Source organism: Acinetobacter lwoffii, from assembly GCF_029024105.1.
In the GTDB taxonomy this organism is placed as follows: domain Bacteria; phylum Pseudomonadota; class Gammaproteobacteria; order Pseudomonadales; family Moraxellaceae; genus Acinetobacter; species Acinetobacter lwoffii.
This window is the reverse complement of sequence record NZ_CP118963.1, coordinates 1,492,756-1,550,426: the sequence shown is the minus strand read 5'-3', so window position 1 is coordinate 1,550,426 and position 57,671 is coordinate 1,492,756. Positions and strand designations below refer to the sequence as shown.

At 43.9% G+C, this 57,671-nt stretch carries 48 protein-coding genes (2 of these 48 only partly in view); 14 read left to right on the top strand and 34 right to left on the bottom strand.

Annotated elements, in window-relative coordinates:
- The 6 genes from PYW33_RS07485 to PYW33_RS07460 all read right to left on the bottom strand — a co-directional run.
- Positions 1–156: the start of a bifunctional diguanylate cyclase/phosphodiesterase gene (locus PYW33_RS07485; RefSeq protein WP_016806740.1), read on the bottom strand. Its footprint begins 2,424 nt before the window's first position; the window shows 156 of its 2,580 coding nt (coding positions 1–156); its start codon is at positions 154–156; the stop codon falls past the left edge of the window.
- 206 nt (positions 157–362) lie between these two features.
- On the bottom strand, positions 363–1,022 hold the full coding sequence (locus PYW33_RS07480; RefSeq protein ID WP_004646970.1) for a 3-oxoacid CoA-transferase subunit B: 660 nt from the start codon (positions 1,020–1,022) through the stop codon (positions 363–365).
- The gene (locus PYW33_RS07475; RefSeq protein WP_004646971.1) at positions 1,022–1,693 is read right to left on the bottom strand and encodes a 3-oxoacid CoA-transferase subunit A; all 672 of its coding nucleotides are present in this window, start codon (positions 1,691–1,693) and stop codon (positions 1,022–1,024) included. The genes PYW33_RS07480 and PYW33_RS07475 overlap by 1 nt, the downstream gene beginning before the upstream one ends.
- A gap of 40 nt (positions 1,694–1,733) precedes the next feature.
- Entirely contained in the window at positions 1,734–3,014 is a 1,281-nt protein-coding gene (locus tag PYW33_RS07470; RefSeq protein WP_004646972.1) for an MFS transporter, read from the bottom strand.
- Between the two features lie 254 nt (positions 3,015–3,268).
- Positions 3,269–4,468, bottom strand: coding sequence for an acyl-CoA dehydrogenase (locus PYW33_RS07465; protein ID WP_004646973.1), 1,200 nt, complete (start codon positions 4,466–4,468; stop codon positions 3,269–3,271).
- 31 nt (positions 4,469–4,499) lie between these two features.
- Entirely contained in the window at positions 4,500–5,654 is a 1,155-nt protein-coding gene (locus tag PYW33_RS07460; RefSeq protein ID WP_004280318.1) for an acyl-CoA dehydrogenase family protein, read from the bottom strand.
- A gap of 503 nt (positions 5,655–6,157) precedes the next feature.
- On the opposite strand from PYW33_RS07460, the gene PYW33_RS07455 reads away from it, so the two are divergent.
- Together PYW33_RS07455 and PYW33_RS07450 are read left to right on the top strand one after the other, a co-directional pair.
- Positions 6,158–6,994 carry an IclR family transcriptional regulator gene (locus PYW33_RS07455; protein ID WP_004280319.1) on the top strand — a complete coding sequence of 279 codons (837 nt, stop codon included), beginning with the start codon at positions 6,158–6,160 and terminating at the stop codon, positions 6,992–6,994.
- Positions 6,995–7,221: 227 nt separating this feature from the next.
- Positions 7,222–8,934 (top strand): electron transfer flavoprotein-ubiquinone oxidoreductase, encoded by a 1,713-nt coding sequence (locus PYW33_RS07450; protein ID WP_004646974.1) that lies wholly within the window; start codon positions 7,222–7,224, stop codon positions 8,932–8,934.
- Between the two features lie 259 nt (positions 8,935–9,193).
- On the opposite strand, the gene PYW33_RS07445 is transcribed toward PYW33_RS07450, so the two are convergent.
- The 5 genes from PYW33_RS07445 to betI all read right to left on the bottom strand — a co-directional run bounded on the left by PYW33_RS07445 (position 9,194) and on the right by betI (position 16,372).
- Positions 9,194–11,395, bottom strand: coding sequence for an OsmC domain/YcaO domain-containing protein (locus tag PYW33_RS07445; RefSeq protein ID WP_004646975.1), 2,202 nt, complete (start codon positions 11,393–11,395; stop codon positions 9,194–9,196).
- Positions 11,396–11,729: 334 nt separating this feature from the next.
- Positions 11,730–12,500, bottom strand: a complete 771-nt coding sequence (locus PYW33_RS07440) for a TorF family putative porin (RefSeq protein WP_004646976.1) — start codon at positions 12,498–12,500, stop codon at positions 11,730–11,732.
- A gap of 129 nt (positions 12,501–12,629) precedes the next feature.
- Positions 12,630–14,285 (bottom strand): choline dehydrogenase, encoded by a 1,656-nt coding sequence (gene betA / locus PYW33_RS07435; protein WP_004646977.1) that lies wholly within the window; start codon positions 14,283–14,285, stop codon positions 12,630–12,632.
- 11 nt (positions 14,286–14,296) lie between these two features.
- A complete protein-coding gene (gene betB / locus PYW33_RS07430) occupies positions 14,297–15,772 on the bottom strand; it encodes a betaine-aldehyde dehydrogenase (RefSeq protein WP_004646978.1) in 1,476 nt (491 codons plus the stop codon).
- Between the two features lie 21 nt (positions 15,773–15,793).
- Entirely contained in the window at positions 15,794–16,372 is a 579-nt protein-coding gene (gene betI, locus PYW33_RS07425) for a transcriptional regulator BetI (RefSeq protein WP_004646979.1), read from the bottom strand.
- A 270-nt stretch (positions 16,373–16,642) separates the two neighbouring features.
- Here betI and PYW33_RS07420 point away from each other — a divergent pair, with 270 nt between their 5' ends.
- The gene (locus PYW33_RS07420; protein ID WP_004646980.1) at positions 16,643–18,679 is read left to right on the top strand and encodes a choline transporter; all 2,037 of its coding nucleotides are present in this window, start codon (positions 16,643–16,645) and stop codon (positions 18,677–18,679) included.
- 28 nt (positions 18,680–18,707) lie between these two features.
- A complete protein-coding gene (locus PYW33_RS07415; RefSeq protein ID WP_004646981.1) occupies positions 18,708–19,316 on the top strand; it encodes a MarC family protein in 609 nt (202 codons plus the stop codon).
- Between the two features lie 64 nt (positions 19,317–19,380).
- Here PYW33_RS07415 and PYW33_RS07410 read toward each other — a convergent pair whose 3' ends face one another.
- The gene (locus tag PYW33_RS07410; RefSeq protein WP_004646983.1) at positions 19,381–21,546 is read right to left on the bottom strand and encodes a TonB-dependent receptor family protein; all 2,166 of its coding nucleotides are present in this window, start codon (positions 21,544–21,546) and stop codon (positions 19,381–19,383) included.
- 501 nt (positions 21,547–22,047) lie between these two features.
- A complete protein-coding gene (locus PYW33_RS07405; protein ID WP_004646984.1) occupies positions 22,048–22,965 on the bottom strand; it encodes a LysR family transcriptional regulator in 918 nt (305 codons plus the stop codon).
- A gap of 321 nt (positions 22,966–23,286) precedes the next feature.
- Here PYW33_RS07405 and PYW33_RS07400 point away from each other — a divergent pair, with 321 nt between their 5' ends.
- Positions 23,287–23,454 (top strand): hypothetical protein, encoded by a 168-nt coding sequence (locus PYW33_RS07400; protein ID WP_004280333.1) that lies wholly within the window; start codon positions 23,287–23,289, stop codon positions 23,452–23,454.
- A gap of 158 nt (positions 23,455–23,612) precedes the next feature.
- Here PYW33_RS07400 and PYW33_RS07395 read toward each other — a convergent pair whose 3' ends face one another.
- The 3 genes from PYW33_RS07395 to PYW33_RS07385 form a co-directional block, all read right to left on the bottom strand.
- A complete protein-coding gene (locus PYW33_RS07395; RefSeq protein WP_004646985.1) occupies positions 23,613–23,810 on the bottom strand; it encodes a hypothetical protein in 198 nt (65 codons plus the stop codon).
- 254 nt (positions 23,811–24,064) lie between these two features.
- Positions 24,065–25,795, bottom strand: coding sequence for a bifunctional protein-serine/threonine kinase/phosphatase (locus tag PYW33_RS07390; protein ID WP_004646986.1), 1,731 nt, complete (start codon positions 25,793–25,795; stop codon positions 24,065–24,067).
- 66 nt (positions 25,796–25,861) lie between these two features.
- Positions 25,862–26,671 carry a formate/nitrite transporter family protein gene (locus tag PYW33_RS07385; RefSeq protein WP_004646987.1) on the bottom strand — a complete coding sequence of 270 codons (810 nt, stop codon included), beginning with the start codon at positions 26,669–26,671 and terminating at the stop codon, positions 25,862–25,864.
- A gap of 286 nt (positions 26,672–26,957) precedes the next feature.
- On the opposite strand from PYW33_RS07385, the gene cynS reads away from it, so the two are divergent.
- The gene (cynS, locus tag PYW33_RS07380; RefSeq protein ID WP_004646988.1) at positions 26,958–27,407 is read left to right on the top strand and encodes a cyanase; all 450 of its coding nucleotides are present in this window, start codon (positions 26,958–26,960) and stop codon (positions 27,405–27,407) included.
- 294 nt (positions 27,408–27,701) lie between these two features.
- On the opposite strand, the gene PYW33_RS07375 is transcribed toward cynS, so the two are convergent.
- From PYW33_RS07375 to nirB, 13 genes are all read right to left on the bottom strand, one after another.
- Positions 27,702–29,051 (bottom strand): MFS transporter, encoded by a 1,350-nt coding sequence (locus PYW33_RS07375; RefSeq protein WP_004646990.1) that lies wholly within the window; start codon positions 29,049–29,051, stop codon positions 27,702–27,704.
- Between the two features lie 330 nt (positions 29,052–29,381).
- Complete coding sequence (locus PYW33_RS07370; RefSeq protein WP_004646991.1) at positions 29,382–30,023, bottom strand: ATP-binding cassette domain-containing protein; 642 nt, start codon at positions 30,021–30,023, stop codon at positions 29,382–29,384.
- Between the two features lies 1 nt (position 30,024).
- Positions 30,025–30,708 (bottom strand): molybdate ABC transporter permease subunit, encoded by a 684-nt coding sequence (gene modB, locus PYW33_RS07365; protein ID WP_004646992.1) that lies wholly within the window; start codon positions 30,706–30,708, stop codon positions 30,025–30,027.
- A 6-nt stretch (positions 30,709–30,714) separates the two neighbouring features.
- The gene (gene modA, locus PYW33_RS07360; protein WP_004646993.1) at positions 30,715–31,479 is read right to left on the bottom strand and encodes a molybdate ABC transporter substrate-binding protein; all 765 of its coding nucleotides are present in this window, start codon (positions 31,477–31,479) and stop codon (positions 30,715–30,717) included.
- A 47-nt stretch (positions 31,480–31,526) separates the two neighbouring features.
- Complete coding sequence (locus tag PYW33_RS07355; RefSeq protein WP_004646995.1) at positions 31,527–32,768, bottom strand: molybdopterin molybdotransferase MoeA; 1,242 nt, start codon at positions 32,766–32,768, stop codon at positions 31,527–31,529.
- On the bottom strand, positions 32,765–33,688 hold the full coding sequence (gene moaCB / locus PYW33_RS07350; RefSeq protein WP_004646996.1) for a bifunctional molybdenum cofactor biosynthesis protein MoaC/MoaB: 924 nt from the start codon (positions 33,686–33,688) through the stop codon (positions 32,765–32,767). Before moaCB ends, PYW33_RS07355 begins: the two co-directional genes overlap by 4 nt.
- Positions 33,689–33,758: 70 nt before the next feature.
- The gene (locus tag PYW33_RS07345) at positions 33,759–34,301 is read right to left on the bottom strand and encodes a molybdenum cofactor biosynthesis protein MoaE (RefSeq protein WP_004646997.1); all 543 of its coding nucleotides are present in this window, start codon (positions 34,299–34,301) and stop codon (positions 33,759–33,761) included.
- A gap of 1 nt (position 34,302) precedes the next feature.
- The gene (locus tag PYW33_RS07340; RefSeq protein ID WP_004280351.1) at positions 34,303–34,569 is read right to left on the bottom strand and encodes a MoaD/ThiS family protein; all 267 of its coding nucleotides are present in this window, start codon (positions 34,567–34,569) and stop codon (positions 34,303–34,305) included.
- 2 nt (positions 34,570–34,571) lie between these two features.
- Positions 34,572–35,597 carry a GTP 3',8-cyclase MoaA gene (gene moaA, locus PYW33_RS07335; RefSeq protein WP_004646998.1) on the bottom strand — a complete coding sequence of 342 codons (1,026 nt, stop codon included), beginning with the start codon at positions 35,595–35,597 and terminating at the stop codon, positions 34,572–34,574.
- A 231-nt stretch (positions 35,598–35,828) separates the two neighbouring features.
- Positions 35,829–36,455: a molybdenum cofactor guanylyltransferase gene (gene mobA, locus PYW33_RS07330; RefSeq protein ID WP_004646999.1), complete on the bottom strand. Its 627-nt coding sequence runs from the start codon at positions 36,453–36,455 to the stop codon at positions 35,829–35,831.
- The gene (locus tag PYW33_RS07325) at positions 36,452–39,229 is read right to left on the bottom strand and encodes a nitrate reductase (protein ID WP_004647000.1); all 2,778 of its coding nucleotides are present in this window, start codon (positions 39,227–39,229) and stop codon (positions 36,452–36,454) included. Before PYW33_RS07325 ends, mobA begins: the two co-directional genes overlap by 4 nt.
- 182 nt (positions 39,230–39,411) lie before the next feature.
- Positions 39,412–41,022 (bottom strand): nitrite reductase small subunit NirD, encoded by a 1,611-nt coding sequence (nirD, locus tag PYW33_RS07320; protein ID WP_004647001.1) that lies wholly within the window; start codon positions 41,020–41,022, stop codon positions 39,412–39,414.
- Positions 41,023–41,046: 24 nt separating this feature from the next.
- Positions 41,047–43,593 carry a nitrite reductase large subunit NirB gene (gene nirB / locus PYW33_RS07315; RefSeq protein ID WP_016806747.1) on the bottom strand — a complete coding sequence of 849 codons (2,547 nt, stop codon included), beginning with the start codon at positions 43,591–43,593 and terminating at the stop codon, positions 41,047–41,049.
- A gap of 503 nt (positions 43,594–44,096) precedes the next feature.
- Here nirB and PYW33_RS07310 point away from each other — a divergent pair.
- A complete protein-coding gene (locus PYW33_RS07310; protein WP_004280362.1) occupies positions 44,097–44,675 on the top strand; it encodes an ANTAR domain-containing response regulator in 579 nt (192 codons plus the stop codon).
- Positions 44,676–44,685: 10 nt separating this feature from the next.
- Complete coding sequence (locus PYW33_RS07305; protein ID WP_004647005.1) at positions 44,686–45,690, top strand: CmpA/NrtA family ABC transporter substrate-binding protein; 1,005 nt, start codon at positions 44,686–44,688, stop codon at positions 45,688–45,690.
- Positions 45,691–45,755: 65 nt separating this feature from the next.
- On the opposite strand, the gene mtlD is transcribed toward PYW33_RS07305, so the two are convergent.
- Complete coding sequence (mtlD, locus tag PYW33_RS07300) at positions 45,756–47,882, bottom strand: bifunctional mannitol-1-phosphate dehydrogenase/phosphatase (RefSeq protein WP_004647007.1); 2,127 nt, start codon at positions 47,880–47,882, stop codon at positions 45,756–45,758.
- Between the two features lie 318 nt (positions 47,883–48,200).
- Here mtlD and PYW33_RS07295 point away from each other — a divergent pair, with 318 nt between their 5' ends.
- The 5 genes from PYW33_RS07295 (at position 48,201) to PYW33_RS07275 (ending at position 52,345) form a co-directional block, all read left to right on the top strand.
- Entirely contained in the window at positions 48,201–49,145 is a 945-nt protein-coding gene (locus tag PYW33_RS07295) for an ABC transporter permease (protein ID WP_004647008.1), read from the top strand.
- Positions 49,145–50,026 (top strand): ABC transporter ATP-binding protein, encoded by an 882-nt coding sequence (locus PYW33_RS07290; RefSeq protein ID WP_004647009.1) that lies wholly within the window; start codon positions 49,145–49,147, stop codon positions 50,024–50,026. Before PYW33_RS07295 ends, PYW33_RS07290 begins: the two co-directional genes overlap by 1 nt.
- A 77-nt stretch (positions 50,027–50,103) precedes the next feature.
- Positions 50,104–51,111 carry an isopenicillin N synthase family dioxygenase gene (locus tag PYW33_RS07285; protein WP_004647010.1) on the top strand — a complete coding sequence of 336 codons (1,008 nt, stop codon included), beginning with the start codon at positions 50,104–50,106 and terminating at the stop codon, positions 51,109–51,111.
- A complete protein-coding gene (locus tag PYW33_RS07280) occupies positions 51,108–51,989 on the top strand; it encodes a hypothetical protein (RefSeq protein ID WP_004647011.1) in 882 nt (293 codons plus the stop codon). Before PYW33_RS07285 ends, PYW33_RS07280 begins: the two co-directional genes overlap by 4 nt.
- An 8-nt stretch (positions 51,990–51,997) precedes the next feature.
- Entirely contained in the window at positions 51,998–52,345 is a 348-nt protein-coding gene (locus tag PYW33_RS07275; RefSeq protein ID WP_004647012.1) for a DMT family transporter, read from the top strand.
- Between the two features lie 69 nt (positions 52,346–52,414).
- Here the strand turns inward: PYW33_RS07275 and PYW33_RS07270 are convergent, their stop codons facing one another.
- The 4 genes from PYW33_RS07270 to PYW33_RS07255 are packed head-to-tail and all read right to left on the bottom strand — an operon-like array spanning position 52,415 to position 55,821.
- Positions 52,415–53,437: an ABC transporter substrate-binding protein gene (locus PYW33_RS07270; RefSeq protein WP_004647013.1), complete on the bottom strand. Its 1,023-nt coding sequence runs from the start codon at positions 53,435–53,437 to the stop codon at positions 52,415–52,417.
- Positions 53,434–55,242, bottom strand: coding sequence for an allophanate hydrolase (atzF, locus tag PYW33_RS07265; protein ID WP_004647015.1), 1,809 nt, complete (start codon positions 55,240–55,242; stop codon positions 53,434–53,436). The genes PYW33_RS07270 and atzF overlap by 4 nt, the downstream gene beginning before the upstream one ends.
- Positions 55,243–55,253: 11 nt before the next feature.
- The gene (locus PYW33_RS07260; protein WP_004280384.1) at positions 55,254–55,697 is read right to left on the bottom strand and encodes a CopG family ribbon-helix-helix protein; all 444 of its coding nucleotides are present in this window, start codon (positions 55,695–55,697) and stop codon (positions 55,254–55,256) included.
- Positions 55,690–55,821, bottom strand: a complete 132-nt coding sequence (locus tag PYW33_RS07255) for a hypothetical protein (protein ID WP_004647016.1) — start codon at positions 55,819–55,821, stop codon at positions 55,690–55,692. Before PYW33_RS07255 ends, PYW33_RS07260 begins: the two co-directional genes overlap by 8 nt.
- 676 nt (positions 55,822–56,497) lie before the next feature.
- On the opposite strand from PYW33_RS07255, the gene PYW33_RS07250 reads away from it, so the two are divergent.
- Positions 56,498–57,671: the 5' portion of an IS4 family transposase gene (locus PYW33_RS07250; protein WP_004282307.1), read on the top strand. The gene runs 131 nt beyond the window's last position; 1,174 of the gene's 1,305 nt are visible here — the first part of the coding sequence; it begins with the start codon at positions 56,498–56,500; its stop codon lies off the right edge, out of view.

Below are 57,671 nucleotides of genomic sequence, written 5' to 3'. Positions count from 1 at the left end.
TGTGTCATCCTTATAGAGCATAATGGTGACAAGCGCATCTGGAATACGCGATTCAAGCCACTGGCTAATGACATCGAGGATAGGTTTAAGTTCAGTATGGCGACCAATCAAATTAAAAATATGAAAAATTTCTTGATCATCACAATTATTATTCATTCAGACTATCACCTTCCTTAGCTTGTTAACATTTTAGACTTATTATTCAAATAATCATTAGCAAAAGTTTGTATTTATATCTTTAAAATGCGGAAATATGGTCAATATTACGTGTATTTGATAATAATTCTAAAATTTAAAAATCACAGCCGAAGCTGTGATCTAAAACTATACTTTTACTCAATCAGAATATTGCGGACTTATTTTTAGGCTGCTTGTTGACGACTGTCCACTAATTTACAGCCAGTCTGCCGTTGCAATTCTTCAAAACTTAAACCATCCACTATTTCAATAACCTGAGCCTGGTTGTCTTTTAATTCAATCACACAGAGATCGGTATAAATACGGTTGACACAATGTTTACCTGTTAGAGGATAAGTCAGTTCTTCAACAATTTTTGCTTCACCGTTTTTAGTCACATGTTCCATGCAAACATAAACACAGCGAGCACCCACCGCCAGATCCATCGCACCGCCTACAGCAGGTACAGCATCAGCATTACCGGTATGCCAGTTCGCCAAATCACCATTAATAGCCACCTGGAAAGCCCCCATGATACAGATATCCAGATGCCCGCCTCGCATGATATCGAAAGAGTCGGCAGAATTCATAAAACTGCCACCTTGCAACATGCTTACGAGTTCTTTGCCGGCGTTAATCAGATCATCATCTGCCTGTTCAGGATCACTCAATGCAGCAAAACCTAAAACGCCATTTTCCGAGTGTAGAATTACTCCTTGTTCAGGTTTTAAATAACCTGCTACGCGTGTCGGTAAACCAATACCCAAATTTACAAAAGAGCCGGTTGGAATGTCTTGTGCAACTTTAGCTACAATCTGTTCACGACTACGTTTTTGAATATTCATTATTTAATATCTCCAACCTTGACCACATGCTGTACAAAAATTCCTGGCGTTACAATGATCTCTGGATCAAGTTCTCCCAGTTCCACAACTTGATGGACTTGTGCAATGGTGGTTTTTGCTGCTTTGGCCATGATCGGACCAAAATTCCGTGCTGCCTTACGGTAGGTCAAGTTGCCCCACTGATCTGCCTGATTGGCATAAACCAAGGCATAATCAGCATGTATCGGATATTCCAGCACATAATCTTTTCCATTGATATTACGGGTTTCTTTACCCTCAGCTATTTTGGTACCAAAACCGGTTGGAGTAAAAACAGCCCCTAAGCCAGCACCGGCTGCCTGAATACGGCAGGCCAGATTACCCTGTGGTACCAGTTCTAGCTCAACTTTTCCTGCTTTATACAAATCTTCAAATACTGTTGAGTTATTGGCCCGCGGGAATGAACAGATCATTTTTTTGACCAGTCCGGACAATAGCAGATTGGTTAGACCACGATCTCCGGAAGCAGCATTGTTGTTAATAATGGTTAAGTCTCTAGGACCCAAGTCAATTAATGCTTCGATTAATTCTACCGGTTGACCTGCCAGGCCAAAACCACTGGTCATAATGTGTGCACCATCAGGAATTTGCTTAAGTACCGTCTCGATATCCTGCGTGATTTTATTCATCATATTGCTTCCTAGCATGTTCTATCTATATTACGAGTGCAGATTAATCTGCCTTTTGTGGATCAAATAAGCGGTCTTTAATAAAGAAAGCGGGTATCAGGCCGCAAAGAAAATAGGCAATGCCCATAATCAGTAAGCCGGTACCAATTGAGCCTCCTTGAGCAAAATAGCCAATGGTAAGAGGTGCAAACACCGCACCCAGTCGGCCTACGTTATATGCCCCACCCACTGCTGTTCCACGCACTTTGGTGGAGAAGCTTTCTGTCATGTAAGTCGCATTAATACCGTATGGAATACCATAGAGAAAACCGAAAAATAACATCAGCCAGAGGATATTATCCGGCGTATTACCAAAGACAATCACAGGGATAAAAATTGCAGTACCCATAGTGCCGAAAGCAAATACCGCACGACGGCCAATCCGGTCAGCGATAAAACCAGCAATAACTTTGGTACACATCATGATCAGGAAAGTCCCGATCATATACATGGTCATTTCTTTAAACTTGATTCCCAGATCAGTCTCTAAATACGCCGGTAGCCAGTTGCTGACTCCATAATATCCAAACTGTAAAAATGCGGTACTGAAGGACCAGAGGATAAACATGCGACGGCTAAGTGCATCTTCAAAAATCATTTTAAAAGTATTTTTTGGTTTTTCCTGCAGAATACCACTGGCTTTTGCATCCAGGCGTGCTTTACGCGCATCTAACCAGGCTTTCGGCTCAGGCACCAAGAAGTACATCGCGAAGGCCAGTACAATTGGAATAATGGCAATATAATAGAGGTATCGCCAGCCAAATTCAGGCAATAGCCATCCAGCCAGAACAGTTGCGACCACCGAGCCTAAAGTCCAGCCAGTCATAAGCGTTGCCAATACTGTAGAGCGATATTTGGTGGGTACATACTCTGCCATGAGTGTGTTACAGGCAATATATAGAGCACCTAGTCCAATCGCAGACGTAAAGCGCAGCCATTTGAACTGATCATAACTTTCTACGAATCCTAACCAGAAGGTTAATGAAGAAAATAATGCAATGGCAATGACGATCACACGAACCCGGCCAAAACGGTCACAAGCCCAGCCACCAAAAAAACCGCCGATAGCCATGCCTGCAAGCGTCCAGCTCCCTAAGGCACCGGCCTGCATATTACTTAATGAAAACTCTTGTTTCAGACTGGTCAGACTGTAGGCTAATAACGCAATATCAGCACCATCAACCAATAATGCTAAAAATGAGAAAATAAAGGCCAGAATCCAGACTCTTTGCTTGGGTTCGTTTCCACCTTCCACTGGGTGTTGTTGTGAACTGATCGTATCCATAATGCTCTTTCTACTTTTCGGCACTCCTGTGCCTTTTTAAAACGCATATTTCACTTAATTATTTAGGTGAAATATAGAATATTCGCTGATCATTACCACGCTTTAGCAAGGTGGTATAAAATGATTTTCAAAGTTCTTGATAAATTTTCTCTGCAGAAATCACGTAGCAATACATTGAATGATGTGATTAAGCACAATTCTTAAACCCGTAAAACAATCTAGCCAGCAATGCTGGCTAGAAGTTGATGTCAGGTTTAGTTGCAAAAGGCTGCAATTCCGGTTTGTGCACGACCTAAAATCAGGGCATGTACATCATGGGTACCTTCATAGGTATTTACCACTTCCAGATTAACCAGATGACGGGCTACACCGAATTCATCGCTAATGCCATTTCCACCCATCATGTCACGGGCCAAACGGGCAATATCCAGTGCCTTGCCGCAGTTGTTGCGCTTGATCAGTGATGTACCTTCAACTGAAGCAATGCCTTCATCCTTCATGCGGCCAAAACGTAAAGCCACCTGCAAACCGAGTGCAATTTCAGTTTGCATATCTGCCAGTTTCTTCTGGATCAGCTGATTCGCAGCGAGTGGTCGACCAAACTGTTTACGGTCCATGGTGTATTGATGTGCGGTATGCCAGCAGAACTCTGCAGCTCCCATGGCACCCCAGGCAATCCCGTAACGTGCACTATTCAAGCAGGTAAAAGGTCCTTTTAAACCGCGAACTTCCGGAAATGCATTTTCTTCTGGAACAAAGACGTTATCCATTACAATTTCACCGGTGATTGAGGCACGTAGACCCACCTTGCCGTGAATCGTTGGAGCAGAAAGCCCTTCCCAGCCTTTTTCTAAAATAAAGCCACGAATGTCACCGATATTACCTTCGGCAGAAACTTCTTTGGCCCAAACTACAAATACATCGGCAATCGGACTATTGGTAATCCACATTTTTGCGCCAGTTAAACGGTAACCACCCTCGACTTTTTTAGCACGGCTAATCATGCTGCCCGGATCCGAACCATGATCCGGCTCGGTCAAGCCGAAGCAACCAATATATTCACCGGTTGCTAATTTTGGTAAATACTTCTGCTTTTGCTCTTCAGAACCAAATTCATTAATGGGTACCATCACCAGAGAGCTTTGTACGCTGGCCATTGAACGGTAACCTGAATCGACACGTTCAACTTCACGAGCAATCAGACCATAACTGACATAATTTAAACCTGCACCGCCGTACTGTTCCGGAATGGTTGGACCGAGTAAACCCAGTTCTCCCATTTCACGGAAAATAGCCGGATCGGTTTTTTCATGACGGAACTGTTCCAGTACACGCGGCATCAGTTTGTCTTGACAGTACGCTGCCGCTGCATCGCGAATCATGCGCTCTTCTGATGTCAGTTGCTGTTCTATTAAAAACGGGTCTTGCCAATCAAATCTAATTTTTGTCGTCATTTTAATATTTCCTTATTTTAAAATTATGAGATTAGGCGGTTGCTTGTTTAATCATTTCACGCGCAATAATAATTTGCTGGATTTGTGTGGTTCCTTCATATAAACGGAACAGACGCACATCACGGTAGAAACGTTCAATTGAATATTCACTGATATAACCCGCTCCACCATGAATCTGCAAACAGCGATCAGCAACTCGACCACACATTTCAGTTGCAAACATTTTGGCACAAGAGGCTTCAGTCGTAACATTTTGGCCAGCATCACGTAGACGCGCAGCATCCAGCACCATACATTTGGCTGCATAAATCTCGGCTTTGGAGTCTGCCAACATACCTTGGATTAGCTGGAAATTCGCAATGGGCTGGCCAAACTGTTTGCGCTCCACTGCATAGTTGAGTGCGTCTTCCAACATACGCTCAGCCATGCCGACGCTATAACCAGCAATGTGCAGACGGCCCTTATCCAGAACGCGCATTGCTGTTTTAAAGCCGATCCCTTCTACACCGCCAATCAGCTGATCTTTATGCACTTTACAGTTATCAAAAATTACATCACAGGTATAGGAACCATGTTGGCCCATTTTCTTGTCAATTTTACCTAGGCTTAAACCAGGTGTACCTGCTTCAACTAGAAATGCTGAAATACCGCTCGCACCTTTAATCTCTTGATTGGTACGTGCCATCACGGTAAATGTCGTGGCACGTGGTGCATTGGTGATGAAGCGTTTAGTTCCGTTTAAAATATAATAATCGCCGTCTTTGACTGCACTGGTTTTTAAAGCAGCAGCGTCTGAGCCGGAATCCGGTTCGGTCAAACAGAATGAACCAATAATTTCGCCCGTTGCATAACGCGGTAAATATTTCTGTTTTTGCTCTTCTGTACCGTCGATAATGATGCCGCTTGAGCCAATGCCGTTGTTAGTACCAATTAAAGAGCGAAAGGCAGCCGATGTATGGCCCAATTCCATCGCGACCAGAATTTCTTCTTCCATGGTAATGCCTAAACCACCATATTCTTCAGGAATCGTCAGGCCAAACAAGCCCAGCTCTTTCATCTGTTCCACAATATGTTCAGGAATGGCATTGTTCTCTTCTACTTCATGCTCAAGAGGCACCAGTTCATTTTTTACAAAATCGCGAATCGTTGACAGAAGTTGGTCTAGCATTTCCGGATCACGAATCATATGAATCTCCATGGATATAATTTAGGTAAATTCCTTTACCCTTATTTTTGTTTCGTATTACGAAATAAATAATCATATAAAATCATTTTGAGCAAGTGAAATTATTAAAAATTTTATATTTTAACTAAAAAATGAAATTTTTCTGGTATTCCAGTTGATTTGTGTTTAATATTTAATTTCACGATACGAAATATTTTGATGAGTGATTATTCTATTTATCAGTTTTTTTGAATAGATAATTAAACCTTTTTTCTTGCTGTAATATTTATCGATCACTGACTCTTTCGGAGAAATCGAAACTTTTTAAATGTATTGGCTACGTGTTAAACCTAAAAAACTAGATGATTTTATATTGTCTTCAAAGTTGGGTAACAGGATTCTTTTCGACCACAAATAATTTCGGCACTTTTTCCTATATTTTATCTTTTGTAGAAGTGTTTTATTTTGTATCGTGAAATTATGTTGCTATCATATTCATTAATTTAACTTTAATTGCCCTGACCATGACAAAAAATAAAACTGGTGAAATTCCCAACTTTGATGAAATCCGTTTAGATCCGATTTCACATATTCATAGAGAAAATAATCCTCAATTTATTGCGTCTATTGCGCGTGGATTGGAAATCTTACGTTGCTTTTCAGCGACCAATCAATTGCTTGGCAATCAGGAAATTGCACAATTAACCAACTTACCCAAGCCAACTGTGGCCCGTATTACCAGCACCCTGGTTTCTTTAGGTTATTTAAAACAACTACCGAATACCACGAAATATCTGTTGGATGTTGGCGTATTGGCTTTGGGTTATGCAGCTTTGAGTAATATTTCTGCGCGGACTCAGGCTTATCCGTTTATGGAAGAAATGTCCCGTTATTCCCAAGCCCCTGTGGCAATGGCTACCCGTGACCGTTTGAGCATGATTTATCTGGAAGTGGTACATACAGAATCGACGCTAACCATGCGCCGCCCTGTCGGTTCGACTTTACCGATTCATAGCAGTGCCATGGGACGGGCCTGTCTGGCAGCGATGGATGTGAAGGAACGCGAATATTTATTTGATGCCATCAAGAAAAGAAACGAAGATCAGTGGCCAACCATCAAGCGTAATCTGGAACGTGCAATCCGTGATTATCAGGATTATGGCTACTGTCTGTCTTTAGGTGACTGGGCTAAGGATGTGAATTCCGTGGCAGTTCCATTGGTTCACCCTAAACACGGGATATTAACGTTTAACTGTGGTGCTCCAAGTTATCTGTTAAATCAGGAAAAACTGGAAAATGAAATTGGGCCGCGTCTGATTCACATGGTGAACAATATTGCTATGAATCTCAATAATATATAAAAAAATTAATCATCAGAGCGACATTCAGTCGCTCTTCTTATTGAATACCCAATCTACACATCTTCTTCCTTTATCTATAATTTACAGCAAACCTTTTTAATACGGTGAAATAGATAAGATTTAAAAAATAGATAAAGTCCTATTTCAAATAAAAAGATCAAAAATAAGCTTCATAACCGATTTAGATAATGCTATAAATATCGTATAGCGAAATTGGATTTTATATTATGGAAGATATAACAAGAGAATCGATGGAGTTTGACGTCATCATCGTAGGCGCAGGCCCTGCGGGTCTTTCTGCTGCGATCAAAATCCGTCAGCTTGCAATTGAAAACAACTTAAACGATTTGTCCGTTTGTGTCGTAGAAAAAGGCTCCGAAGTCGGTGCACATATTCTGTCTGGTGCGGTACTTGAACCGCGTGCCATGAACGAGTTGTTCCCGGACTGGAAAGAACAAGGTGCCCCGCTGAATGTCCCGGTGACTGAAGATAAAACCTTCTTCCTGCTGTCAGATGAAAAATCACAGGAAGCACCGCACTGGATGGTGCCTAAAACCATGCATAACGATGGCAACTATGTCATCTCGCTCGGCAACGTGGTGCGCTGGTTAGGCCAGAAAGCCGAAGAACTCGAAGTATCGATCTTCCCGGGCTTTGCGGCATCAGAAATTCTGTATCATGCCGATGGCACAGTCAAAGGCATCCAAACCGGTGACATGGGCATTGGTAAAGATGGCGAACCGACGCATAACTTTACCCCGGGTTATGAACTGCATGCCAAATACACGTTATTTGCTGAAGGTTGCCGCGGTCACTTAGGTAAGCGTTTAATCCAGAAGTTCAACCTGGACAAGGATGCTGATCCGCAACACTACGGTATCGGCATTAAAGAGTTGTGGGAAATCGATCCTGCCAAGCACAAACCGGGTCTGGTGATGCATGGTGCCGGTTGGCCACTTTCTGAAACCGGTTCTTCAGGCGGCTGGTGGCTCTACCACGCGGAAAACAACCAGGTGACCCTGGGCATGATCGTGGATCTGTCCTATACCAACCCCCACATGTATCCGTTCATGGAAATGCAGCGCTGGAAAACCCATCCATTAATTAAGCAATATCTCGAAGGTGGCAAGCGTATTTCCTATGGTGCCCGTGCCGTGACCAAAGGTGGTTTTAACTCGCTACCAAAATTCACCTTCCCGGGCGGCTCATTGATTGGTGATGATGCCGGCTTCCTGAACTTTGCCAAGATCAAAGGCTCACATACTGCAATGAAGTCCGGCATGCTCTGCGGTGAAGCGGTGTTTGAAGCAATTGCGGCCGGTGTACAACAAGGCGGTGATCTGGCGATTGCACGTGTTGTAGAGGGTGAAGATTTCTTTGTCAAAGAACTCACCGCGTATACCGATAAGTTTAACAACAGCTGGCTGAAAGAAGAGCTCTATAACTCGCGTAACTTCGGTCCTGCGATGCACAAGTTCGGTCAATGGATCGGTGGTGCCTTTAACTTTATCGACCAGAACGTGTTTAAAGTTCCATTCACTTTACATGATCTGGTTCAGGACCATGCTGCGCTAAAAACCCAGGCAGCTGAAAGCTTCAAGCCGACCTATCCAAAACCGGATGGCAAGCTGACCTTTGACCGTCTGTCTTCAGTGTTTGTCTCGAATACGGTCCATGAAGAGAACCAGCCAGCGCACTTGAAACTGACCGATGCTTCGATTCCGGTGGAAGTCAACCTGCCGACATGGGATGAACCTGCGCAGCGTTACTGCCCGGCGGGTGTCTATGAAATCATGGAAAATAATGACGGTTCGAAACGTTTCCAGATCAATGCAGCCAACTGTGTGCACTGCAAGACCTGTGACATCAAGGAACCGTCCCAGAACATCACCTGGGTAACACCGGAAGGTGGTGGTGGTCCGAATTACCCGAATATGTAAGGTAATTCCTGTGAATGAGAAAAATACATCTATTTCTCACATTCACATACCCAATCTTGAAGCAGTTAATATTAACACTTCACTTTAATTTTTTAGGTAATCCCAGTTCCCGAGGGAGCTGGGATTAATAAATTTTCAAATAGAAAAATAGAAAAGATTGCATATAGGGTCAGAGATAAAAATGGCCTACTCGAAACCGAGTAAGCCATCTTTAATATTTAAAACAAATGACGAAAACTTTTAGTCATTCATCTATGGATTATTGCTGAGCCACAAACTTTGCACGCGCCGCATGCAGTTTCTTGTAACTGTCAATCAGGCGCAAATGACGATCCAGCCCTTCTAGCTGCATGTTGGTTTCGGTCAAACCATAGAAACGGACTGTTCCTTCAATTGAACCTAAAACGGCATCCATACGGGCATCACCAAACATACGACGGAAGTTGTGTTCATAATCTTCCAGTTCCATTTCATCATCCAGAATGACTTCCAGAACGACATTCATGCACTGGTAGAACAGGCCACGTTCAACGGTATTGGTATTGAACTGCAGGAACTGCTCAACCAGATCTTTGGCTTCTTCAAATTGCTGCAAAGCCACATAAATCAGTAGTTTCAGTTCAAGAATAGTGAGTTGGCCCCATTCAGTATTTTCATCGAACTCGATACCGATCAAGGTTTTGATTTCGGTATAGTCATCCTCATCTGCTTCTTCCAGACGCTCAACCAATGCTTCCAATTGTTCATCATCCAGACGGTGCAGATTCAGGATATCTTCACGATATAACAAAGCCTTGTTGGTATTGTCCCAAACCAGATCTTCTACCAGATAAATTTCCGAATAGCCCGGTACCAGAATACGGCAAGCTGTTGCACCTAGATGCTGATACACCGCCATATAAACTTCATGGCCCATGTCTTCCAGAATCGTGAATAATTCCTGAGCTTCGTCCGCATTCGAATTTTGACCGTTATTAGTGAAATCCCACTCGACAAAATCATAATCTGATTTCGCGCTGAAGAAACGCCAAGACACTACACCGCTCGAGTCGATGAAATGCTCGACGAAGTTATTTGGTTCAGTCGCGGCATTACTGCTAAAGGTTGGTTTTGGCAGATCATTCAGACCTTCAAAACTACGGCCTTGCAATAACTCAGTCAGACTGCGTTCTAATGCCACTTCAAAGTTAGGATGGGCACCGAATGAGGCAAATACACCGCCAGTACGCGGGTTCATCAGGGTGACACACATGACCGGGAACTGACCGCCTAAAGATGCATCTTTGACCAGAACCGGGAAGCCCTGTTCTTCTAGGCCTTTAATGCCTTCAACAATTTTTGGATATTTTGCCAGAACATGTTCAGGCACATCCGGTAGTGCCAGTTCACCTTCCAGAATTTCGCGTTTAACAGCACGCTCGAAAATTTCAGACAGACATTGTACTTGCGCTTCAGCCAAGGTATTGCCGGCACTCATCCCGTTACTTAAGTAAAGGTTTTCGATCAGATTCGACGGGAAATAAACGGTTTCACCATCAGACTGACGTACAAATGGCAATGAACAGATGCCACGTGCTTTATTACCAGAGTTGGTGTCGTAAAGATGGATACCCAATAATTCATCTTCAGGATCATAAATTTCACGGGTATGTTCATCTAAAACTTCTGCAGGTAGTTCGCCATTTGGACCTGGCTGGAACCATTTTTCATCTGGATAATGCACAAATTCGGCATTGGCAATATCCTCACCCCAGAACTGGTCGTTATAGAAGAAGTTACAGTTCAGACGCTCAATAAATTCGCCCAAGGCAGATGCCAGCGCACTTTCTTTGGTCGAACCTTTACCGTTGGTAAAGCACATTGGCGACTGCGCATCACGAATATGCAATGACCAGACATTCGGCACGATATTACGCCAAGACGCAATTTCAATCTTCATGCCGAGGCCTGCCAGAATGGCAGACATATTGGCAATGGTTTCTTCCAGCGGCAGGTCTTTACCTGGAATGAAAGTCGTATGATCAGAAGCCAGACTTGGCATCAATAAAGCTTGAGCATCCGCATCAATGCTTTCCACTTCTTCAATGACAAATTCAGGACCGGTTTGAATTACTTTCTTGACAGTACAACGATCAATCGAACGTAAAATCCCTTGGCGGTCTTTTTCAGAAATATCAGCCGGCAGTTCCACCTGAATTTTAAAAATCTGTTTATAGCGGTTTTCAGGATCAACAATATTGTTTTGCGAAAGGCGGATATTATCAGTCGGAATGTCACGTGCTGCGCAATAGACTTTGACAAAATAAGCCGCACAAAGTGCTGATGACGCCAGAAAATAATCGAATGGGCCGGGTGCCGAACCATCGCCTTTATAGCGGATCGGCTGATCGGCAATCACCGTGAAGTCATCGAACTTGGCTTCCTGGCGAAGATTATCGAGATAATTGACCTTAATTTCCATGTGGATACCTAAATATTCTTATGTGCCGTCACGGACAGATAAGATGCTGAATCTGAATATACAAGCCGGTTCACGGAGGAGAACTTGAATGAAAAATAGAAAATGGTCAGGTTATACCATTTGACGAAGTGTCTGGATAACGCTGCCGAGAATGGGCGCTATTATAGAATTATTTTATGAAATTGATAATATTTGTCTGAAATTCTGGCAGATTAAACCAGATCCTCAGTCTTTCCTGAGCTGCCGGAGCATGAATCAACTTCAAGTCATGGCTTATACTATTAATCAAAGTTGCAGATAAGGCAGATTTTCACCTGCCTAGTCTGAGATAACTTTAGAAATCATAACTCAGTGCAAATACTGCAAGATTACGCTGCTTGTCATCATAGCGGTCATAACCGCCAAAGATATATTCACCTGACACACTCAACTGCGGTAAAAGCGCATAACTGAGTCCGGCAGAAGCATAACGAAAGGCAAACTGCTTTTCAGTATCGCCCAGTTCACCGCCTTCGTATTTGCCTTCATCGTTAAAATAGCTCCCCGCTGCCGTAACGCTGGCATTGAGGCGATCATTTAACTGGTGGCTCAGGTTAAGCGTGTAAAAAGTATCGCCCTGATTGGCATAAGCCACATCATACAGATAAGTCGATACGCTGGCGCCGATACTGGTCTGATCATTCAATGCACGGCTTACATTTAAACCTAGCTCATTTCCAGTGGTGTTCTCACCGCCCGGATAATAATAGGTCGCATTCCATAAATCCCAATCATAATTTTCGCTGCTATAGGTATAACCCACCAGAAAATCATGCTCGAATTTATCTGAACGATGTCCCTGACGCCCCTGCACTTCTGCATAAGAGTATCCAAGCGTAGATCCCCAATATCCGACATAAAAATTGCCATAAGCCAGATTCAATGCAGCCTGTACAGCAACGTCATCATTTTCAGGTGCATTGGTCAAACCGCGGGAGACGTATTTGGAGACCACACTCAAGTTTCCGCTTGCTTCTATTTGTTTTACTTCCGCATCATCGGCATAACAGTAAAAACTTGAAACAGCAGCACAGCCAAACAGCACTGTTTGATTGAATATTTTCATAAAATATAAATTGTATTAAGCAAAGCCGGAGATAAAACGACAGCAGTCGAGGTTTTATCTCCGTTTTGGGGAAAAAATTGAAATTCGTTTTACTCCTGCTTTGCCAGATGACAGGAATAAAACCATGATTTAAGCGCGAGGCGCCTTGTAAAAAGGTGCCGATGAAGGCGCAAGAGCAGGTTTGCCACGAATATGGTCTGCCAGTTTTTCAGCGATCATAATCGTAGTTGCATTGAGGTTACCGGTAATGATCAAAGGCATAATCGAGGCGTCAATCACACGCAACCCCTGCATTCCATGTACGTGTCCATAACCATCGACAACCGCCATGTCATCCTCACCCATTTTACAGCTACAGGACGGATGATACGCTGTTTCTGCATGATTACGAACAAATTCATCAATTTCTGCATCAGTTTGCAGATTTTTGCCCGGACTGATTTCTTCACCACGATAGGGATCCAGGGCGGGCTGATGCATAATTTCACGGGTAATACGGATGGCATCACGGAATTCGCGCCAGTCCTGTTCAGTACTCATATAGTTGAACAGAATACTTGGATGTTCAAACGGATCTTTGGATTTCAGGCGAACCCGACCACGAGATGGTGAACGCATGGAACCGACATGAGCCTGGAAGCCGTGTTCATGAATAGCATTGGTCCCATTATAGTTAATCGCCACTGGCAGGAAGTGATACTGGATGTTTGGCCATTCAAACTCATCCGAAGAACGGATAAAGCCACCCGCTTCAAACTGGTTGCTGGCTCCAATACCTTTACCTAAAAATAACCATTCAGCGCCAATCATCGGCTGGTTATACCACTTGAGTGCCGGATATAAGCTGACCGGTTTTTTGCACTTATATTGTAAGTACATTTCCAGATGGTCTTGCAGGTTTTCACCCACACCCGGCAGGTCCTGAACCACCGGAATATCCAGACTTTTTAACAGTTCGGCCGGACCTACACCGGAGCGTTGCAGGATTTGCGGCGAGGCAATTGCACCTGCACATAGCAATACTTCACGGTCTGCAAAGACCTGAATCGGCTGTAAGGTATTTTGTCCTTCAAAATATTCCACACCAATCGCCTGATTACGATTAAATAGAATACGGTTGGTCATGGCGTGGGTAATAATGGTGAGATTATCCCGGCCTTTGGCTATATCGAGATAACCACGTGCTGTACTGGAACGACGGCCTTGCGGCGTTACAGTACGGTCCATCGGCCCAAAACCTTCCTGCTGATAGCCATTCAGGTCATCAGTACGTGGATAACCGGCCTGTACACCTGCCTCGACCATGGCATGGAACAGTTCATTATTGCCATTTTTAGGTGTTGCCACCGAAACCGGTCCAGAATCACCATGATAATCATTGCCGCCAATATCGCGCGTTTCAGCTTTTTTATAATACGGCAGACATTCAGCATAGCTCCAGTGTTCTAGCCCCTTCAGGCTGGCCCACTGTTCAAGATCCATAGCATTACCGCGAATGTAACACATGCCGTTAATTAATGAAGAACCGCCCAGACCTTTTCCGCGCCCGCACTCCATACGACGATTATTCATATGAGGTTCGGGATCGGTCAGATAGGCCCAGTTATAGCGTCGTCCCTGTAATGGATAAGCCAATGCAGCAGGCATTTGTGTTCTGAAGTCTAGACGGTAATCCGGCCCACCTGCTTCCAGCAATAGGACTTTCACATCCGGATCTTCAGTTAAACGCGCTGCGAGTACATTCCCTGCCGAACCTGCACCGATAATAATATAGTCGTAATTCATCCAATCCTCCCTTATGCGCTAAATACAGACTGGAAAGGACTGAGTTCGACCTGAACTGACTTGGTCTGGGTATATTGCTGTAGCGTGACAATACCGTTTTCGCGACCGACACCCGAATGTTTATAACCACCAACTGGCATTTCTGCAGGAGATTCGCCCCAGGTATTAATCCAGCAAATACCGGCTTCAATTTGATGAATAATACGGTGCGCACGTGCCAGATTTGGTGTCACGACACCAGCTGCCAAACCATACTCGGTGTCATTGGCACGACGAATCGCCTCTTCTTCTGAGTCATAACTCAGAATACTCATGACTGGACCAAAAATTTCTTCACGTACAATGGTCATGTCATCACGGCAGTCGGTAAATACGGTTGGCAGGACATAAGCTCCTTGGACAAACTGTTCATCCTTAGCACGGCCGCCGCCACATAATAGGCGTGCCCCTTCTATCTTGCCTTTTTCGATATAGCCCAGCACTTTTTCCATATGCTCAAAGCTGGAAACCGGACCGAAATTGGTTTCAGGATCAAGTGGATCACCCATACGGATATGTTCAACACGCTGCAAAATCTTTTCTTCAAATTCTGCTTTCAATGCCAAAGGCACAAATACGCGAGTACCGTTGGTACACACCTGACCGGAACTATAGAAATTGGCCATCATGGCAATATCGGCCGCCAAATCCAGATCGGCATCTTCACAGATAATCAGCGGAGACTTACCGCCCAGCTCCATCGTGACTTCTTTCAGGCTAGAATTTGCAGCTTGGGCCATGACTTTTTTGCCGGTTGCGACACCACCGGTAAATGAAACTTTGGCTATGTCCGGATGTGAAGTCAGATAGCCACCAATGTCACCACTACCGGTCACCACATTAAATACACCATGTGGCACACCGGCTTCTGTATAAATTTCTGCCAGTTTTAATGCAGTTAATGGCGTGATTTCACTGGCTTTAAAGATCATGGCATTGCCTGCTGCCAGTGCAGGTGCAGATTTCCATAATGCGATCTGAATCGGGTAATTCCATGCACCAATCCCGGCGACCACACCCAAAGGTTCACGTCGGGTATAGACAAATGAACTGCTTCTGAGTGGGATTTGCTGACCTTCTAATGCTGGCAAAATACCTGCATAGTATTCAAGTACATCTGCACCTGTCGCAATATCGACGGTGGATGTTTCACTAAATGCTTTACCACTGTCGAGACTTTCTAAACGCGCCAGCTCGTCATTACGTTCGCGAAGAATAGCGACAGCCTTGTTCAAAATACGGGAACGTTGGATCGCCGTCATTTCTGCCCAGACTTTTTGGCCTTGCTGTGCCGATTCAACAGCGCGATCGATATCATCTTGTGTACATACCTGCACGTCTGCCAGAACTTCGCCAGTTGCAGGATTAATCGTTTGAAACGTGCTATTGGACGTTGCATGGACATATTGTCCATGAATATAAGGACGTTGCAGTTTGAATGTTGTCAATGGAATTTCCTCGCAGGTGGATTATTTGAGTTGTTGCCGGATATATTCACTACACAGTTCAATCGGCAGTTCTGGGTCAATTTCGCCATTTACCAAAGCACCTCTTAACCAGAATCCGTCAATCAATGCTGCCAGACCTTGAGCGGCTTTCTCTGCCTGGTCTTTATTTAACTTTTTCATGAATTCGTATTTAAGATTGGAATGTAAACGGTAATGATTGATCTGCTGTAAACGGTATAATTCAGGTTGGTGCAAACTGCTAGCCCAGAACGCCAACCAGACTTTCATGGCCGCCTTATCCGTTTGTGGAGCAGCAAAATTACCACGTACGATCGCTAACAAGCGCTGCTCCGGTAAGTCATCAACCTGTATCTTTATCTGTGCAACAGATTTACCCAATTGCTGCAATAAGTAACGCATTGTGGCTTCAATCAAGCCATTTTTACCTTGAAAATAATGACTTATGATGCCGGTTGAGACACCTGCCCTCTGAGCAATCTGACTAATTGAAGCTTCTGCAAAACCTAGCTCATTCACTGCAGCTAAGGTGGCATCGATCAGTTGCTGGCGACGGATCGGTTGCATACCAACTTTTGGCATAAGACTAACCTGAATAACGGATATAACAATAGAAAGTCACTCTGCTAAAGCAAATAGCTGAATGATGTAACAATTCATAAACGCTTTTTTAATTGAACGTTCAATTAATAAAAATTATAGTGCCAGCTCACCCTTGATGTACAGCGCAGTTTGTTTTGGATTTGCAAAAGTTTGTAATTCACGAAAACAAGGAAGCTTTACCGCAGGCTTTTGCTTTTAAATCACACTGCACTGTAGATCATCCGGCAACAACACGATGGTCATGGATTTATGCAAAAGAAAAATGAAGAGATGCAAGATGGTCTGAATAAAGTAGTTTTTTATTTTTCGGCGACACTTATTCTGCTGTTTTCTATCATTACCATTTTATTTAATGAACAAGCCAATCAAGTCATTATCAATATTTTAAACTGGGTCAGTCGTACCTTTAGCTGGTATTACCTGCTAGCGGCAACGCTGTATCTGGTTTTTATCGTCTTTATCGCCTGTTCCCGTTATGGCGAGATTAAATTAGGCCCCAAACATTCCAAGCCAGAATTTAGCCTGTTGAGTTGGTCGGCGATGCTATTTTCTGCCGGAATCGGGATTGACCTGATGTTTTTCTCAGTGGCGGAACCGCTTTCGCATTATATAAATCCGCCTGTAGGCGAAGGTGAAACCTTCGAAGCTGCGCGCCAGTCCATGGTATGGACCCTGTTTCACTACGGTTTAACCGGCTGGAGTATGTATGCACTGATTGGGGTCGCGCTAGGTTATTTCAGCTATCGCTATAATTTACCGCTCACCATCCGATCAGCACTCTATCCTATTTTTGGAAAAAAAATTAATGGTCCAATTGGCCATACTGTGGATACGGCTGCAGTACTCGGCACGATTTTCGGGATTGCCACCACCTGCGGGATTGGCGTTGTGCAATTAAATTACGGCCTGCATGTATTGTTTGATTTACCAGAAAATATCTGGATTCAAACTGCACTCATCGCCGTTGCCGTGATTATTACTATTATTTCAGTCACTGCCGGTGTCAATAAAGGCATCCGGATCCTGTCTGAAATTAATATCTATGTATCAATTGGGCTGCTGCTATTCATTCTGTTTGTAGGCAATACCGAGTTTTTATTAGCCGCCTTGATTCAGAATTTTGGTGACTATATCAGCCAGTTCCCGAAGCTTTCTTTAACCAGTTTTCCTTTTGAACAACCGAAAGAGTGGATGAATAGCTGGACCCTGTTCTTCTGGGCATGGTGGATCGCCTGGTCACCTTTTGTCGGTCTGTTCCTGGCCCGTATTTCCCGTGGTCGTACCATTCGTGAATTTGTCACCGGGACTTTGGTTATTCCTCTGTTATTTACCCTGACCTGGTTGTCTATTTTCGGTAACAGTGCTTTATACAGCGTGATTTTTGATGGTAATACTCAACTTGCTACGACAGTTTTAGAAAATCCGGCACATGGTTTTTATGATCTGCTGGCGCAGTATCCAGGCTTTACCTTTACTGCAGGTGTCGCCACTATTACCGGCTTGCTGTTCTATGTGACCTCAGCGGATTCAGGGGCATTGGTATTGGGAAATTTCACGACCAAATTCACTAATATTGAGCATGATTCACCGCGCTGGCTCAGTGTGTTCTGGGCCATTGCCATCGGTTTGCTGACTTTGGCAATGCTCATGGCGAATGGCGTAACAGCATTACAGAACACCACAATTATTATGGGTCTGCCTTTTAGTTTCGTCATTTTCTTTGTGATGGCGGGACTGTATAAGTCCTTGCGTCTGGAGGATTTTCGTCAGGCAAGCACCAGCCTGAATGCGGCACCTGTGGTCGGTAATGTGGATATTTTGAACTGGAAGAAGCGTCTGAGCCGGGTCATGCTGCATCCAAGCCTGTCCCAGACGCGGACCATGCTGGACAATGTTTGCAAACCAGCCATTGAGGCCGTTGCAACCGAGTTAATTGACAAAGGTATTCAAGTAAATATTCAGGAAAAATCGCTTGAGGAAGAACCTGAACTGTATCATCTGGATCTGACCATTCAGCTCGATGAAGAAGAAAACTTTGTCTACGAAATATGGCCGGTACGCTATGACACGCCAAATTTCAGTTCACGTGGTAAACGAACCAAACGTTATTACTATCGTCTGGAAAGTTATCTGTTTGAAGGCTCTCAGGGAAACGATCTGGTCGGTTACAGTAAGGAACAGGTGATCAATGACATCCTGGATAAATATGAACGCCATATGATGTATCTGCATATTAACCGGATCAGCCCAGGTAAACGTCCGCTGTTCCCGGACCGTGAAATCTAGGATATCTCAACTACGGAAGGACTGAATGATGTCAGAAAGTTTGAATGCATTTGCCCTGTTTTTCTCCCTGCTCAACCCTTTTCTGATGAGTATTTATATGCTCGGAATTATCCGTAATTCCGACGCAAAAGTATTCAACATGGCATTGATTCAGGGCAGTCTGATCAGCTTTATTGTGTTCATCATTTTTGCAAAAACCGGTGAAGCCTTCTTTAATGAAGTCTTGCATGTACGGTTTGAGTCCTTCCAGATTTTTGGCGGTATTATTTTTCTGGTGATTGGCTATCGTTATGTCTTTGAAGGTGCTGATACGATTGGTGTGATGCGTGGAGCGCCCAGTCATCTGGCGGGTACGATTGCCATGCCGTTTATGATCGGTCCCGGCACCATTTCGGCTTCCGTGATTACCGGGATTCAGCTCAGTTTAATGCAAACCATTCTGGTGATCTTCTTTACCCTGTTTCTGACCTGTAGCTTGCTAATTCTGATGAAATACCTGCATGATCATTTACAGCATAAATATTCCAACTACATTGACCTGTATGTCGATATTGTCGGTCGTGTTGCAGCGCTTCTGATTGGTACGATTGCCATTGATATGATTGTGACAGGCGTTACCGGAATTTTGGAAACCTGATAAATCCTTTCTATCAATAAATAAAAAGAGCGGTTTTTACCGCTCTTTTTTTGATTTTAAATAATTAAAATTTAAATGACACACCGGCATAAGTAGAAAAACCTTCACCTGGCGAAGATCGCGTTACATCAGCACCTTGATCATTTAAACCAGGAATCACGACCGCAGCATATTTTTCATCGGTGATATTTTTAAAGTTGATCCAGGTTTTCCATGATTGATGCTCTGGCGCATAACCCAGGTCAATACCCCAGATCTGATAGTCGTCACTAAATCGGCTATTGGCATAATCATGCGCCATTTTGGATACATATTCAGTATTCAGACCAATATAGAGGCCATTATTCAAGGCATAACTCAGTTGAGCCTGATAAAGATGTTTAGGGATTCCCGGTAACTGGTTCTTGCCAAACAATGGATCATTTTTGTACTGAAAATCGCTAAGGGTATAAGCCTGTTGCAGACGCAGTTCGCCATATTCGGATTCATGCAATGGCGTATCCAGACTTAGCTCCACCCCTTGATGAATCGTTGGCGTGGCATTTGATTCAACAGCAATGGGCTCTGAAGGTCGATTCGATCCATCTTCATAGGTTTTAATCATTTCAGAGGTTAACAGTTCATTTTTCACTTTGGAATAATAGTAGCTCAGTGCCCAGTCTCCAAAGACTGATTGTCCACGTCCACCCAGTTCAAAGCTATTAGCGGTTTGCGTGTCCAAATAGATTGGCGCGCGCACCCGGCCAGAAGCGACACCACTGTCAAAATAATACGGTGAAGACCAAGCCATCGCCCAAGGATGTGCTGGCTCAATGCTGCGGCTTAAATTGGCAAACCATTGCACAGACTCATTCGGCTGATAGGTCAAACCAAGTCGTGGTGCAAAATTCCATTCATAACGGCTGACTTCAGGACTCGCCACAGGATAAGTTACTTCACTTTCCCGATGGGTATACACCGCTGCCAGTCCCAAATCTAATTTGAACTGATCATTTAATGTGGTTTCCTGATCAAATTGCAGGACGTTGTCTGAACCGCGATAGGTATAACGGCGGGTAACGGTATCTGCCGGATACAAAGTTCCATCAATAGTCGTATCACGTCGGATGGTTTCCGTTACACCACTGTCCGGACGATGAGTCGTGCTGCGCAAGGCAATACGCCCCTGATGCTCCAGACCTAGAAACTGGTAAGGTTTTTCATACTGGAAGCGCGCTGTAATATCTTCATAATCGACATTGGTACGATAACTGCTTTCACGTAAATCCAGCGGATAGTGATGATAAGCCAGACTGCCAGTCAGTTTTGCATCATCCTGTAAATTCCAGGTCGTGGTATTGGCCAGCCAAGTACTGCCCGGCTGAATCCGTTTGGCATCTACCGCTAAATTAAAGCTATTCGCTGCTTCAGGATCATTTTTGAGCTGTTCTTGTGTAATCCGTCCTGGAGTTAAATGCTTGCTCTCACGGTAACGAGCATAAAAACGGGTTTCGATATCCGGACTGATCTGATAGCCCAAATTAAAAGCTAGACCCTTACCATCGCCTTCAGCATGATCCTGAATTCCATCAAACTGGGTACTCGTCAGCGCCAGATAATAATCCATCTGATCCAGCTTTCGGCCGGTACTAAACTGATATTTTTGATAACCATGGCTGCCCATTTCATATTTGATTTCAGAGCCATCCTGATCTGCGCCGGTCTTGGTTCTATAGTTGATTGTTCCACCTAAGGCCAGTCCGCCTTGCTTAAAGCCATTGGCTCCGCGATAAACCCCGACATGATCAATCCACCAGGGTTCTAGCAGTTCATACGCTGTACCGCCCGGCCCGGTAAATGGAATATCGTCAATCAGGACGTGCGTACCGGATGCGTGTGCACCTGAAGTCCGGTTGATTCCTGAGCCACGGATCGATATTTTTGCACCTTCATTCCCTGCAGACTGGGCATAAATTCCTGGCTGTAAACGGAACACATCGGCTGTGGTTGCAAGTCGCTGCTGTTCTAATTGCTGCTCACCAATGAAATTCGTTCCTCCTGAAACCTGAGCCAGCTCTTTCTGATATTGCTGCTGCGGATTGGCATTTTGCTCAGCGCTGATCACAATAGTATTCAGCTGTTGAACATTGTCCGGTTCTACGGCAGTTTCAGCATAAAGATGACCTGAGACAATCGACAGAATCATGAGGCTCAGCGGGCTTTTCTTGAGAGGAATTTTTGTCATGTGCATGGCGATTTTATACAGTCCTGTATAAGTGATTCCGTTTTATGAGAGGAAATCAGTTTAAAAATTATGCTGTAGCATAGATCAACATTGTTATTTTCAGGAGTTATTTTCTGCCAAAAAATTGACTGATCAGCGTATGTTTTTTCATTTTATTTAATCTTTTTATTAAAAATCAACTTGCAAGATCAAAACCACATCCTCACAAGTTCCAAGAACTTAATTTTTAAGTAACTGATATTTAATAATATGTAATTTAATTCTGCACAGATGTATTTCCACTTGGCAAAATGTGATAAGTAGAAAAATTTATAATCGACCAAACTAGTTCTTTAATTTCGAAAGTTGGCCGAAGTTGTATATTTTCTGATTTAAAGTAGACAAGATTAACCTCATCACCTTATAGAAAAATTGAAATCCTTGAGAGAAAAACAATCAATTTTTAAAAATCCTGACGATGCAGGATTTTTAAAAATAACGGACTAAATATATTTAACTATTCGCAAATTAGCTGTAATAGACCTGTCTTTTCTTGGAAAACCGATCCAGCTGTTTCAAGAAGCCTTCAAAATAATCTTTCTGTTTTTCTTCTGTGCGATAGCCGGCGTATAAAGTTCGACGTAAGCCTTCAGGCGCTACACAGTCTAAACGGCGTGATGTCACCCAGCCTTTCTGCTCATATTCATTTACCACCCAATCAGGTAATGCACCAATCCCGCGACCACTTGCCACTAACTGAATCAGCATTTGAGTCAAGTCGGTGGTGCGAATGGCTTTTGGTAGAATATTAGCGGGAATAAACAAGCGCGACATAATGTCTAAACGGTGTTTATCCACCGGATAAGTCACCAGCGTTTCTTCAGCAAGTTCCTGAACAGTAATCTCTTTCGCACGTACCAGTGGATGGGTATTGGATAAAACCAAGCGTGATTCGTATTCAAATATCGGAAAATATTCAATGCCTTTAAGCGCAATCGGATCAGCCGTAATTAAAAGATCAAACTCTCCGGTTTGTAATAATTCATGCGGATTCGACTCAAAACCTGAGGCAAAGTCCAGGTCTACATCCGGATATTGCATCCGGTATTGATTGAGTAGCGGCATCAACCAGTCAAAACAGCTATGACATTCAGAGGAAAAAACAATTCGTCCGGTCTGACCATGCACAATTCGGCTGATATCACTCTGTGCAATTTGAACTTGCGGTAATATTTCATCTGCCAGTTTTAGCAACCGCTCCCCAACATTTGAAAAGCTCACAGGGCGACTACGCCGATTGACCACTTCGATGCCAAACCATTGGTCGAGTTCACGTAGCTGATGTGACAAGGCTGACGGGGTTAAACATAAATCACTTGCTGCTGCAACCAGAGAACCATGCTCCCGCAGAGCAGTTAAAGTTCTTAAATGGCGAAGTTCTATCATGAAAAATACCGGAAATTTAAAAGACGGATGACACTTAATCTGTCTTAAGCATAACCCATTTTTCTTATTTTATTTAGTTTTTCTCATTTCAAAACCAGAATAATGAGATATATTCAACTATTAGGTTTAAATTACTATTCCCTTAATTTCATTAATTTAATTTTCTTGGTTAACTTAACCATCATTAAAATAACCCATAAAATATTGATTAAACTTACAGCAGCAACAAGATAGAAAACTAACTCCGGTATAAAAGTCACAGAATAATTTTGCTGCACTCATACAATAAAAATTAGAAAGTATTTTAGAGGATGAAAGACTATGTCGAATCCAATCGATCGAAATGATGAAGAACTCACTGAAGAACAACTTGATCCTCAAGAAAAACAGGATCGTGAGATCCAGCGAGGTCAATTAGGCCTTCATGATCCACAGAGACAACGTGATCAGCTGCGTCAGGAAAGACAGGATGAGGAACAAATTCAGTAATTTTCCCTGAGATGCAAAATAAAAAACTCCCCATTCTTAAAATAGATGGGGAGTTTTTTTTCAGTATTAAAAAGTTAGGGACTAGTTTTTCGCATCACCACATCTTATACATCTGATCTAATCTGAACAGCTCACCTTCTTGGATGAGTGCTATTTTACTATTTCGTTTCTGTAGAGGCTTTTGCTTGTAGGGACTGCGCTTGTATTTCTGCCGTTTTTTTCTTGGCCTGAATTTGTGCCGCTATTTCCTGATTTTTCTCAGCAAAACGCAAGCCACCATCTCCGGCGAGACTGGTTTGGCTCATCACCATGCTGCTGCTCAAGATTAAAATCAGCTTAAAAAATTGAATTTTCATGTCTCATCTGCCTTTTTATTCTAATGGTATTAAAAATAAGCAATTATTATTCCAATGTTTTTATGCTTACTTAGATTTTAACTGCACTTTCTATTTTATAGGGATAATCTTCGAAAACACAGAGTCAATCATCGTAAAAATAGAAAAATCTGCAATAAGAATAAATAGATATTTTGACTACATCTCAGCTCAAATCACATCTGATTTTTTACTTCAGTCAAAAAAAATCGTTCAACAGCTTATTTGGATTATTTTCATTGGCTAAAATATAGTGCAAACACCCAGAGCAATAACAAAAAAAGAATCGCTGTGCAGGATTTCCAGAAAGTGACTGGATGCTTTTCAAGCATAGGGCGTGAAACTGATTTTTTAAATTTGATATCTGGGTGTTTCAGATCATATATAAAGGCTGAAAGTGCTTCATAGCGCTGCTCCGGGCGAATGGAAAGCGCTTTTTTAAAGATTGCGTCCAAGCCATGTGGCAGATCCGGTCGATACTCATAGAGAGGATGATATCGAACCTGCTTTAAGGCCTTTTCGGTCTTGCAGCGCGCGAGGTCCGTCCCATAAGGCAACTGTCGGGTTAATAAATAATAACTCATCACCGCCAGCGAGAACTGATCTGATTTTACTGAGGGTGAGCGTCCAATAAAATACTCAGGTGCCATAAAGGCCAAGGTTCCCAAAGGAACATCTGCGTGTTTGGGATTCAGTTCAACCAGACCTCTGACCGCAGTCGATCCATAATCAATCAGTTTCACTTTCAAGGTATCGGCTGGTTCGAGCAGCATGACATTTTCTGGTCGTACATCCTGGTGCAGCATTTCAAGACGGTGCATGGCATTCAGTGCCTTGGCCACCTGTTCAATGGTGGGAAGCAACTGCTGTAAAGTTAAAGCAGTTTTTTGACGATGCAGCCAGCGACTTAGGCTTTCCCCTTGCAAGTATTCATAACTTTGAAATAAAAATTTCTTGCTGCCCTTATGTGGATAGCATTGCAGCAGATTTTCATGTTTTAAGCGTTTCGATACCCAGTCTTCCAGCTGAAATTGTTCTACGGCTTTGAGATCATCCTGCACATCGACAGACAAGGTTTTAATGACCAACTGATTTTGTGTCGCTTCATCATGCGCCAAATAGAGGCTGCTGCGATGATTTTGGTGCAGGATTTTATCAATCCGATAACCTTCAAACAGATCACCATGACTTAGCTGTTGTGGAAATAAAACATGACTTTTAATCTGGAAGTATTTTTCCTCTGGTAGTTGATCCACTTTAATGATTTGAATGGTGAGATTGTCATCACTGCCCCGTTTAAAGGCTAGCTCGACTATAGACTTGGCAATGATATCCAGATGTTGTTGCTGTTGCAGCATCTCCGATATGAGCTGCATATCAATAAACTCATAGACTCCATCTGTCATCAAGATAAAGAAATCATCTTCACATAATTCAAGCTGCTGATAATCGACGTCGATACGATGGTCGGCACCCAGTGCACGACTTAAATAATGTTCTGTTGATGACAGGCAAATACGGTGATCAGCCGTCAACTGTTCAATGACTTGTGCCTGAATGCGATAAATCCGGCTGTCGCCAGCATGAAAGATATGTGCCCTATTTTGTTTCAAAATCAGTGCACTAAAGGTGCAGACATAACCCTGGTCTTTATCAAAACGCCCGCGGCTTTGCTGGGTTTGTGCATAGAGCCAGGAGTTGGTCGCACGAATGACCCGTGCCGCTGAAGTTTGGGTACTCCATGCATCTGAAGTCGAATAATAATCCGATAGAAAACTGCTGACAGCAGTTTCTGCTGCAATATGACTGACATTGCTGCTGCTGATTCCGTCTGCAATTGCACAGGCAATGCCCTTACTGCTAAGCGCATGGCCTTCCGGAATATAGACCCCATGAAAGTCCTGATTCTGTGCTTTGATTCCAGCGGAAGAATATTGCCCAATGCTGATCTTTAATTTTTTATTCATTTTAAATACTCAAAAAGGGATCGAATTGATCCCTTTAATCTCAAGGCATAAATCATCATGCTCAGATTAGAATTCTTTTTTATCGCCAGTACGTACATGCGTGGTATAGAGCGCCAGACCTGTCAGTGCCAGACCACCCACCAGATTCCCCAGTGCCACCGGTAATTCATTCCACAAGAAATAGTCTGTAATCGAGAAATCACCGCCCATCATCATGGCAAATGGGAACAGGAACATATTCACCACTGAATGTTCAAAGCCCATGGCGAAAAACAGCATGATTGGCATCCACATCGCGATGAATTTGCCACTGACCGTGGTCGACATCATGGCACCAATTACCCCGAGTGATACCATCCAGTTACACAGCATGCCGCGGATAAAAATTGTCATCCAGCCAGCAAAGCCATATTCGGCATAGCCCAAAGTCCGGTCTTCCCCAATATGGGCGATTTTCACCCCGACCGCATTCGGTTCAGCGGCGAAACCCATGGTATAGACTGCGGCCATCAACACTGCCACGGTTAAACATCCGGCAAAGTTACCTAAAAAAACCAGTCCCCAGTTTTTTAAAATACGTGACCACGTTACCCCAGGACGTTTGTCTAACCAGGCTAATGGAGTCAATACAAATACCCCGGTCAGCAGGTCATAGCCTAATAGATATAACATGCAGAAACCGACTGGAAATAGCAGCGCACCGATCAGTGGCACCCCTGTTTGTACCGCAATCGTCACGGCAAATACTGCTGCCAGTGCCAGAATTGCACCTGCCATAAACGCACGAATTAAAACATCACGCGTTGCCATATGAAGTTTTGCCTCACCGGCATCGACCACTTTTTTTGCAAACTCTGCAGGAGCAAGATAAGCCATATTTTTATCCCCTTTATATAAATTACTTGCCTGTTTGCAAATAAAAAACGCCTAAGGTCTATTTCAACCCTAGGCGTCTTTGCCTTGCATTATTCAAACAGATCAATTGTGTTATGGCGCCGTTGCCATATTTAATATAGATTAAAGCAAATAGCATGCCATATATTTTAAATGTCTAATGAAAATCATATAAATTATTTTAAAATTTAATCCTAATAATTATATTGGCACAATCTCTGCATTATCTATAACGGTCATTTTTTAAATATAGCTATTGGAGAAGATTATGATTAGCCATCGTCAACAAGTGACAGACATGATTATTTCAGCGAAAGTTTTAAAGTCTATTACATGGGCAGATGTCGCTGAAACAATAGGCCTTTCTAAAGAATGGGTGACAGCCGCATGTTTGGGTCAGATGGCTTTTAATAAGGAACAGGCGGAAAAAATTGGTGAAATATTTGGATTGACTGATGAAGCCATTGCCTGGCTGCAAATCGTACCCTATAAAGGTTCTCTGCCAACCAGTGTGCCGACAGATCCGCTGATTTATCGCTGGTATGAGGTTGTCAGCGTTTATGGTATGACCATTAAAGAACTGATCCATGAAGAATTTGGTGATGGAATTATGAGTGCAATTGATTTCAATATGGATATTCAACGTGAGAATAATCCAAACGGAGATCGGGTGAATGTCGTATTATCCGGAAAGTTTTTACCTTATAAAACTTATTAATCCCCCACTATAAGCATAAAAGCCATTATTAAAATGGCTTTTATTTTATCTGCACTTATTAAATTTATTTAGAATGATTATTAAAAGACATATAATTTTTTTCATCTCAAATTAAACATATAAACTATAAATGCTTTTTATTTTTATTAGATGAATTCAACCGTCCTGTTCTTTTTAAATAATACTTTTCTATTCTGAATATTGGGTTCATTATTTTATTATTGAGTTAGCAAAAACAACAAAAAGGATAGCAATATCCTTTTTGTTGATTCATTTTAAATCAGGAATGTAGTGTTATTGCTGTGCTTCTGCCAGATGACGTTCAGTCACGGCCTGTTCATATAAACGCTGTTCTTTTTCTTTATGCTCGACAGAGAAGCGGATCATCAACACACAACTTGCAGCAATCACCACCAAGCCACCCAGTACCATCAGGGTGGTTTGAATATCCAGCATGCCTTTTAACAGGAAACCTGCAGCTACCGCGCCGACATTGCCACCTGCTCCAATAATACCGGCCACACCACCCAAGGCATCACGGTCGATAAAAGGCACCAGTGCATAGGTTGCACCACATGCCATATGAGTAAACAAGGCAAATATAGTCATCGCCATAATAGCCAAGGTCGCGCTATTCATTTGCGAAAACAGAATAAGAAACAGACCTTCCAGCATGATCAAGGCAAACAGAACTTTGGTTCGACCATCCAGACCTTTTTGAATCGCGACTTTATCCGAAACAATGCCACCCAAGGCACGGGCAAACAATGCCAGTAAACCAAAAATTCCGGCAGCCATGCCTGCCTCTTTTAAGCCAAACTGGAAGTTGTCGACAAAGTACAAAGCAATAATGTTATGGATAAAAATTTCAATACCAAAACAGGCTGCATAAGCGCCAAACAGAATCCACACACGGTAGTTACGTGCGGCATGCATTAAGATGGCAAGGCCGCCTTTTTTATCGCTACCGACAGAAATACCTTGAGCACGGAGTTCTTTAAAATTACCTTGTGGACAGTCTTGTGTGAATTTCCAGTACAGTATCCCGACAATGATCATCAGAATACCTGGAACCAGAAGCGCAATTCTCCAACCCATTGCCTGTTCTACACCGAACATCACCAAAGCAGCCAGCATTAACGGCATCAGGGCTTGAGTCGCACCGCCACCGGCATTCCCCCAACCTGCTGTAGTTGCATTTGCCGTTCCCACCACATTTGGCGCAAACATGATACTGGTATGATATTGAGTAATCACGAAGCTGGCACCGATGGCGCCAATCAATAAACGGAAAAACAAGAAAGATTCATAACTGTTGGCCGACGCCACACCAAACACCGGAATACTGCCAATAATCAGTAAGGCGGTATAGGTTTTACGCGGACCGTATTTATCACACAACGGCCCCACGATCAGACGCACCAGAATTGTAATAGCGACTGCGGCAATATTGATATTGGCGATCTGCTCTTTGGTCAGGCTGAATTCACCGGCAATGACAGGCATTAAGGGTGCACAGGCAAACCACGCAAAGAAACAGACAAAAAAAGCGAGCCAACTCATATGGAAGGCCCGCATCGCTGAACTACTGAAGTTAAATAGACTTATTTTTGTTGCTTTATTGAGACTTGTATTTGAAGACATAGCCATTTCCTTACCAGAACTGAACGTATTTAAGTCACTGTGATGCACAAGGCATATCAGTAACGATCAGAACGGACGTCATTGGCCGTCATACAAATGTTGAGTCTTCTTTGACTTTAATCAGATATATGCATAGGTCATGCCAGATTATTTTTAACATAAAATAAACTATTCTTTTATATAAAATAATTTTTATTTCACTTTCAAATTTAGACTTTTCTTTCTTAAAAATAGAGAGAAAAATAGATATCTTCTGAGAAATTATGAGCAAAACAGCGATAGGATGACCTGCCCGGAGTCATTGCTGGTTTAAATCGGTGCAGGGCTGGATCAAATAATTTTTCCCTTTTCAAAATGCAGCAGTTGTGCCTGTAAATACGCCACTTCATCTACATGATGAGTCACATAAATCATGGGTAAATCTGTTTGATGAATCACAATTTTCAGAAAAGGTAAAATCTGGTTTTTCAGCTTTTGATCCAGTCCATTTAAAGGCTCATCCAAAAGTAATAGGTCGGGAGAAGATAAAAGTGCACGACCGATAGAAACGCGCTGTGCCTGTCCACCAGAAAGCTGATGCGCCCGATGCCGAAGCAGAGCCTTTAATTCGAGTAGCTCCACAATGTCTTCAAACATAAATTTCTGCTGACCTTTATTTTTTATATTTAGCTGTTCTGCATATTTTAAATTCTGCATGACATTCAGATGCGGAAACAGCAAGGCTTGCTGAAAAATCAGGGCAATTTTTCTTTGATGAACAGGAATATTCAGTTTCTGCTGATGATCAAATAATATTTTTTGCTGGAAATGAATAAAGCCTTGTGAAGGTCTTAATAGCCCTGCAATATTTTTTAAAAAGGTGCTTTTTCCACTTCCTGATGCTCCGACGATACCAATCAACTGCGTCTGCATATCCAGACTGGCCTGTAGCTGGAAATTTGCGTAATTAAACTGAAAATCACACTTCAGCATCTTAGCCCTCCAATTTACGTTGATACTTCTGCATAATCCAGTAATTTGCAATCAAGGCTGAAAAAGCCAGAATCAGAGATAAAATGACCAAACGCATAGCCATACTTTCTCCATCAGGCTGTTGTAACAGGCTATAAATGGCGATGGGAATCGTGCGGGTTTCTTCTGGAATATTGCCAACAAAGGTAATGGTGGCACCAAATTCTCCCAGACTGCGGCTGAAACATAAAATGCTACCGATTAAAATTCCAGGCAAAGCCAGAGGCAGGCTAATGCTACAGAATACCCGCCATGGTGCAGCGCCTAGAGATCCTGCCACCTGTTCTAATTGCCGGTTGATCATTTGAAAAGACAAACGAATCGGTTGTACCATTAAAGGAAATGCCACAATGATTGCTGCCAGTACCGCACCTTTCCAGTTAAATATCAGCTGAATTCCCCATGCATGCAGATATTGCCCTAACATCCCCTGATGACCAAACAGCAGGAGCAGAAGATACCCCAGTACCACCGGCGGTAGCACCATGGGCATCTGCAATATCGCCTCTACAAGAAATTTGGCCCTGAATTCATAACGCGCCAGTAACCATGCTACGGCGATAGCAAATGGCAGACACACCGCTGTGGCAAAGCCCGCTACTTTGGCTGAAAGCGCTAAGGCACTCAGTTCTTCTGGTGTAAGCATGAGCAGTTAGCCTACCTTAAGCTTAAAACCATATTTCTGGAAAATCTGCCTGGCCCTTGGACTCGTCTGGATAAATTCAGAAAATTGGACTGCTGCCTGATTTTTCTGGCCCTGCCGGGTTAAAGCGATTGGATACACAATCGGACGATGTGTACTGGCTGGAAACACCCCCGAAATTTTAACTTTTTTACTCATCAAGGCATCAGTTCTATACACAATACCGACCTGACATTCGCCACGTTCTACAAATGCGAGAGTTGAACGGACGCTATCCGTACCGACAATTCTGCCTCGAAGCTGATTCAACCAGCCCAGCCCGGTTAAGCTTTGTTTGGCATATTTTCCAGCAGGCACCGATTCCATTTGTCCGGTACATAAATAACCCTGAAAGGCTTTAGCAAAATTAAAGTCAGCTGACATTTTAAAATGATTTTTTTGCTGAATAGAACTAATCAATACGAGTTCATTCAAAAGCATAGGTCGAATCTGACCGATCTGAATTTTTTGTTTCTTGATCAGATCATTCATCCAGTCTAGGTCTGCAGAGAAAAATAGATCACTGCTCGCTCCCGCCGCAATTTGTTTCGCCAATACCGAAGACGCAGCAAAAACCGGAACGATCTGGATGTCCCGATGCTGTTGCTCATATAGTCTGGAAATATCAGTAATCGCATTGGTCAGGCTGGCTGCGGCATATATTTTAACTGTTTCGGCATACAGCATGGGGCTAGTCAACAGCACGCCAGTGAGTAGAACTTTGAATAAATCCATCTTTCTCATTCTATGTGATTCGAATATTGAGAATTGCGACAGGCATTTCAAATCAGTAAACCTTGTACCACATGCCCGGCTTGGATTTCTGTTGCTGCCGGAATACGTACCAGACAATTGGCCTGCATCAGATTACTCAACATATGCGACTGCTGTTTCGCCAGGCTTTTGAGCTTTAAAGTACCCTGATCAAATTCTGCAGCCATTCTTAAAAAACGTTCACGTGCATCCGCTTTCAAATCATGTGTCATTACCGCACTAAGCCATGCAGGTGACTGCTTTTGCCCTTGTAAGGCATTCAGTAAAGTTGCCGTATAGATTTGCATCCCGACATACACAGCAGCCGGATTTCCCGGCAAACCCAAGAGATAACAGTAACCTTGATCATCTCGACGATACTTGGCAAATAACATCGGTTTTCCGGGCTTCTGCTTCACTTTCCAGAAAATCTGCTCAAAACCCTGCTCCAGGGCAACAGGACGAATGAAATCATAATCACCCACCGAAACCCCGCCTGTGGTCAATATGAAGTCGTATTGGTTTTTAAGACGATGTATTAACGTTTGCAGCTCATACTCATTATCTGAAACATGCAGAATATCTACGTTTTGACCCTGTGATTGAAACCAGGCCTGAATCAGTGGAGCATTGGCGTCAAAGATTTTTCCGGAATTCAGGTCTTCAATGCTGGAAGCGACTTCATCTCCAGTAATCACAACAGCAATTTTAGGATAACGATAGACTGAAACCTGCTTTACGCCTGCCATGCTCAAAGCTGCAATTGCACCTACATGCAGTTTTTGACCTGCATCTGCCAGACGCTGCCCTTGTGCGATTTCCTCGCCTGCATCACGTATATCCGTATGAGGCTTTAGGTCTGTTGTAATAATGATTTGATTGGCATGGCATTTGACAATTTCCTGACGGGCGACCGTTGTAGTTCCTGCTGGAATCCTGGCACCGGTAAAAATCCGGACCGCCTGACCTGGCCGCAGTTCAATTTCAGTACTTTGCCCTGCCCGAATCTCTCCAATGAGTTCAAAAGTGCTGTGAGCACTAACATTTTCTGTACTACAAAGCGCATAGCCATCTACAGCACTTTGTGAAAACAGCGGCAATGGTATGGCCGAATCAATCGCCTCTGCCAGATAGCGATTCAGAGCCCGAGCAAGCGGCAGGCTTTCAGTTGCCAAGACATTCGTCTGCTCAAGTATCATCTGTAGTGCCTGATCAACAGAAATCAGTCCCGGTTCAGCACCGCAGGCTGAATGTGATAGTGCCTGATTCATTGATAGCCCCCCGCATGTGGGATATTTTTTTGCACATCAAACAAGTGCACCAAAGCCGGAAGTACCGCGATCAGAGATTCTTTCGCACCCTGACGACTTCCCGGCAGGGTCATCACCAGACTGTTCTCAATATAGCCAGCCACGCCACGACTTAATGCAGCATAAGGGGTACGTTTTTGCCCAAAACTACGTGAAGCTTCCATTAAACCGGGAATTTCCCGTTGCAGCAAAGGTTGTAGGGTTTCGACGGTCAGGTCTTTAGGACCTAAGCCAGTACCGCCCACAGTTAGAATCAGCGGATACTGATTTTTCTGCTGTTCAATCAGGGTCAAGAGCTGTTCTGGGCTATCGGGAATAACCTGATAACTAATAGAATCAAAATTGGCTTCTTTTAAAATTTCCATTACGTTTTGTCCGGCAGTGTCCGGCTTTTTGCCTGCTGCAACCGTATCGGACAGCACAATAACCGAAGCGGACAGACTCTCTTTAAGTACGCGGGTAAAATGTGATTTTCCGCCTTTTTTCTGCTGCAACCTGCATTGATCCAGCGACAAATCTTCCGGTTCACAATGCGGCTTCAGCATGTCATACAAGGTCAGACCTGCCAGACTGACCGCTGTCAAAGCTTCCATTTCCACACCAGTTGGTCCAATGGTTTCAACAGTAGCAATAATTTCGACATGTGCATCACACAGTTCATATTCCACATCGGCACGATAAATCGGTAATGGATGGCACAATGGAATCAGCTCATCGGTCCGTTTGGCACCTAGAATGCCGGCAATGCGTGCTGTTTTCAGGGCATCACCTTTTTCAGTATTGCCATTACGTAGCAGCTCAATGCAATGTGGCGGTGCATGCAGGATTCCAGTGGCAATTGCTGTACGGTAACTTTCTGCTTTCATCCCTACATTTTTCATGATTCATCCCAGGCTAATTTTTAAAATCTGTTTTAAAGTGATTCATCTTATGCATCCTCATTGGACGCATTTAATTAGATGGTGATTGGCAAGCGTGTTCTGCTACATGGTGATGGTGACAATGCGCTTCTTCTGCATGATGAGAGTGATTAGTTTCAGGTCCATGATCTTTTCGAATACAACAGCCTTCCACATACTGGCTGCTACCATCCAGATAAAACTCTTCTTTCCAGACCGGAACCTCATGCTTCACCCGTTCCACAGCTTCCTCACAGGCAGCGAAGGCCTCACGACGATGGGCCGCATAAGCCATAGCAATAATGGCTGTTTCCCCAACCTCCAGCTCACCAATACGGTGCACTACCCGCACATAAGACACCTGGTATTTGATCTGGATCTGCTGTTCAATTTCACGAATCATTTTTTCAGCCACAGGCGCATAGGCGGTATATTTCAGGGCACGCACAGCTTTCCCCTGATGATGGTTACGTACTGTTCCGACAAAGATGCCGATTCCACCACATTCCGGAAAATGCTGGATACCATCAAAATCCTCCAGACTAAAAGCAGTCTGCTGGATTCGGGCAAATTGTTTTAGTGACTTGAGTTGCATCTCAGCCTCCTGCTACCGGCGATAACAGCACCAGCGTACTGTCACGATTTAAAACATTCTGTCTGGAAATAATGTCTTCACCGATTGCACAGGCACAACGTTCCAGCATGGGCTGTATATCGGGATAGAGGGATAGCAACTGGTTCAGGACTTCAGAAACATGAATTTCAGACTCGCATTGCAAATTTAAATCTGCGGGAATTTGTCGTTCAATCGCACCGAAGGCTTCTATTTTGATATGAATTAATTTTTGCTGAGTGAGTGACATATTTACCCTCCAATGCTGTGCATGCTGATTTTTCGGATCGGCTTTTGTATTGGTGATTGCTGGATCGCATGGAAGCCGGCCTCTTTATGCCAGATATAAGCGTGGAGCTTGTGCTGAAATGTCTGTGTGGCGAAATGATCCAGCGCCAGTTGTTCGATATCTGCCTTAAGGTTCAGGCCTTGTCTGGCAAATAAACAGTTATAAAATTCACCTTGGGCATTGAGGCGCAGACGGTCACAATCACTGCAAAATGAATGGGTAATGGTGGAAATAATCCCCAAAGGCTGCCCATTGACCAAATAGCCACGGGCTGGATTGGCGCCTTGTCCTTGAGATACCTGGACATCAAATTCAGTTTTCAGTTGATCCAGGATATCCTGCTCACTGATGACATCAGACGGATTCCATTTCTGATCGCCATCGAGGGGCATAAACTCAATAAAACGCAGTTCTATAGCCTGATGCTGTGCCCATTTCACCAAAGGAATAATCTGATTGTCATTGATGCCTTTGATGAGCACACTATTGATCTTGACGGACAACCCTGCCTGCTGCGCGGCAGCAATGCCCTGAAGTACAGGCTGTAATTGTTTTTGGGTCAGTTGCTGAAACTGCTTTGGATCAAGACTGTCCAGACTGATATTCATATCGTCCAGTCCCGCCTGTTTAAGCACTTGGGCATAATCTTTTAAATAATGGCCATTACTGGTCATGGAAATACGTTTCAGGCCAAAGGCTTTCAATGTCTGTAAGCGGGCAATAAAATGAACGATGCCTTGGCGCATCAACGGTTCGCCACCCGTCACCCGGATCTGCTCAATCCCGTGTCGCACCATAAACTCGCAAAAAGCATACAGGGCTTCAAAACTGAGCAAATCTTTTTTATTCATCCATTCCGGATGTTCAGGCATGCAATAGCTGCATTTGAAATTACAGCGGTCAGTCACCGAGATCCGCAACTTACGTTTCTGGCGTCCAAACTGATCCTGAAAGATACTGCGAGGTGCTAAAGCTGTCATGCTATTCATTGCTGCGGTCCATGATGAGATCTGCACGGTTATTTAACAGTCTTGATTTACTGCGCTATTTCTTCACAATGAATGAGCAATAAGTGTTCCAACTTTGCACAAATTTATTTTTAATGAATGTTAATGGATAATATTTGTTCTTTTTTAGTCCGAAAGTTTGCTCGAAAAATAAAAAAAAGCAATATTTTGGTGAGCCAGAATATGATAATTCGGCTTTTAGCATTTTAAACGCTAGAGAAAGTTAAGCTGTTGATGCTGCTGTAGCTCATCAAATGAATTAATGCTGTGGAAAAACAGGGCACGATTTTTAAAACTTGCCCGCTGCATGTGCATGTCAGCAAAACAGATTTTTAAACTGTGCTGATCATTTTCAAGATGTTGTATAAGAATGGGTAAGCTGCTGCGTTTCATCAGACAGAATGGAAACAATGCTTTTTCATTTATTTCAACCACCGCCACTTCAGATAAAGGATGTCGTTGCAGGGCTTGATGTAAACGTGAAATGACCTTTTTGGGAATATAGGTCACGTCACAAGGCACAAACAACACATAATCAGATTGCACATGTGACCATGCGCTCTTCATGCCCATCAATGGTCCCTGAAAGCCGGATTCATCGTCCTGATAAAAGTCGATCGAAGGAATCATCCGTTTATAAATGGAATGATCCCGATGGCTATTGACCCAGACTTTGCTTGCCCGGGACTTCAACTGCTGATGGATTTTAATGAGCTGGATTTCATCATCAAATTTGTGCAGCAATTTATTGATGCCATTCATGCGCCGCGCTAAACCGCCGGCCAGGATCACCACGTCAGTTTCCGGATAAGATACCGTTTTAACTGCTTTTCTTTTCATTCTATGCACTCCGTCTGGCAGACTTTAATCAGGCCTCTAATTTCTGGCAAGCATGAACCACAATTTCCTCCGGCTTTTAGACATGCAGTCACCTGTTTTTCATGCGTGATATTTTTATCTTTAATGGTTTGAATAATTCGGTTCTTACCAACTTTAAAACAACTACAGACCAATGCCCCTTCACTATTTCCCATCGACATGGCCTGACCTGCCAGCAATGCTTTACGATGCAATGCACTCAGACGTTCACGTCTAAACAGGCCAGCCACCCAGTCACGATCTGGCAATAGCGCCGCCGGTGCGATATAAAAACTGGCAATTAACTGGCCATCCTGAAGCACCACACTATGACTGATATGTGCAGTTTGATCTTCGAGATTCAGCCATTCAAAGCTTTCATCATTAAAGTCTAACAGGCTCTTGATCTGCCCGGTGATGTCAGAAAAACGGCGCCGGTCTGCTAGCTCATAACGGATGGCCTGCGTGGTTTGAATTTTGCTCCACCACACTGTATTTTCAATCATGGTCTGGATCTGCTGCTCAAAGCCTTCCCGTACATACAGCACGCCCTGCCACTGGGTATAAAATGGCTGGATCATCACCGGAGTATGTTTAAATTCTGGCTCACCAGAAATCGGGTCAACTACAGGATTCACCACTTTGCCAATCCGCGCATCTGAGGCAAACTGGTCGTTCCAGTGAATCGGTGCAAAAATCTGGCCACGTCGCATATTTTGTGAAAATTGCACACGGAGCACACAACTTCCCCAAGCGGATTTCACCTCGACCAGCTCGGCATCTTTCAGGCCATATTTCAGCGCATCGTGCGGATGCAGCTCACAATAAGGCTCGGCACGATGCTGGGATAAACTGGCAGATAATCCGGTACGGCTCATGGTGTGCCATTGATCGCGAATCCGTCCGGTATTCAGGATCAGAGGATATTCAGCAGAAATAGCATGTACCGGATCGGCTGCAACTGTCGGCACCAATCTGGCTTTGCCATCTGCATGGCTAAACTGGCCTTGGCTAAATAGTTGACCAACCTGATGAACTTCTTGCTTATCCCAGACCGGCCACTGGATCGGTGTTAGATTCTGATATTCAGCAAAACTGAGATGAGTTAAACCTTGCAGATTGAAATAGCGGAAATTAGGGGTATCTTCACGTTGCGAAAGCGAACTATTCTGATAAGCAGATAAACGGGCATGTTCCAGAAAAATGTCATGGCTATTATTAAAGTCAAAACCGCTAAAATCCAAGACCTTGGCCACTCGGGAAATGGCCCACCAGTCTGCTTTGGCTTCACCCGGAGCCGGCAAAAAAGCCTTTTGCCGGGAAATACGTCGCTCCGAATTGGTGACTGTGCCATCTTTTTCGCCCCAACCCAGTGCCGGCAACAGTACATCGGCATATTGCGTAGTATCGGTGTCGAGACAAATATCGGAAACCACCACAAATTCACACTGTTCCAAGGCGCGTTTAACCTGATCTGCATCGGGCAAACTCACGATCGGATTGGTGGCCATAATCCAGATGGCCTTGATTTTCCCGCTTTCCACCGCTTGAAATAAATCTACTGCTTTTAATCCGGGCTGCCGCGCGATGACCGGGCTTTGCCAGAAATCTTGCACCAGTTGCTGATGCTGCAGATTGTCTAAATCCAGATGACTGGCCAGCATATTGGCCAGCCCACCGACTTCCCGTCCGCCCATCGCATTCGGTTGTCCAGTCATGGAAAAAGGTGCCGAACCGGGTTTGCCTATTTTCCCTGTCAATAAATGACAGTTGATAATGCTATTGGCTTTGTCTACGCCTTGAGAGGATTGGTTTACACCCATGGAAAACAGGCTCATAATTTTTTCGGTCTGGGCAAATTTCTGAAAAAATAAGGTTAATTTTTCAATAGCAATACCAGTACGCTTTGCCACGCTTTCAATCGATAACTCTGTCGAGCTGCTGGCAAGCGCTTGCTCCAGACCTTGAGTATGTTGGGTAACAAAATCCAGATCAGCATGGCCATTTTGCTGAAGATATTGCAACAAGCCATTAAACAGCGCGACATCCTGACCTGGTAAAATGGGTAAGTGTAAATCTGCCGCTTCACAGGTTGCAGTAAAGCGTGGATCAATCACTACCACAAATAAATCCCGCTCTTCTTTGGCTTTCATAATGCGCTGATAAAGCACCGGATGGCACCAGGCGGTATTGGATCCGACCAGAACCACCATTTCTGTCTGCTCAAAATCTGTATAGCTGGCCGGTACCAGATCTTCGCCAAAAGCCCGTTTATGCGCTGCCACAGCAGATGACATGCACAGTCTTGAATTGGTATCAATATTGGCAGTACCGAGATAGCCCTTTACAAACTTGTTCACCACATAATAGTCTTCAGTCAAAAGCTGGCCGGAGACGTAAAAGGCGATGCTGTCACGTCCATACTGATCAATATATTGCTGAAATTTATTGGCAATACTTGAAATAGCATGATCCCAAGTGCTTATTTGCCGCTGCTCTTTTCGCCCTGTCATCGGATGCAGAAGCCGGGTTTTTAAGCCAAGTGTATCGGCAAGATGACTGCCTTTAATACACAACTTGCCCAAGTTCGCAGGATGCTGAACATCGCCTTCAACCTGAACCTTTTCACCCATAGGGGTTTGGCTTACATGCGCGATGACACCACAGCCTACTCCACAATAAGGACAGGTCGTCTGAGTGGTTTTTATTTGGGATTCAGTAGAGCTATGTAGTTCCATAACCGGAATACTATTCATTGCTGCTGTGCTCCTTAATCATCCAAATTCACGTGTTTCACCAAATCTCTGATATCTAGTTTTTACAGGTTTGATTTAAATATTTTCTATATCTCAAAAGTTTTAATCCTCCCCAACCCTCCTTTAGCAAAGGAGGGAGGTTCCCCTCTTTTTCAAAGAGGGTTTGGAGGAGGTTTATCCGATTACCCTGCCTTTTTTAATGCAAAATCCCGACCAAAAAGCAGTTTGCTGCGGATATTACTAATTGGTGTCTGGTCTGCAATCAGTTCTGCATACCAAGCCCCATCTTCGGTATCGCCAAATAGCACAGCACCAATGACCTTGTCCTGTTGAATGATGATCCGTTTATAAATCTGACGCTTCTCATCATTCAGCACGATATCTTCAAAATCATCCTGAGGTTCAAAATTTCCGGCCGAAAAGACATCACATCCGCTAACCTTGAGTTGGGTCGGAACAGTCGGTGCCTTAAAGGTCAGTCGGCCATGTTCAGCCAGATGCGTCGCACAGATAAAGGCCTGTCCCCATAATGGCTCAACCAGTCCAAAGGTTTGGCCACGATGCTCAATACATTCACCTACCGCATAAATACTCGGGTCATAGGTCTGCATAGTGTCATTCACCAGTACTCCGCGATTGCAGCGTAAGCCAGCCTGTTCAGCCAGGGTTTTATTGGGTCGAATCCCGACAGCAAAGACCACCAAATCGGCATCCAGCATTGTCCCGTCTTTTAGCCGCAGTTGAGTCACGTGACCATCCATACCGAGCAGCTCTTCGGTGTTGGCTTCGGTGATGATCCGGATACCTTTATCTTCAATTGATTTTTTCAGCATTTGACTGGCTTTCATATCCAGCTGACGATCCATAATACGATCCATCAGGTGCAGCACAGTCACATTCATCCCCTGCTGCTTCAGTCCATAAGCTGCTTCTAGACCCAGCAACCCACCTCCAATCACGACGGCGTTTTGCCTGGTTTTGCAGTAATCCAGCATGCGGTTAACATCCTGAATATCCCGGAAGCTAATCACGCCTTCAAGTTCAGCACCCGGAATAGGTGGCATGAAGGGTTTGGAACCAGTGGCGAGAATCAGACGATCATAAGCAACGACTTCGCCTTTTTGGGTGTGGACCTGTTTACGCGAACGGTCGATAGCGATGGCTGCATCCCCAGCAATGAATCGAATGCCTTTTTCAGCATACCAGTCGGCTGAATGCAGCATAATTTCGGCAAAGCTTTTCTCACCAGACAATACCGGTGACAACATGATCCGGTTGTAATTGCCCCATGGCTCTTCCCCAATCACGGTAATGTCATAACGATCTGGCGCCATATCCAGCAAGTCTTCCAGACAACGCATACCCGCCAGTCCATTCCCGATCAGTACCAGTTTTAAGCGCTCTGTGTTTTGACCATTACTGGAAATATAAGTTTTTTGTGGAGTCGGACTCACCAGAACTTTGCCATTTTCAATTCGGGTTGGAAATACCAGTAATTTCTGCTCTTGTTCTTCCAGACAACGACCGGTCACCAGACTGAAATGCTGCTTGTAAATTGGGGATGCGACTACACGCTCACCTTGCAGATCACCCAGAATGCCACGTGCCATGACATTGGCCAGACTAAACGGATCCTGATTGCTGAGTGCATAAACCCGCTGTTCCTGACCCACGCGAAAAATTGCAATCTGCTGATCTTCAATCAGGGCTGCCACACCGGTATTCGGAGTGATCTCATCCAGATTGCAGACTTCGTACCAGTTCAGTTCGTTCATGTCTTTTAAAATTGTCATTTTCATTCTCCCTGACTGTGGTATTTAGGCTTCAACCACTGGAATACGGTTTAAATCACGTTCAGCTTCTGTCTTTGGACGAATCTGGCCACGTACAGGCGCAAACTGAATATGCGGGTCATTCTGCTCGGCTACTTTGGCATTAATAAAAGTCTTAAAGCGTTTGCGCACTTCAGGATCTTCAATCGCAGTGCGCCATTCATCCTGATAAGTGCCAATCACATGCTGCATACGGCTTTCCAGTTCAGCGGCAATGCCGAGCGAATCATGCACAATGACATCTTTCAGATAGTCCAGCCCACCTTCCATATTGTCACGCCACACACTGGTGCGCTGCAGACGGTCTGCTGTCTGGATATAGAACATAAAGAAGCGGTCGATATATTTGATGAGTGTGGGAGTATCCAGATCCGAGGCGAGCAGTTCAGCATGGCGCGGTTTCATGCCGCCATTTCCGCATACATATAGATTCCAGCCTTTTTCCGTGGCAATGACACCGACATCCTTGCTCTGTGCTTCTGCACATTCACGGGTACAGCCGGATACTGCCATTTTGGTTTTATGGGGTGAACGCAGGCCTTTATAACGATTTTCCAGGAAAATCGCCAAGCCGACAGAATCATCGACTCCAAAACGGCACCAGGTACTACCCACACAAGATTTCACCGTACGTAAGGATTTGCCGTAAGCATGTCCGGACTCGAAACCGGCATTGATCAGTTTTTCCCAGATTTCAGGCAGTTGATGTACCTGCGCACCAAACATGTCAATTCGTTGTCCGCCCGTGATTTTGGTATATAGACCATAATCTTTGGCGATCTGACCGATGGTAATCAGACCATCCGGGGTAATCTCGCCGCCTGCCACACGTGGCACAATCGAATAGGAACCATCTTTCTGGATATTGCCGAGGTAGTAGTCGTTACTATCCTGCAAACCGGCATGACTTGGTTTCAGAACAAAATCATTCCAGCAGGATGCCAGAATATTGGCTACAGTCGGTTTACAGATATCACAGCCCATGCCGTGCCCATGTTGCTGAATCAGGTCAGAGAATGTCTTGATCTCATGCACACGAACCAGGTGATACAGTTCCTGACGTGAATAGGCAAAGTGTTCACACAGGTGATTGTTCACCGTGACACCCTGACGCTGTAATTCAGATTTGAGAACCTGCGTTACCAGTGGCGCACAGCCACCGCACGCTGTTGCAGCCTGCGTGCATTTTTTCAATGCACCCAATGAAGTCGCACCGCCATCAATGGCTGAACAGATATCAGCTTTGGAAACGTTATTACAGGAACAGATGGTCGCACTGTCAGGCAATAAATCGATGCCACTGCCACCTGATTTGGAGGTTGACTGATCAAAGCCCGGCATGATCAGGCTTTCCGGTTGCTCCGGTACAGCCAGACCATTTAGCATCATTTGCAGGAGATCACTATATTCTTTGGCACAGCCCACCAGCACCGCGCCCAGCAGCTTGGTCTTGTCTGCTGACACCACGATTTTTTTATAAACCTGCGCCGCTTCATCAGCATAGAAATAGCTCAAGGCCCCTGGGGACATAGCATGTGCATCACCAATAGAGGCGACATCCACCCCCATCAGTTTGAGTTTGGTGCTCATGTCTGCACCAGCGAATGCATGACTTTCTTGGCCTAGGACATGTTTTGCCGCGATCCGCGCCATGTCATAGCCTGGTGCAACCAGACCATAAATTTTATTGTCCCAAAGTGCACATTCACCAATGGCATAAATGTCCGGATGTGAGGTCTGGCAATAATCATTAATGATGATGCCGCCACGCTCACCAATCAGTAAACCACTTTGGCGCGCCAGTTCATCACGCGGACGAATGCCGGCCGAGAACAGGATGATATCGGTTTCAAGCACCGAACCATCTCCGAACTTCATTACATGCTGAGTGCTGTCACCATCTTCAATACTTGACGTGGCCTTTTGAGTATGTACCTTGACACCAAGGTCTTCAATTTTAGAGCGCAGTACCCGGCCGCCCAGATCATCAATCTGCACCGCCATCAGACGCGGAGCAAATTCTACGACATGAGTTTCCAGATTCAGATCTCGCAGGGCTTTCGCTGCTTCCAGCCCTAGCAAGCCGCCGCCAATCACTACGCCAGTTTTGGCATTCAGACTGGCTGCACGAATGGCATCCAGATCTTCAATGGTACGATAAACAAAGCAATTCTGACGGTCATTGCCCGGGATTGGTGGCACAAAGGCATAAGAACCGGTAGCGAGAATCAACTTGTCAAAACTCAGCACATCACCCTGGCTGGTGGTGACGGTTTTATGGAGCTGATCAATTTCAACCGCTTTAGTATTAAGTCGCAAATCAATGCCATAAGCATCGGCAAAATCACTACGACACAGACTCAGATCCTTGACCGACTTGCCGCTGAAATATTCGGTCAAATGTACCCGGTCATAAGCTAAATGTGGCTCTTCTGCCAAAATGGTCAGCTCAATGTCATCACCGGCCTGTTCCAGTACAGATTCGATGAATTTATGCCCCACCATGCCATGCCCAATCATGAGAATTTTCATATCTGCACTCCAACTATTGTTTTTTTAAAGATGATAAAAAGCCGCATATCACGTCTAGGCATTGATATGTCTGCTGATTGAATATGTTGTAAATACCGCAACCCAGCGCTTTGTAATGCTGGAGGAAGGGTTGAAACGCTTGTGCGTTTTGTATTGCTGAACAACTGACCATGTCATTTATCCTGTGCTGAACGAAATACCAATCACACTCCTTGAAAGTGCAATTACGATCAGAACGGACATCGTTGGCCGTTGTTAGTATTGAAAGTCATCTTTGACGATTTAATAAATGCAGAAATCGTGCCAACTTTTCCAATAAGAAAACGCCTTATTTCAGGCAGATGATGTACCTAAATGCTTCATTTTGATGAGCTATCAGCTGGAATCCCTAAAGCTGTGCACTAAATTGAACAGAAAAATAGAATTTTATGCACCAATTTAATGGCATGTTTTTTGCTTTATTCCTGCTTGAATATTCCTTAGGCCTTACTTGAAAATATTCCATGTCCAAATTACGAATTGCTCTTATTGATGATGATCTGGAGCGCGCCCAATTCATCCAAGAATCCTTACTTTCACATGATTTTCAGGTGGTGGCCTGTTTAATCCTGAATGACCTGAATATGGTACATGTTAAGGGTATTCATGCAGATGTGATCCTGCTGAATATGGATCATCCGCATCGGGATATTATTGAAAGCTGTGTCAGCCAATATGAACTTCCGACCGTGCTGTTTACCCAGAACTCCAACAAAGACACCATCAAAAGTGCGATTGATGCCGGAATCACGGCCTATATTGTCGATGGTATTGATCCCACCAAATTAGAAAGCATTCTGGAAATTTCAATTGAACAGTTTCGCAAGCATAAAAAGCTGCTGAATGATTTAAAAGAAACCCAGGACAAGCTGATTGACCGTAAAGATATCGATAAAGCCAAAGCCCTGCTCATCCAGCTACATGCCTTAACGGAAGAACAAGCTTTTGCTTTATTGCGTAAAAATGCCATGAGTCACCGGATTACCATTGGTGAAATGGCCAGACGCTTACTGGATGCACAGAAGCTGTTACTGGGCCAATAAGGAAAAGCATATGTCCACATTAGAAAAAACTGAACTCAATATTGGCTATATTCCTTTACTTGATTGTGTTGCCATTCTCTGGGCCGAAAAACAGGGTTATTTTGCCGAGCAAGGATTAACCATCAATTTAATCCGTGAAGCCTCCTGGTCAAGTCTGCGTGACCGTCTGGCCTATGGCTTTCTGGATGCTGCACATTGTCTGTCCGCCATGTTGCCCGCTGCTGCCTTGGGCACAGACCAGTTACAGGTGGCTTTGCAAACCCCTCTAGTACTGAGCGTGAATCAGGCTTTTATTAGCCTACGGCAAGATCTGTGTTATGAACTCGGCATCCAGCCAGGGGATGATGAAGAAAGTACCTCAAAAAAACTTGTACAGGCTTTACAACAGAATCATCCCATCAATCTGGCCTATGTGTATAAATATTCGATTCACCATTACTGTTTAAAAGAATGGCTGGCGCTGACTGATCCACAACTGGCCAAGAATATCCAGCTGATGACGTCTCCACCGCCTTCCATGGTAAAAGGAATCGCAGAACAGGTATTTGATGGTTTTTGCGTGGGAGAACCCTGGAATATTCAGGCCAAACTTGAAGGCTATAGCTTTATCGTCGCCGCCAGCCAGAATGTGATTCCAAAAGTTGCCGATAAAGTCTTGGCCATGACCCAGGAATGGGCAGAACAGCATCCATTTACCGTAGAGGCAGTGGTCAAGGCAGTACAAAAAGCGCAGAATGATTTAAAGCAGCGCAATGATTTATCAGACGTGTGGAACATGCTGGTGGATTATCAGATTATTCAGTTTGAATGTTCCGCCCAGCGGCATGTCTATGACTTTTACAAGATCAAGAATATTATCCGGAATTTTGTTGGGGAAATCGCCCAACCGAAAGTCGATGATTTTATCTGGCTCCTGCAGCAGATGCAGAAATGGGAAAATCTTGATCTGTCAGTGGATGATCAGCTACAGATTGCACAATCCTGTATTTATCAACAAGAATCTAGCACTGTTTAATACTTTGTATATTCCCATAAAAAAGACCCGGGGAAATTCCGGGTCTTTTTTATTTAATGTTTTATTTAGCTTAATGCCCGCTGTAAATCCAGTTGCATGAATTTCTGCAAGGACAATTTTCCAGCAATAATCTGATTGATGAATTGTGACATTTCATCATATAGCGCCTCATAGAGCTGTGGCTCCAATGCCATATGTCTCAACTGAATCTGCAAATGCATCAAAAGTTCCTGCTGCCCGCATTCACCCTGCTCGAGAGCATAGACATAACCGAGCACCGCTCCTTTTAATATAACATCATAAGCTAAGCTATATTTAAGCAAGGTGGCCAATGACCCCATAACACGCTCATTATACTCAAGTTTTCTTAGGGGTTCACGACCTACACGCGCGCATGGATCCTGATAAGCATTGGCACAGGATTCACTAAAGCTTTGAGCCAGACGTTCCAGGTCTGAGGCATGTTTTGGAATCTGGTAGCAGAGACCATGCTTCACCTGAGCTAAGGCTTGGTGCATAAATTTTCTGACTGTATGATCAGACATGGCAACACCAATAGTCTGATGTCCACGCAGACTGGCATACCACGCCATCATCGCATGCACGCCATTCCATAAGCGGTTTTTAATCAGCTGGATATTGGCAATATCATCCACCAGAATCATCTGCCGCATTTTCGCCAGTAACGGACTGTTATTTTCTACATAAATCGGCATATCTGTTTCAGCATTAAACAGAATCAGATCCATAGACTGCAGAATATGACTCGGCTGGAAATTACGGCGCAGGTCTTCAATATATAGCCCAGCCTGATGTTCCTGTTCTGCATTCAGTGCCGTAGCATCATCCAGATCAACTACGGACAGATCCTCATCCAGTTGATATTGCTTGAACATGTTGTATTTGATACGCAGCTGACGGTACAGTTTCTGGTCCGACAGCTTGGACACCATACGGTTGACCACGGTGTCACAGAAATAATGTTGATCCATAATTTTCTGGGCTGTCTGTCCATCAGTAATCATTCGCAGACTATTCAGAATCTGCTGCATTACCCGTTGTTTAGCGCCGATTTTATTCAGGATAATTAAAACTGTCAGTGGCTGATCCTGCTGCTCATAAGCCAGATAACGTGCGTATAAGCCCTGTGCAATGACCTCTGCTTCAGAAACCAGCGCTTCCTCAGGTACGCAGACTGCTACAAGACTGGATTCAATATACATGTTCTGCATTTGTTCCAGATCATGCGCATCAATCACGCTCATATTTTCAATACGCTGGTCAAAAGAATTCTGGCCATAGCGAATACAGTAAGTGCCAAAAGCATTGACGCTAGATTGATACAGCGGATTACGTGTCGAAGCAATAATTTTGCGCGGACGAGTGTATCCATCCCAGTGTGATAATACCTGAGCCAGATAACCGCCCCCAATTGCACCAAAACCGTGAATCCCGACAGTCAGCTGATTGAGTGTTTGCGGAAAAGCAGTATTCAGTTCCGGCATGTCCAGAACCGGAACAAACTGGTTCAGTTCCATTAAAAAATCTTCGACCGTTTCATAATAATACTGGGCTTGTGCCAGCATGGACTCGTTCGGTATTTTGATATCCTTGAAAAGTACCGTCATACCACCTGCATCATAGGCAGAACGCAAACCGTTTTCAGAATCTTCAAACATCAGGCACTGGGCCGGGCTTAAATTGATTTTTTCGGCTGCACTGATAAAAATTTCCGGATGAGGTTTCCCCTGTTTAATCTCATCGCCACACACCAGCACATCAAAAAACTTATAGACATTGGCATTGATCAGATATTCTTCTGCGATTGCACGGCGACTTGAAGTCGCCACCGCCATTTTCAGGCCTGCCTTGCGTAAGCGTTCCAATACCTGCAATAAACCCTTTTTAATGGGAACACCGTGATGACGTACATGTTCCAGTTCCAGCACATCGGCACGCTGGCGAATCTCAGCATAGGGCACATCCTGTCCATAACGCTCTTTGGCTAGCTGCTCTGCACTACGGGCACTGAGGCCCAAACACTGCATTAAATAACTTTCAGAAAATTCGACACCAATCAGCTCACGTGAAGCTTGCTGCAAGGTTTGAAAGCGCAAGCGTTCCGTATCGAACATGGTTCCATCCATATCGAAAATTGCGCCATGTACGATTTGATTTTTAAACTCTAACATTGCTCCCCTTTTTATAATTCAATGAGTTAAGAAGTGAGCAATACCTTAAAGAAAAGCTGGGTCGAATTAAACCGATGTAAAGATATGAAATAGTTTGGATCAAAAAATAACCAATAAAGACTAAAATTCCATGTTTTATGTTTCTACATGTAATCAGAATGTTAACTTAAGTAAGTTGCCATCCTTACCTTTCATTTTAAATTTTCTTTTTAAATATAAGATTATTTTAACATTTTGGCTGTTTCCCCTCATCATGGCATCCATTTTGCTTAGTCAGTATTACGTTTTATAAAATTTGTAATATTGAGGGGCAACACTATGAGTTACGTTGCACGTGAACTCAGTCAAAGAAATAAACTACTGTTTGGCTTGGGGTCTTTTTTAATACCAATTCTAATTTGGTGTGCAGTCAGCTACTTGCCATTTATCTGGCATCCACAAGTCCAGATTACTGATTCAGGTAGTGTTGCCTATTTACAGGTAGAGAGTCGTATTGATAAAGACCAGTTTTTTTCTGCTGCGCAGTCTGCGGTAGATCAGGGTCTTACCCCACCGCAAGGTATTCTGGTCAACCCGATTTATCTGCCTGCACCGCATGAAGTTGCGATTGCACTGATCACAGCTTTTACCACGGAGCCGGCTCAGGCCAATGCGCCCTGGTTTCATGAAAGCCTGTGGCACAGTATCAAGCTGGTCTTTACCGCGTTCTTTATTTCTTCCTTGGTTGGTATTCCACTCGGTATTTTATGCGGGTTTTCCAATAAAATTTCCCAGCTGACCGAGCCCTTTGTCGAATTTTTTCGTTATCTGCCTGCTCCGGCCTTTGGTGCACTGGCAGTGGCAATTCTCGGAATTAATGATGCACCAAAAATTGCCATTATTGTGATTGGAACCTTGTTCCAGCAAATCCTGATTATTGCCAATACCACACGTCTGGTGGATCGCAGCCTGATCGAAGCCGGTTTTACTCTGGGCACCAATAAACTCAAAAGTCTGTTACATGTGGTGATTCCTGCCGCCCTGCCTGAAATTTACCGTAATCTGCGTGTGTTGCTCGGCTGGGCATGGACTTACCTGATCGTAGCAGAACTGATCGGCAGTACCTCCGGGATTACCTGGTTCATTACCCAGCAAGCCCGCTATCAAAACTTTGATAATGTCTTTGCCGCGATCCTGATTATCGGTGTGATTGGTCTGCTGTGTGATGTGATTTTAATGAAACTGGGACAACGCTTATTTAAATGGAAACCGGGAGCTAACTGATGCAAAACACTGAATTTAATACCCGTGAATACTTCGACAAGATTTATAGCCGTCCGGTGATTCTGGAAGCGAAGCAACTGACACAAAAATTCAGTCATGGCAAAACTGAACGTACGGTTTTAAATGCACTCAATTTGAAAATTCATAAGCGTGAGTTTATCTGTGTGATTGGGCCTTCTGGTTGCGGCAAGTCAACCTTTAGCCGTGTAGTCGCCGGTCTGGATCCTTATAGCAGTGGTGAGATTCTGGTGGATGGCCAGCCGATTACCGGCCCGAGCCCGGAACGTGGCATGGTGTTTCAGGGCTATACCCTGTTTCCATGGAAGACCGTAAAAGAAAACATCATGTTTGGCCCGAAAACGAAAGGTCAAAGTAATGCTTCTGCTGAAGCGCAGGCACGTGAATGGATCAACATCATTGGCCTGGAAAAATATCAGGATCAGTATCCGCATCAACTCTCAGGCGGGATGAAGCAACGTGTGGCGATTGCCCGCGCCTTGGTCAATGAACCGAAAATCCTGTTGATGGATGAACCTTTTGGTGCACTAGACCCGCATACGCGCCAAAAAATGCAGCGTCATCTGATGGACCTGTGGCAAAACATTGATATCACCATCATTTTTGTGACCCACGATATGGATGAAGCCATTTTACTGGCAGACCGTATTGTTGCACTGAAAGCCAATCCGGGTGAAATCAAGGAAATTATCGAAGTTGATCTACCTCGTCCACGCCATCCAGACGTCATGCTTAGTCCTGAATTTAAACAGTTAAGACAACGTGTCGATTATCTGGTGCATGCTGAAGAAGATGAACTGGATCCGGCACTGGCAGAACTGCCGGTCATTCCGCGTATGACCAAGGTCAGCAGCAATAAATAATCTTATCCAAAATGCCTTTGGGACGACCCGAAGGTTTTAATCGCTGTGTTGGACGACCAACATTAGAGGTGATTATCATGCAAGCGCAATATGTACTCCCACTGGTTGATATTTCAAAATTACAAAGTCCGGATTTAGCCGATCGTATTGAAGTTGCTCATGCTCTGGATCATGCCTGTAAAGAAGTCGGATTTCTTTATCTCAAGGGTGACCAGTTCAATTTTGATTACGCCAAAGCCCTGATTGAAATGGCTCAGTCATATTTTTCTCAGGATCTGGACAGCAAGATGCAGCACTATATTGGCAAATCAAAAAACCATAGCGGCTATGTGCCAATTGGCGAAGAACAGTTTGCCGGCAACAGTTATGACTTAAAAGAAGCCTATGATGTCAATTATGATTATCAGGGTACACAAAAAAACTGTCCTTTGCTTGGCCCTACCTTATGGCCAGACCATCCGGATTTCAAGTCTATTGTCAGCCAATACTACAGCCATCTTCGTGAGATCAGCCGGCAGATTTTTTCTGCCTTTGCACTGGCGTTGGGCGTTCGTGAGGACTTTTTTGAAAGCAAAATTACTGATGCACCAAGTCAGCTACGCTTGATTCATTATCCTTATAATCCGGAAGTGAAAGACGCCGAAGGCATTGGCGCACATACCGATTACGAATGCTTTACCCTGCTGTTACCAACCGCACCCGGCTTACAGGTTTTGAATAAAGCCGGTGAATGGATCGACATTCCCCTGATTGAAAATACACTGGTGATGAATATCGGGGACATGATGGAAATTCTGTCAAATGGTAAATATCTCGCCACCAAGCACCGCGTGAAAAAGGTCTCTGAAGAACGTTATTCATTCCCACTGTTTTGCGCCTGCAATTATGACACCGTGATTGAACCGGTTATTCACACTGAAAATTCCAAATATTCTGCCCTGATCGGAGGGGAACATCTGTTTAATCAGACCGCCCAGACCTTTCAATATTTAAAACAGCGCGTCGCTAGCGGTGAGCTGGTCTTAAAAAATGCTGTACCACTTTCCTCTTTTGGACTTGAAGAACAGGCGGAGACAGCATCATGAATCTGTTTGAAGTAATTAAAACTTTAAAGCCTGTGACTTTTCAGCCAGAGATTATTCCAGGCTTTTTATATGGGGCATTTCGGCGTAAAAGCATCAGTTTTTATAATGGCCTGACCGATGAAAATACTATTGTGTACTGGTTTCAGTCGCGCAGTTTTACCATTGATCTTCGTCTAAAAAGCCAGACGGGAACTGCTGTTCAGGAACGCCAAGGCTGGATTGGCAATACGCTTTGGGATAACGCCAGCCAGCTCTTGTCCTGGGAAGTGAAAGACTACGCCAATTACCAGAATCATGTGCAGTGGCCGGAACCAGCCAAGTTGCATGCGATTGGCAACTGCATTCTGGAATTTTCTCCAAGTAATGTCTATGTCGAAGACTGGCGCCAGCAGGTACAACACGGTTTATTTTTAGGGCTGCGACTGCAATCTGCGATTGATGTTCAATCTGGTCAGACACTGGAAATGGATGGTGGTCTGATTATTTGTGCTGATCATATTGCTTATGCCCTAACGCGTTTGCCGAAAGTGCAAAGTGCAGTAGCTCAAATGGATTTGAAAGCTGTCGATCCGACCGTGTTTGCCTTGGTGGAAAGTTTTGAGGTTTCTATCGGGACTGATGGTCAAGCTAAAACTTACAGCACCCGCAGCAGTGAGACAGGCAAAACCTTTAATCTGGAAAATTTTGAAGTTCTCAATGAAAGCAGTCTGGTTCAGCATGTAATTTTAGATGGTCGGGACATAGACCTGATATTTGAGCTGGATATGTACCAACCAGATTATGCATTTCAGTACAAAACACCAACGCCTACTGAAGCTGAAAGCTGGCTGAAGTTAGAACAGGATCACCTGATGCAGCATGCAGAACGGATGTTATAGGGAGAAATATGTCTTTTTTATATCTTTCGATTGCCATCATTGCAGAAGTCATCGCGACTTCTGCACTTAAAGCCTCCAATGGTTTTAGCGTGCTCTGGCCTTCGCTTGCCACCATTGCCGGTTATGCCGTTGCCCTATTTTTCCTGTCATTAACCATGAAAACCATCCCGATGGGCATTGCCTATGCAATCTGGTCAGGGGCCGGTATTATCCTGATTTCAACGGTTGGCCTGCTGGTATTTAAACAGCAACTGGATCTTCCCGCGCTGATCGGTCTGGCGTTTATGATCATTGGCATTATTTTTATCAATGTCTTTTCCAAAAGTACGGAGCTTTACCTTTTAATAATGAGCTGAATATAAAAAATCCCCAATCTGGGGATTTTTTATTGGTCTAGATTACATTCTAGAATGAGTATAGGTGCACTATTTGAGTTCTTGTACCAGAGTTGGAACAATCACGCCATCCACATTCATTTCTGTTGTATAAATGCCGTTGGCTACATTGAACTTATTCACATGGTAACTGGAACCATAGATCGAATCGAAGCCATCACCTTTGGTAAAGACTTTCTTGTTGGCGGCCAGATCCAGTAAATGCGTGCCATCAATGAACTGCATATAGGTCTTCGCATCGACACCGACACGTTTGGACATGATCTGTGCAGCATCTTCACGAGTCGCCGGGTCATTGATATATTTGACGGTTTTATCCCAAATCTGAATCACCTTTTTCCATTGCTCTTTATTGGCTTCCAGATGGGCGGGATTCACCGTCAAGGTATCGTAGATTAATCCTGGCTTGTCTTTAGAGGTGAAAATAATCTTGGAACCGGCCACCGCAGATAGCGCTTGATTCGCCACCGGCTGCCATACTGCAATCGCATCAATATCAGGAGTTGCAAATACCTGTGGCAATTCATTGGTCATGGTATTGACCAATTTAACTTCATTCAGTTTAACCTTGGCATCATCCAGTGCAGTGGACAGTAACAAGTGATCGACCAGGCCTTTTTCAGTTGCAACCGTTTTACCACGCAGATCCTGAATCGAATTAATGCCATTCTTGGCAATAATTACGTCATTTCCAGCTGAATAATCAGTCGCCATGATCATTACACCCTTGGTACCGCCAGAGCCAGTGACCAGATTATCACCATTAGTGACCAGTACGGCGTCCAGCTGATTCGCTGCGAATGCAGAGAGTGAAGCAGAATAGTCAAACCATTTAAAATCGGCATTAACTCCGGCATCTTCCAGCCAGCCTTTTTCAATCGCCACCTGCCAGGCCACAAATCCCGGCCAGTCACTATAACCAATACGGATGGGCTGGGTATTCACACTCCCTACTGCCTTGGCATTTGGCTCAGGTACTTTAGCAGTATTATCACAACCACTTAAAAGGATTGCAGACAGTACGGAAACGGACATCAGTGCTTTTTTGATCATTTTGCGACTTCCCCTATGCATTCACATTTAAATTTTGTATTTGAAAGTTGTTTAGATTTCATAAATTCGCGCCAGCCACCGAAATGACTGATATCTGTTGCATCTTCAAGTGCATAGCCTTCACAGATAAAGCCTTTGACCCAAGTACCACCTATCAGCTGGACATTGCCGATCCCCAAAGGTGCCGGCACTTCTGCAACAATGTCCCCGAACAGTGCACGCGGAATGTCCCAGACCTCTACTTCAATTGAAAAACCTTTCGCGCTGTATTGCAGGCCGGGTTTTGGCGGTGTGGTATTTTTTAATGCATACAGTTTGTAATGCGAAGCAGTCCGGGTCTGCTTGATCAGGGTGCCACCGCGTGTGGTCAGCTGAAAGTTCAGTGGCATACCAGTTAGATGCGCCCCCACCACAGCCAGTTTGATGCTATGACTTGATGAAATTTCCGTGGTTTTTGCATAGCTATGTGCAGAGGTTCCCAGCTTTAACTGGCTTACCTGCTGCCATTTTTGCCCAAATTTGGCCAGTGCCTCATCCATCCAGGCGGGTGCAATAAAGGTCACACCGGTTGGCAAACCATCGGCACGGATGCTATTCGGCAATGCCAAAGCTGACAGATCAGCAAAATTGACAAAATTGGTATAAGCGCCCATGTGGCTGTTTTTGACCAGAGGATCCGCTTCTACCTCTGCAATGCGATAAATGGTCGGTGCGGTAGGCACCATTAAGGCATCATAATCCGCCAAGGTATTTTGAATGATGCGGCTAAGTCGGGCGCGCTCATATTCATCCTGCATGACATCGACCGCACTGAACTGGTCTGCCTGTGCAATGATTTGACCAATCACGGCATGGGTTTGCTCACGTTTCACCATTTTTTCAACGGCACTGGTGCGTTCTGCAACCCAAGAGCGGTTATACAGGGCTGATGCCAGTTGCTGAAATGGCTCAAAATCAATCGGTTCTACCGTATAGCCCAAGCTTTGTACACGTGAGATTGCCAATTGAAATGCTTTTTCGGTTTCGGCATCACCATAAAATTCCAGCGTATCTGGAATGGCGATTTTTCTTTTGGAAAATTGGCTCGGAACATTCTGAGGATGTGCTCGGGAATAATCATCGCTAGCATCAAAACCTTGCATGATTTGAGCCACCTGCCAGGCATCATCCACCGTCAAAGCAAATACCGAAATCACATCGATACTACGGCAAGCTGGAATCAGACCAGTAGTCGAGAACCAGCCTTTGGTCGGTTTGAGTCCGACAATATTATTGTGCCCTGCTGGTACACGTCCTGAACCTGCAGTATCTGTACCCAGACTGAATGGCACTTGTCCATTGGCTACAGCAACACTTGAACCGGAACTTGAACCGCCACTGATGTATTCAGGATTAAAGCTGTTCTTAACCGCACCGTATGGAGAACGCACACCGACCAGACCCGTTGCAAACTGGTCCAGATTGGTTTTACCCACGACAATCGCGCCGGCAGCTTTTAATTTGGCTACTGCTGTTGCATCGGCAGTCGCCAGATAAGCTGCTTCTTTACAAGCCGCTGTGGTATAGAACCCCGCAACATCAATATTGTCCTTGACCGCAAATGGCACCCCATAAAGTGGCAAGCTTGCGCTATCTGCACCAGTCAATGCATCAATTTGTGCCTGTAATTGTGCTGCTGTCGCAATTGAAATCCAGGCATGATCGTCATTATTCAACCCGGCAACATACTCAATCAGGTCACTAAGCTGGATATTGTTATTCTGGTAGGCGTGTTGCCAGTCCTGTACAGTCCATAAGTTGTGCACAGCTGTTCTCCTTAAGTGTGTTCGGTATTTTGTGGAATGGGTGGCATGACGGCATCCATCAGTTCGAGATGCCCTTTAATCACGCCTTTCAGTGCAATAAATTGTTCGCTAATTTCTTTCAGATCACTGCTCGCGCCCTGCATCAGCATGACTTGCAGAATTTTTTCATCATCCAGCTGGATATGAAGCGAATTGATCACTTGTGCCAGATACTGCTGCTGCAGATCGACCAGCTGACTGCGCAGCGGTTTCAAGCTGACGTCATAGAGCAAGGTAAGCGTGCCAACCATGACTTCATCGCGAATCACCAGATCATCAATCAGGTGACGATTAATCATATCGACAATGGCCTGCGAGCGGCTTTCATAGTGCTGCTCGACAATTTTTTGATCCATCGCATGTAGCGTTGTTTCTGGCACGGTAATACTGATCCGTGCCAATTTTTGTTTAGGCACGATGTTGATCCTTGGGTTGATATTGGGAAGACTGTTTAATGTGAAAGCCTGCACGTACGCTGAGCAGCTCAACCAGAAAGTGAAGCCATGGATGCATTTTTTTATTTGATGTCGGATTGTTCATGTGCATCTCCTAGGGATATTACAAAACCAGAATTTCGTATTACTTAGGAAAATGCAGAAAGCGTGCCAATTTTTAGTTATTTGGATGAGGTAAATAAACTTGCTTAAAAGGGCGAAAAAAAGCCCCATAACATTGAAATGGGGCTTGTTCTAAAGCAAAAGTAAGTTTTGTATTTCACCGGTTTATTCCATTTTGATTGCTCATGTCCTTGCTATTCTTTTTATACATGAATGGTTAACCGATGTTTGTGATTATGAGTGATCAAGTGTATTGCTCTCCTCTATTTATGTTGTATGTAAATAAAAGCATTAAGCGTGCCACAATATAAAAATAGAATAGATTTAAGCAGAATGCGTGGCAAATCAATTACATACATATTGAAAGCTAGAACAAGAATGATTTATTTTTTTATTATGCCTGAAAAATAGGCCATTTTGCACCATTGGGGTTCGAGTGTGCATCAAAGTGTGGCTGAGTTGTTCAGGCAACTGTATGCCTCTGCTTTCTATATTTGAAACTAAGATTACTAAACTTGAATCAATTACTATTTCATAACTCATTTGAAAAGTAATGAATTGCTGCTAAATTAGCTCCCATATTTGGGGTAATGCCAGTCAGTTAAGCAAAAAAAGTTAAAATGCTGTAAAAAGAGCGTATGTAAATACGCTCTTTTTTTATGAATTTATCTCAGAATCTAGATTTAACATTAAAACAAACCCTACCTTCACTTTCACAATTCAGTGAATTGATTGATTTAAACTGGATTGAAGATTGCTTAGACCAAACAGGTAAAGCATCAATTCGAAAAAGAAAACTGCCTGCTGAACATGTTGTTTGGCTGGTAATCGGACTTGCTCTATTTCGAAATCAACCGATTTGGTATGTGGTTCAACAATTGCAACTTGTTTTCGGTACGGCAGAATACTGTGTACCGAGTGCATCCGTACAAGCAAGACAACGCTTAGGCTTAGAACCCATGAGTGCTTTATTTTCGACATTAAGTCAGGCATGGTTTAAAGACTCACAACAACAATATAGCAACTTTCACGGTCTATGCGTTTGTGCTGTAGATGGTGTGGTTTGGTCTATGCCTCATACAGAAGAAAACTTTAAGCACTTTGGTTCATCCAAAGGCAAAACAGCAGCTGCACCTTACCCACAAGTTAGAGCGACTTGCCTGGTGAATACCAATACCCATGAAATGATTGATGCCCAAATGGGTAGTATGGATCAAGGTGAATTAACCTTAGCCAGTCAATTAAAAGCACCAGTTCGCAGTATTACCCTATTTGATCGTGCTTACTTCTCTGCTGATTTTTTAGTGAGCTGGCAATCTCAGGCAGAAGAGAGTCATTGGTTGATGCGAGCAAAGGACAACCTGCGTTATGAAGTGATTCATCATAATGCGGCCCATGACTTTCAGATCAAAATGCCTGTTTCAGCAAGAGCAAAAAAGATAAATCCGTCATTGGGTGACTATTGGGAAGCACGTTTAATTGAAGTTGAATATGCAGGAAAAATAAGACGTTACATTACATCATTAACAGATTCTAAAGTTTATCCATTCAAAGACCTTGCAATGCTTTATATCCAGCGTTGGGAAATAGAAATGTGTTATCGGGAAATTAAAAGTGATTTACAGGATGCAAGGATTTTAAGAAGCAAACAACCTGATTTGGTCTATCAAGAATTGTGGGGGGTATTTATTGCATATAATATCTTAAGAAGACAGATGAGGTTTATCGCTGAACATGCAAAGGTGAGTCCTTTAAGGATCAGTTTCCATATTGCATCTATGAGTATTATCAATATCTTAAGGCACACACCTTTAGAATCAGCAGGAAACCTAC

Coding starts and splice junctions, on each gene's coding strand:
- PYW33_RS07480 (WP_004646970.1), bottom strand. CDS start 1,022: ATGAATATTCAAAAACGTAGTCGTGAACAGATTGTAGCTAAAGTTGCA.
- PYW33_RS07475 (WP_004646971.1), bottom strand. CDS start 1,693: ATGATGAATAAAATCACGCAGGATATCGAGACGGTACTTAAGCAAATT.
- PYW33_RS07470 (WP_004646972.1), bottom strand. CDS start 3,014: ATGGATACGATCAGTTCACAACAACACCCAGTGGAAGGTGGAAACGAA.
- PYW33_RS07465 (WP_004646973.1), bottom strand. CDS start 4,468: ATGACGACAAAAATTAGATTTGATTGGCAAGACCCGTTTTTAATAGAA.
- PYW33_RS07460 (WP_004280318.1), bottom strand. CDS start 5,654: ATGATTCGTGATCCGGAAATGCTAGACCAACTTCTGTCAACGATTCGC.
- PYW33_RS07455 (WP_004280319.1), top strand. CDS start 6,158: ATGACAAAAAATAAAACTGGTGAAATTCCCAACTTTGATGAAATCCGT.
- PYW33_RS07450 (WP_004646974.1), top strand. CDS start 7,222: ATGGAAGATATAACAAGAGAATCGATGGAGTTTGACGTCATCATCGTA.
- PYW33_RS07445 (WP_004646975.1), bottom strand. CDS start 11,395: ATGGAAATTAAGGTCAATTATCTCGATAATCTTCGCCAGGAAGCCAAG.
- PYW33_RS07440 (WP_004646976.1), bottom strand. CDS start 12,500: ATGAAAATATTCAATCAAACAGTGCTGTTTGGCTGTGCTGCTGTTTCA.
- betA (WP_004646977.1), bottom strand. CDS start 14,285: ATGAATTACGACTATATTATTATCGGTGCAGGTTCGGCAGGGAATGTA.
- betI (WP_004646979.1), bottom strand. CDS start 16,372: ATGCCAAAAGTTGGTATGCAACCGATCCGTCGCCAGCAACTGATCGAT.
- PYW33_RS07420 (WP_004646980.1), top strand. CDS start 16,643: ATGCAAAAGAAAAATGAAGAGATGCAAGATGGTCTGAATAAAGTAGTT.
- PYW33_RS07415 (WP_004646981.1), top strand. CDS start 18,708: ATGTCAGAAAGTTTGAATGCATTTGCCCTGTTTTTCTCCCTGCTCAAC.
- PYW33_RS07410 (WP_004646983.1), bottom strand. CDS start 21,546: ATGCACATGACAAAAATTCCTCTCAAGAAAAGCCCGCTGAGCCTCATG.
- PYW33_RS07405 (WP_004646984.1), bottom strand. CDS start 22,965: ATGATAGAACTTCGCCATTTAAGAACTTTAACTGCTCTGCGGGAGCAT.
- PYW33_RS07400 (WP_004280333.1), top strand. CDS start 23,287: ATGTCGAATCCAATCGATCGAAATGATGAAGAACTCACTGAAGAACAA.
- PYW33_RS07395 (WP_004646985.1), bottom strand. CDS start 23,810: ATGAAAATTCAATTTTTTAAGCTGATTTTAATCTTGAGCAGCAGCATG.
- PYW33_RS07390 (WP_004646986.1), bottom strand. CDS start 25,795: ATGAATAAAAAATTAAAGATCAGCATTGGGCAATATTCTTCCGCTGGA.
- PYW33_RS07385 (WP_004646987.1), bottom strand. CDS start 26,671: ATGGCTTATCTTGCTCCTGCAGAGTTTGCAAAAAAAGTGGTCGATGCC.
- cynS (WP_004646988.1), top strand. CDS start 26,958: ATGATTAGCCATCGTCAACAAGTGACAGACATGATTATTTCAGCGAAA.
- PYW33_RS07375 (WP_004646990.1), bottom strand. CDS start 29,051: ATGTCTTCAAATACAAGTCTCAATAAAGCAACAAAAATAAGTCTATTT.
- PYW33_RS07370 (WP_004646991.1), bottom strand. CDS start 30,023: ATGCTGAAGTGTGATTTTCAGTTTAATTACGCAAATTTCCAGCTACAG.
- modB (WP_004646992.1), bottom strand. CDS start 30,708: ATGCTTACACCAGAAGAACTGAGTGCCTTAGCGCTTTCAGCCAAAGTA.
- modA (WP_004646993.1), bottom strand. CDS start 31,479: ATGGATTTATTCAAAGTTCTACTCACTGGCGTGCTGTTGACTAGCCCC.
- PYW33_RS07355 (WP_004646995.1), bottom strand. CDS start 32,768: ATGAATCAGGCACTATCACATTCAGCCTGCGGTGCTGAACCGGGACTG.
- moaCB (WP_004646996.1), bottom strand. CDS start 33,688: ATGAAAAATGTAGGGATGAAAGCAGAAAGTTACCGTACAGCAATTGCC.
- PYW33_RS07345 (WP_004646997.1), bottom strand. CDS start 34,301: ATGCAACTCAAGTCACTAAAACAATTTGCCCGAATCCAGCAGACTGCT.
- PYW33_RS07340 (WP_004280351.1), bottom strand. CDS start 34,569: ATGTCACTCACTCAGCAAAAATTAATTCATATCAAAATAGAAGCCTTC.
- moaA (WP_004646998.1), bottom strand. CDS start 35,597: ATGAATAGCATGACAGCTTTAGCACCTCGCAGTATCTTTCAGGATCAG.
- mobA (WP_004646999.1), bottom strand. CDS start 36,455: ATGAAAAGAAAAGCAGTTAAAACGGTATCTTATCCGGAAACTGACGTG.
- PYW33_RS07325 (WP_004647000.1), bottom strand. CDS start 39,229: ATGAATAGTATTCCGGTTATGGAACTACATAGCTCTACTGAATCCCAA.
- nirD (WP_004647001.1), bottom strand. CDS start 41,022: ATGACAATTTTAAAAGACATGAACGAACTGAACTGGTACGAAGTCTGC.
- nirB (WP_016806747.1), bottom strand. CDS start 43,593: ATGAAAATTCTCATGATTGGGCATGGCATGGTGGGGCATAAATTCATC.
- PYW33_RS07310 (WP_004280362.1), top strand. CDS start 44,097: ATGTCCAAATTACGAATTGCTCTTATTGATGATGATCTGGAGCGCGCC.
- PYW33_RS07305 (WP_004647005.1), top strand. CDS start 44,686: ATGTCCACATTAGAAAAAACTGAACTCAATATTGGCTATATTCCTTTA.
- mtlD (WP_004647007.1), bottom strand. CDS start 47,882: ATGTTAGAGTTTAAAAATCAAATCGTACATGGCGCAATTTTCGATATG.
- PYW33_RS07295 (WP_004647008.1), top strand. CDS start 48,201: ATGAGTTACGTTGCACGTGAACTCAGTCAAAGAAATAAACTACTGTTT.
- PYW33_RS07290 (WP_004647009.1), top strand. CDS start 49,145: ATGCAAAACACTGAATTTAATACCCGTGAATACTTCGACAAGATTTAT.
- PYW33_RS07285 (WP_004647010.1), top strand. CDS start 50,104: ATGCAAGCGCAATATGTACTCCCACTGGTTGATATTTCAAAATTACAA.
- PYW33_RS07280 (WP_004647011.1), top strand. CDS start 51,108: ATGAATCTGTTTGAAGTAATTAAAACTTTAAAGCCTGTGACTTTTCAG.
- PYW33_RS07275 (WP_004647012.1), top strand. CDS start 51,998: ATGTCTTTTTTATATCTTTCGATTGCCATCATTGCAGAAGTCATCGCG.
- PYW33_RS07270 (WP_004647013.1), bottom strand. CDS start 53,437: ATGATCAAAAAAGCACTGATGTCCGTTTCCGTACTGTCTGCAATCCTT.
- PYW33_RS07255 (WP_004647016.1), bottom strand. CDS start 55,821: ATGAACAATCCGACATCAAATAAAAAAATGCATCCATGGCTTCACTTT.